Raw genomic sequence first — 56,664 nt, 5'->3', positions numbered from 1 at the left:
AGCAGGGGGTGCCCGCCAAGGGGGTCACCGGCTCGGGCTACGAGGGCCACTACTTCTGGGACAGCGAGATCTACGTCGCCCCGTTCCTCACCTACACCCAGCCGCACCTGGCGCGGAACCTGCTGCACTTCCGCAGCCGGATGCTGCCCGCCGCCCGGCACCGCGCGCGCGAGATGGCCCAGAGCGGCGCGCTCTACCCGTGGCGCACCATCAACGGCGAGGAGGCCTCGGCCTACTACGCCGCCGGCACCGCCCAGGTGCACATCGACGCCGACGTGGCCCACGCACTCATGCAGTACGTCGCCGCCTCGGGCGACGTGGGCTTCCTGGTGCGCGACGGCATCGACGTGCTGGTCGAGACCTCGCGGATGTGGGTCGACCTCGGCTTCTGGCGCAGCAACGGCACGCCGTCCTTCCACATCCACGGGGTCACCGGACCCGACGAGTACACGACGGTCGTCAACAACAACCTGTTCACCAACGTGATGGCCCGCTACAACCTCGAGCAGGCCGTGGCGGCCGTCGAGACCGTGCGCCGCGACCACCCCGAGGACTTCGAGCAGGTGCGGGCCCGCCTCGAGCTCGACGACGCCGAGGTCGAGGAGTGGGCGCGATGCGCGGCCGGGATGCACATCCCCTTCGACGAGGGGCTGGGCATCCACCCGCAGGACGACGCGTTCCTCGACCGCGAGGTGTGGGACCTCTCCGAGACGCCCGACTCGCTGCGCCCGCTGCTGCTGCACTACCACCCGCTGGTCATCTACCGGTTCCAGGTGCTCAAGCAGGCCGACGTGGTGCTGGCGCTGTTCCTGCAGGGCGACCGCTTCACCGAGGAGGAGAAGCGCGCCGACTTCGAGTACTACGACCCGATCACCACCGGCGACTCGACCCTCTCGGCCGTGGTGCAGTCGGTGGTCGCGGCCGAGGTCGGCTACGCCGACGCGGCCTGGGGCTACTTCCGCCAGGCCCTGCACGTCGACCTGGCCAACCTGCACGGCAACACCGACGACGGCCTGCACATCGCCTCGGCCGGCGGGGTGTGGGCGGCGCTGGTCAACGGCTTCGCCGGCATGCGCGACCACCGGGGTCGGCTCTCCTTCGACCCGCGGCTGCCCGACGCCTTCCCGGTGCTGCGCTGCACCCTGCGCTGGCAGGGGCACCGGCTGGCCCTGGAGGTGCGGCCCGACCGCCTGTGCGTCACGGTGCTCGAGGGTCGAGGAGCGGTCTGCATCAGCGTGCGCGGCACCGAGCACGAGGTCGACGCCGAGCGCCCGCTCGTGGTCGACCTCGACGCCCGCGGCACCCGGTTGCCGCACCCGCTCGACGACCGCCCGCAGCTGGGCGGCACCCGCGCCGACGGCAGCAGGATCACCGCCGGCGTGCCGGCCGCCACGCTCTAGTACGCCGCGGCGCGCACGCAGACCACGTCGGGCAGGTCGGCCACCACCAGCCGCCAGGTCCGCCCGGCGTCCGCCGAGGCCCACACGGTGCCGTTGCGGGCGCCGAGGTAGAGCCCGGTCTCGGCGTGGTCGTCGCTGCACATCGCGTCGCGCAGCACCCCGACGAAGAACCCGTCGGGCAGGCCCTCCCCCAGCTCCTCCCAGCTCTCGCCGGCGTCGCACGAGCGCCACACCCGGGCCCGCCCGTCGGGTGGGTAGCGGCCACCGGCGCCACCCAGCGGGAAGACGTGGACGGTGTCGGGCTCGTGGGGGTGCACCACGACGGGGAAGCCGAAGTCGGCCGGCAGCCCCTCGGCGATCGAGGTCCAGCTGCCGCCCTCGTCGTCGGAGCGGTAGACGCCGCCGTGGTTCTGGGCGAAGAGCCTCTCGGGGCGCGAGGGGTGGCGGGCGACCTTGTGCACGCACTGGCCGAACTCGGGGTACTGCTCGCCCTCGGGCAGGAACTCGGCACGGATGCCGCTGTTGCGCGGCTCCCACGACGCGCCGTCGTCGGTGGTGCGGTAGACCCCGCCGGTGGACAGCGCGACCACGGCCGAGCCCGGGTCGGTGGGGTGCGGCAGCACCGTGTGGAAGGCCTGGCCGCCGAAGCCCTCCGACCACTGCGCACGGTGCGGGTGGTCCCACAGGGCGCGCTCGAGGTCCCAGGTCTCGCCGCCGTCGCGGGAGCGGAAGACCGCCCCCGGCTCGGTGCCCGCCCAGACCACGCCCGGCTCGGCGCCCGCCACCAGCTGCCAGACCCGGTCGACCGAGGCGTCCACGTCGTCGGGGAAGGCCGGCGGCCGCCGCCCCGGTCGCCACGAGGCACCCAGGTCGTCGGAGACCTGCACCTGCGGGCCGAACCAGGTCGACGAGGCCCCGACCAGCAGCCGCGGGCGGCCCTGCGCGTCGCGCACCCGGGTGTCGACCAGGCAGGAGTAGACCTCCTGCATGTCGTGGTGCGGCCCGGCGAAGGACCACTCCGCACGCCGCTCGTCCGACTCCCCCACCCACAGGCCCTTGCGGGTGCCCACCACCAGCACCGTCCTGCCCTGCGTCTCCTGCGCCATGTCGCTGTCCTCTCCTCGGCGGCCCACCCGTACATTGACCGCGTGGTCGGCCGGAACTCATCGTCGCCCCTCACGCGGGCCGTGTCACCGGTCTGGCTGGTGCTCATCGGGATCGCCTCGGTGCAGCTGGGCGCCAGCGTCGCGAAGTCGATCTTCGACGAGATCGGCCCCACCACCATGGTCTGGCTGCGGCTGGCCTCGAGCGTGCTGGTCCTCGCGCTGGTGGTGCGCCCGCGGCTGCGTGGACGCAGCCGCCGCGACTGGGCCGTGGTCGTGGCCTTCGGGCTGAGCCTGGGGCTGATGAACTGGGCGATCTACCAGTCCTTCGCGAGGATCCCGCTCGGGGTCGCGGTCACCATCGAGTTCGTCGGCCCGCTGAGCCTGGCCGTGCTGGGCTCCCGGCGCGCCCGCGACCTGGTGTGGGTGGGCCTGGCCGGGGTCGGGGTGGCGCTGCTGGGCCTCGACGGCGCCGACGTGAACTGGGCCGGGGTCGGGTTCGCGCTGCTGGCCGGCGCCGCGTGGGCGGCCTACATCCTGCTCAGTGCCGAGACCGGGCGGCACTGGCAGGGCGTCGACGGCCTGGTGCTGGCCAGCGCGGTGGCCGCCCTGCTGCTGTTGCCGTTCGCGGTCGGGGTCGGCGGCAACGACCTGCTCGACCCCCGGGTGCTGCTCATCGGCGCCGCCGTGGGCCTGCTGTCGTCGGTGATCCCCTACAGCTGCGAGCTGGTGGCGCTGCGCAGCCTGCGACCGGCCGTGTTCGGCATCCTGATGAGCCTCGAGCCGGCGGCCGCCGCCCTCGCCGGCATCGTCGTGCTGGGCGAGCTGCTCGGCCCGGTGCAGTACGCCGCCGTCGCGTGCGTGGTGCTGGCCAGCATCGGCGCCACCCGCAGCCGACGGCCCGCGGTGCCGGTCGTCGACTGAGCCCGCTCCGCAACCCCGCCCTGACCTGCCTGTTCACGCTCCGGTGACGGCGCGGACTCCCCAGCGACGCCGGGGCGTCCTAGATTCGGCGGCGTCCTCGACACCCCGCTTGGAGCCCCCCATGTCCCTGGCACGCCGCGCCGTCCTGCCCGTCCTGGGCCTGGCCGGGGCCGCCCGGCGCTGGCCGGTCGTCTCCCACCAGCGAGCCCAGCACAACGCCATGCTCGCCAGCACCGAGGCGGCCCGGCGGCGGGTGGAGCGCCACGAGGTCGAGCACTACCTCGAGGAGCTCGCGGTCGCCCGCGGCCACGAGCGGCCGCACCCGCCGCTCCAGCCGCGTGCCCACCACGTCTGATCCGCCACACCACCGTCTCGCCGGTGCGGCACAATCGGCGCCATGTCGACCACCCGGGCCCGCACCTCGACCCCCGCGCTCGCCTTCGACGAGGTGCTCTCCGACGACGGGACGCGCCTGCGCGCCTGGACCAACGACCCGGAGGGGGTGATCGACGGCCCCACGGTGGTGCTGTGCAACGGCCTCGGCACCAACGCCTACGCCTGGCCGGCGCTGCTCGACCCGCGCTGCGGGGTCCGGGTCGTCTCGTGGAACCACCGCGGCGTCGGCGGCTCCGAGCGGCCCCGCGACCGCTCGCACTGCCGCATCGAGGACGTCGTCGACGACGGGCTGTCGGTGATGGACCACTTCGGGATCGACCGCGCGGTGCTGATGGGCTGGTCGATGGGTGTGAACACGATGTTCGAGCTCGCGCTGCGCCACCCCGAGCGGGTCAGCGGACTCTTCGCGGTCGCCGGGGTCCCTGGCGACACCTTCGCCACCATGCTGGCACCCCTGCGGGTGCCGCGCCCGCTCGCGCGGCTGCTCACCGTCAACGCGGCCCGGGCGGCCAAGCAGGCGGGCTGCCTGCTGAGCCCGGTCGCGAGCCGGCTGCCGGTCGGCCCGCTGACGATCGCGGCGCTGAGCCACAGCGGGTTCATGCTGCCGGTGCGCGATCCCGAGATGGCGGCCCTAGCGGTGCGCGAGTTCCTCTCGACCCCGCTCGACTGGTACTTCCACCTGGCGCTGCGCACCTCGGAGCACGCCCGGGTCTCGCTGCGCCACCTGACGGTGCCGGTCACCTTCGTCGCCGGCACCTACGACCTGCTCGCCGGCGCCCGCGACATGGCCAGCGCCGCCGCGCGGGTCCCGGGGGCGACCTACCACGAGCTGCCGGGCACCCACTTCCTCTCCCTGGAGCACCCCGACGAGGTGCACCGCCTGCTGCTCGAGCTCCTCGAGCGCGTCGCATGAGGCGCCACCCCGCCCTCGCCCTGGTGGGCGGGCTGCTGGGCACCCTGGTGCTCGGCGGCTGCCTCGACGAGGGCAACAGCACCGACGTACGGATCCTGGAGACGACCCCCGACGCCACCCCCCTGCCGGCCACCCCCACGCCCAGTGCGACCACCAGTCCGACCGCCAGTCCGCCCGCGCCCTCGCAGGCGCCCGGGGCCACGCTGACCCCGGGCGACCGGGAGCCCCGGCTCCTCGGCACCGTGGCCACCGGGCTGTCGGTGCCCTGGGGCCTGGACTTCCTGCCCGACGGCGACGCCGTGGTCACCGAGCGCGACAGCGGGCGGGTGCTGCTGCTGCGCGGCGAGCAGCACCGCGTGGTGGTGGCGGGCACCGTCGAGGAGCGGGTGGCCCAGGGCGAGGCCGGCCTGCTCGGCGTGGCGGTCTCCCCCGACTTCGACGACGACCGTCTGCTCTACCTCTACGTCAGCACCGCGGAGGACAACCGGGTGGTGCGGGCGCGGCTCGAGGGCGCGCGGCTCGGCGCGACCGAGCCGGTGCTCACCGGCATCCCCAACGGCTTCATCCACGATGGCGGCCGGCTGCTCTTCGGCCCCGACGGCCACCTCTACGTCTCCACCGGCGACGCCGGCGAGCCCTCCCGGGCACCCGACCCCGACAGCCTCGGCGGCAAGATCCTGCGGATCACCACCGACGGCGAGCCGGCCCCCGGCAACCCGCGCCCCGACAGCCCCGTCTTCTCCTCGGGGCACCGCAACGTGCAGGGCCTGGCGTTCGTCGGCGACCAGCTGTGGGCCTCGGAGTTCGGCGACAGCACCGCCGACGAGCTCAACCGCATCGACGGCGGGCAGGACCACGGCTGGCCGGCCGTCGAGGGCGTCGGCGACCAGCAGCGCTACGTCGACCCGCAGGTCACCTGGGGCACCGGCGAGGCGTCGCCGTCGGGCCTGGCGCTGGCCGGCGGTCACCTGTGGCTCGGCGCGCTGCAGGGCGAGCGGCTGTGGCGCGTGGAGGTCGGCCCCGACGGCCGCCGGGCCGGCGAGGCGACGGCGTACCTGGTCGGCGAGCACGGCCGGATGCGCAGCGTCGCGCAGGCCCCCGACGGGTCCCTGTGGGTGACGACCAGCAACCGCGACGGCCGCGGCGACCCGGGCCCCGGGGACGACAAGATCCTCAGGATCCGTCCCTGACCCCCGCCACGACGCCGGTCACCGTCGCCCGGCGCGCGGCGCGGCGCAGGACGGCGAGGATCGAGGGGCCGAGCAGCACGATCGCGGCCGTGTTCGTGACCGCGCGCAGGGTGTCCCAGCCACCGGTCGAGGTCAGCAGCGTGTAGACCGCGAAGCGCTGCAGGTTCTCGACCACGGGCGCCCCCGCCACGTAGCTGAGGTCGCCCTCGTGGCCCGGCACCGCGACGCCCAGGATGAAGGGCCACCCGGACAGGTTCATCAGCGCGCCGAAGAGGTAGGCGGCCGCGATCCCGTAGACCACGAGCATCGCGATCTCGCCGCGCCCGCGAGGACGGCGCGGCAGCAGGCCCGCGAACATGCCCACCCAGGCGGCCACCAGCATCTGGTAGGGCAGCCACGGGCCGACGCCGGCGGTGACCAGCGCCGAGGCGAACAGGCTGGTGCAGCCCAGCACGAAGCCGAAGCCCGGACCGAAGACGCGTCCGCCCAGCACGAGCAGGAAGAAGACCAGCTCCACCCCGGCGATGCCCGGGGAGATGGCGCGCGCCAGCGCGTTGACGGCGCTGAGCACCCCCAGGACGGCCAGCACCCGCGCGTCGAGACCACCCTCGCTCACCTCGGCCAGCACGACGGCCACGACGATGGGCAGCAGCGCCAGGAAGAGGAAGGGCGGGTCGACCCGGGTGCCCTCGGGCACCCGCAGCAGCAGCGGCCAGACCAGCATCATCAGGCCTGCGAGCGAGGCCAGCGCCAGCACGAGCGCGGAGCGTCGACCGAGCGGCACGGCGTCGACCCGGCCGGGGCGCTCGGGGTGCTGCGTGGCGGGGGCGCTCACACCGGCTCCAGGGCCGCGACGACCTCGTCGACGCGCAGCCACGGTGCACCCAGGACCTTGGTGACCTGGGGGGCGAAGGCGGGCGACTCGACGACGACCCGGCGCGCCGGCCCCGAGGAGACCACCTCGCCCTCGGCCATCACGACCGCGTCGTCGGCCGCCTGCGCCACGAACTCCACGTCGTGGGTGGCCACCAGCACCGCGTGGCCCTCGCCCGCCAGGGCGCGCAGCGTGCGCGCCAGCTCGGCCTTGGCGGCGTAGTCGAGGCCGCGGGTGGGCTCGTCGAGCAGCACCACCCCCGGGCGCGCGGCGAGCACCAGGGCCAGCGCCAGCGCCAGGCGCTGGCCCTCCGACAGGTCGCGGGGATGGGCCGCGTCGCCGATGCCGGGCACCAGGCGGTCGAGCAGCTCGCGGCAGGCTCCCGGGGAGCCGTCGGGGTCACCGGCGGCGAGCTCCTCGGCGACTGTCTCGAGGTAGAGCAGGTCGGCGGCGTTCTGCGGCAGCAGGCCGACCAGCGCACGGCGCTGCCCGGAGGGCACCGCCGCCGGGTCGGTGCCGGCGGCCGTGACCGTGCCGGCCGACCGACGACCGGTCCCCTGGAGCGCCCACAGCAGCGACGACTTGCCGGCTCCGTTGCGGCCCATCAGCGCGGTGACCCGACCGGGCGGCAGCACCAGGTCGACCTCGCGCACCGCCACCTTGGTGCCGTGGCTGACGGTGAGGCCACGCGCGAGCAGCCCCTGGCCCGCAGGGCTGACGACGGGGGCGGGGTCCTCGGGCGGACGGGCCAGGCGCTGCTGCAGGGGGCGGGCCGCACGTCGGGCCTCGCGCACGCTCAGCGGCAGCGGCGACCAGCCGGCGGCGCGGCCGAGCTCGACGATGGGCGGGGCGACCGGCGAGGTGCGCAGCAGCTCGGCCGGCGGGCCGACCAGGAGCCGGCCGTCGCCGGGCAGCAGGCACATGGCGTCGGCGAACGGCACCACCCGCTCGAGCCGGTGCTCGGCCAGGAGCACCGAGACCCCGAGGTCGTGCACGAGCCGGGTCAAGGTGGCCAGCACCTCCTCGGCGGCGGTGGGGTCGAGCGCCGAGGTGGGCTCGTCGAGCACCAGCAGCCGCGGGTGCATGGTCAGCACCGAGCCGATGGCCACCCGCTGCTGCTGCCCGCCCGAGAGGGTGCGCAGGTCGCGAGCGCGCAGCTCGGCGATCCCGAGCAGGTCGAGGGTCTCCTCGACGCGGCGGCGCATCGTCTCGGCCGGCAGCCCCAGCTGCTCCATGCCGTAGGCCAGCTCCTCCTCGACGGTGTCGGTGACGAAGCCCCGGGCCGGGTCCTGGCCGACGTAGCCGATGGCGTGGGCGCGCTCACGCGGCGGGCGGTGCACGATGCTCTCGCCGTCGAGCAGCACGTCACCCTCGAGGTGGCCGCCCGAGAAGCGCGGCACGAGGCCGGTGACGATCCCGAGCAGGGTCGACTTGCCGACGCCGGTGGGCCCGGAGACCACGACGAGCTCGCCCTCCTCGACCACCAGGTCGACCGAGCCGAGGACGCGCCGGGCCTCGGTGCCGGGCCCCGGCTCGTAGGAGAACCCGACGCCGCGCAGCTCCATCATGCGAGGGCCCCCCGCCTGGCCGGCGGCGCCACCAGGCCACCGGCACCGGCCACCAGGGCGGCCGCCAGCGCTGCCGCGCTCACGGTCGGCACGGCGTCCAACGGCGGGTGCGCGAGCGCGACCTGGGCCTGGGCGATCCAGAGACCCAGGGCACCGGCCCCCACGCCCGAGACGGCGACGACCAGGTCGGGCCAGCGCCAGCGGTCGGCCCGGTAGCGGGTGCGCTGGACCCGTCGCCCGGCCGTGGCCAGCCCGGCCACCGCGAGCAGCACCCCCAGCCCCAGCATGGGCAGGGCCAGCACCCGCGGCGCCGTGGTGTCGAGCAGCGCGTAGGTGCCCACGCAGACGCCGACGAGCCCGGCGACCATCAGCGCGCCGGTGAGCAGCCGGGCCCCCCGGCCCTGGTCGGGCAGCCGGCCGTAGCCGCGGGCGTCCATGCCGGCCGCCATCGCCAGCGAGCGGTCGAGGGCGTCCTCGAGCACCGGCACCAGGGAGCGGCGCAGCAGCCCGATGCGACCCTCCGCGCCCGCGCGCAGGCCCTGGGCCGCGCGCACCCGGCGCACCGAGTCGGCCAGCTGGGGCAGCACCGTCACCGCCACCACCAGCGCCGTGCCGATCTCGTAGAGCGCGGGCGGCACCGAGCGCAGCAGCCGCTTGGGGTTGGCCAGCGAGTTCGCGGCGCCGACGCACACGACGATGGTGGCCAGCCGCATGCCGTCGTAGAGGCCCGCCAGGAGGGCCTGGGAGGTCAGCGGCCCGAGCAGGGCGATGCCCGCGGCCACGTCGGGCAGCGGGACCTCGGGCAGGTCGAGCAGCACCGGCCCGCCGGCGTACCCGCCGCCGAGCAGGATGCGGAAGAGCACCCGGACGACCACGATGGCCGCACCGAGCCACAGGTAGAGCCGGAAGGAGCGTGCCCAGGGCTGGTCGGAGCGGCGGGACGAGACGACCAGGGCGGCGACCCCGACCAGGAGCAGCAGGCTCAGGGGGTTCGTGGTGCCCGAGGCCGCGGCGGCCAGGCCGATGGCCCAGACCCACCAGGCCACCGGGTGCAGGTCGCGCGGCAGCCGGGCGTTGCCGCCGGCGGGACGCCGGGCGGGAGGTTCCGCGACCGGGCTCTCGGTGCCGCTCGCGGGCGTCAGGACGCTCACGGCGACCCCGCGTCGCAGCGCTCGGCCTGCAGGTGCTCGAGCGCGGGGGCGGCCTGGGCGGTGGCGCGGCGCCACTGGTCGCGCTCGGGCACGGCGATGCGCCCGCTCGGCGGCAGCGAGGCGAGGGCCTCCTGCGAGTAGGCGACGGCGCCCGCCTCGCGCTCCCCCTCGGCCACCTGGACCGCCGCCAGCCACCGGGCTGCCCGTGCGGCCTCCTCGCAGGCGCCGAGCCGGCCCAGCACCCAGCCGGCCAGGCCGGTGGAGTTGGAGCTCGAGACCGGATCTCCGGCGCCCGGCTCGGCGACGAGGCTGCCGTCGGCGTCCTGCTGCTCGACGAGCCATCCCTGCGCGCGCTGCAGCGCCTCCCGGACCTCGGCCGGAGGCTCCTCCAGCTCCAGCAGCGCCAGCACGACGAGCGCCGTCGCGTCGGTGTCGGGAGCGCTGCGCCCCTCGGGGTCGCCGCCGTCGCAGGACTGGTCGCGGGCGGTCGCGTCCTCGGTGAGCAGCAGCCGGAACCAGCCGCCTGCGCACTGCTGGTCGAGCAGGTACGCCGTCACGGGCGCGGCGGCCGGCGAGCCGACCGCCTCGAGGGCGTGGGCGCCGAACGCCTGGCCGATGGTGTTGGCGACGTCGGCACCCGGGGCGCTGTCCTGCAGCCTCCCGGCGGAGACCGGCCGGGTGCTGACCAGGCCCTCGAGCCGCTCCACCAGGTCGGTGCCGCCGAAGGAGGTGGGCTTCCCGCCGGACAGGACGGCGAAGGACGCCAGCTTGGCCACCGCGCCGGAGTAGAGACCCTCGGTGCCGCCGGTGGTGTACTCCTCGACCGATCCCTCGAGGGCTCCCGCGACCTGCTGCACGACCGGCTCGTGCCCGCCGAGCGCGCGCAGCGCCAGGGCCACGTCGATGCCCAGGCCGTGGTCGTCGAAGTCGTACTGCTCGTTGCGCACGACGCCGTCGTCGACCTGGGCGGCGAGCCAGTCGGCGGCGAGCGCCGCCTCGGCCGGCTGCTCGACCTCGGGCTCTCGGGGCTCGGCCTGCTGCTCGTCCTGCTCGCCGGCGCCGCAGGCGGTCAGGGCCAGCAGGGTCGCGACCAGGACGGTGGCCAGGGCGGTGCCTGGGTGTCGGCTCCTCACGGGGCTCCCCTCCGCTGCACGCGGCGGCGACCCGGTGGAGCGGGGGCGACACCGCTGCGGTCCTCGACAGCGTGTGATCGGTGCGCGGCACGCGGGTGCTCCGGCTCGCCGCCTGCCGGCGGCCTACGGTTGCGGGTCAGCGCCGGACTTCGACCGGCTTCCCCCGACGTGCGCGGGTGTGTGGTTGGTGCTGGGAGCATACCGCCGCCGGGGCCCGACGGCGGCATGCGTTCCTCAGCCCCTGCGGCGACGGCGTACGACGGCGAGGCCGGCCAGGCCCGCGCCCAGCAGGACCAGCACCGCCGGGGCGACCCAGACCGGGAGCCCGGCGGGGTCGTCGACGGGCGCGGCGGTCGGCTCGGTGCCGTCGAGGTCGACGACGGTGTCCTGGTCGTCGGTCTCCGTCTCGGTCTCGTCGTCGGCGCCCTCGGCGCCCTGACCGGCGCGGTCGGCCTTCTCCTGCTTCCCCGACTTCCGGCGGTCCTTCTCGGCGCCCCCGGTCGTGTCGGCCTTCCCGGTCCCCGCCTGCTGCGTGGGGCCGCCCTCGGGTGCCTCCTCGCCAGCGCCGGGGCCGGGGCCTTCGGCGGGGCGGTGCCGGGCTGCACCTGGCCGGACTGGTCGTCCCAGGCGAAGCCGACCGAGCCTCCCTCGGGGATCTTCAGCTGGTCGACGCCGAGGCTGGCATAGCTCCACGAGCCCGACGAGCCGTCGGACCACCACAGCGACCAGTAGGCCTCGGAGGGCGAGGCGTTGAGGCACGGGTCGCTCGCCGGCACCTGCTGCACCCGGCAGACGAAGCCCGGCTGGTTGCGCGCCCGGGTCAGCTCGACCCCCGCGGCCGCCAGGACGGTGGCGGCGCTGCTGCCGCCCTTGCCGCTGACGCACCCGGTCTGCTGTCCCCCGCCGAGGCCCTTGAAGTCGACGACGACCGAGACACCCGCGCCGCCGCAGGTGGCGGCGGTGGCTGCGGGCGCGCCGACCACGAGCCCCGCCGTCGCCACGCCGAGCGCGACGACGACGGAGCCCAGCACCGAGCCCATGACCGACAAGGTACGGGCGGGGCGCAGGCTCACGCCTTGCACTCGACCTTGCGCAGGTTCTCCAGCGCGGGCGCGGCCTGGGCGGTGGCGCGGTGCCACTGGTCGCGGGTGTCGACGCCGATGCCCTGCTTCTTGCCCTGCAGGAATGCGGCGCGGTCGTAGGCGATGGCGCCCTTCTCGACGCCCAGCGCCTTGTCGCGACCGCCGGCCTGCTGCTTCTTGACCCACTGCGCGGCCTGCTGCGCCTTGCCGCAGAGACCCGCGTCGCCCAGCGCCCACCCGGCCAGGCCGGTGCTGTTGGAGTTCACCCCGGCGTCGGGGCCGCCGTCGAAGGCGCCGCCGTCGCTCTGCTGGGCGACCAGCCACGCGGTGGCGTCGTCGATCGCGGCGGCGACCTCGGCCGAGGGGTCCGCGACCTCGAGCAGGTTGAGCACCACCAGCGAGGTCACGTCGGCGCCCTGGCCGGGCTCGCCGGGGGCCGCGTCGCAGCCCTGCTCGGCGGCGTCGGCGGCGGCGAAGGAGAGCCGGAAGTAGCCGGCCTCGCACTGCTGCTGCAGCAGGTACGACGTCACCGGCGCGGCCTGCTCGGAGCCCACCGCGTGCAGCGCCTGCACGGCGAAGGACTGGCCGATGCTGTTGGCGAAGTCGCCGTAGTCGGAGCGGTCCTGCAGGCGGCCCTCGGAGGGCGCGTCCGTGGAGACCAGGCCCTCGAGGCGCTCCACCAGGTCGACCCCACCGAAGTCGGCGGGGTCGCCGCCGGTACGGACCACGAAGGAGGCCAGCTTGGCCGTGGCACCGGAGTAGGCGCCATCCGGCTCACCGCCGGTGGTGTAGCTGTCGACGGCCTCGGCGAGGGCCGCGGAGATCTTCGAGACCTTGCGGGCCTTGAGCCCCTGGGCTCGCAGGGCGAGACCGGTGTCGATGCTCAGGCCGTAGTCGTTGAACTCGTACTGCTCGTTGACGGCGACGCCGCCGTCGAGCTGGCCGGCCAGCCAGCCGGCCGCGGCCCGCTGCTTGTCGGCCGGTCCGGCGACGGCGGGCGTGGCGGTGGCCACGACGGCCAGGGTGGTGGCGGCGGCGCCGGCGACGAGCGCCGCACCGCGGGTGAGCGGGTGCTTCACGGGGTTCCCCTCCGCTGCAGGCAGCGGCGACGACCCCGCACGGCGGGGACGACACCGCTGCGGTCCTCGACAGCGTGTGATCGGTACGCGCCGCGCGGGTGCTCCGGCTCACCACCCTGGGGCGGTCTACGGTTGCGGGTCAGCGCCGGACTTCGACCGGCTTCCCCCTGCGTGGGCGTGCATGTGTAGTTGGTGAGCGGAGCGTACCGCCGCCGGGGCCCGGCGGCGGCACCACGTCCGTCAGGCGAGCTTCTCGAGCACCAGCTCGCGCACCCGGGCGGCGTCGGCCTGCCCGCGCATCTGCTTCATCACCGCGCCGATGAGGGCACCGGCGGCGGCGTGCTTGCCGTCGCGGATCTTGTCGGCGACGTCGGGGTTGGCCGCGATCGCCTCGTCGACGGCGGCGTTGAGCGCACCCTCGTCGGAGACGATGGCCAGCCCGCGGGAGGCGACGATCTCGTCGGGCGTGCCCTCGCCGGCGAGCAGGCCGTCGAAGACCTGGCGTGCCAGCTTGTCGTTGAGCGAGCCCTCGTCGACCAGCGCCTGCACGCGGGCCACGTCGAGCGGCGTGACGCCGAGGTCGGCGATCTCGGTGCCGGAGTCGTTGGCGCGGCGCGCCATCTCGCCCAGCCACCACTTGCGCGCGGCCTGCGGGGGGCAGCCGGCCGCCACGGTCGCCTCGACGAGCCCGAAGGCGCCGGCACCGACCGTGTCGCGCATCTCCATGTCGGAGAAGCCCCAGTCGGCCTGGAGCCGGGCGCGCTTCTGCGTCGGGTTCTCCGGCAGCGTGGCCCGCAGCTCCTCGACCCACTCGCGGGTCGGCGCGACCGGCACCAGGTCGGGCTCGGGGAAGTAGCGGTAGTCGTCGGCGTCGGACTTCTCGCGACCGCTGGTGGTCACGCCGGTGTCCTCGTGCCAGTGCCGCGTCTCCTGCAGGATCGAGCCGCCCGAGCCCAGGATGCCGGCGTGGCGCTGCATCTCGAAGCGCACCGCCCGCTCCACCGAGCGGAAGGAGTTGACGTTCTTGGTCTCGGTGCGGGTGCCGAGCACCCCGCTGCCCTTCGGGGCCAGCGACAGGTTGACGTCGGCGCGCAGGTTGCCCTGGTCCATCCGGGCCTCGGAGACGCCGAGCGCGACGATGAGCTCACGGAGCTGCTGCACGTAGGCGCGCGCCACCGCCGGCGCCTTCTCCCCCATGCCCGTGATCGGCTTGGTGACGATCTCGATCAGCGGGATGCCGGCGCGGTTGTAGTCGACCAGCGAGTAGTCGGCGCCGTGGATGCGCCCGGTGGCGCCACCCACGTGCAGCGACTTGCCGGTGTCCTCCTCCATGTGCGCACGCTCGATCTCGACCCGGAAGGTCTCGCCCTCGACCTCGACGTCCATCCAGCCCTCGAACGCGATCGGCTCGTCGTACTGGCTGGTCTGGAAGTTCTTCGGCATGTCGGGGTAGAAGTAGTTCTTGCGCGCGAAGCGGCACCACTCGGCGATCTCGCAGTTGAGGGCCAGGCCGATGCGGATCGCCGACTCGACCGCCACCCGGTTGACCGCCGGCATCGCGCCGGGCAGGCCCAGGCAGGTCGGGCACACCTGGGTGTTCGGCTCGGCGCCGAAGCCGGTGGGGCAGCCGCAGAACATCTTCGTGGCCGTGTTGAGCTCGACGTGCACCTCGAGGCCCAGCGCGGGGTCGTAGGCGGCGAGCACGTCGTCGAAGGGCACGAGGGTCTCGGTGGCGCTCATCGGGCCGCTCCTTCCAGGGTGGGGGCCTTGTCGAGCAGCGGGCCGCCCCACTGCGCCTCGAGGGCCGCCTCGAGCGCCGCGCCGACCCGGTAGAGCCGGTCGTCGGCCAGCGCCGGGGCCAGCACCTGGAAGCCGGTGGGCAGCCCGTCCTCCTCGGCCAGCCCGCTGGGCACCGAGATGCCCGGCACGCCGGCGAGGTTGGCGGGGATCGTCGCGAGGTCGTTGAGGTACATCGCGAGCGGGTCGTCGAGCTTCTCGCCGAGCTTGAAGGCGGTGGTCGGCGCGGTCGGGCTGACCAGCACGTCGACCTTCTCGAAGGCCGCCTCGAAGTCGCGCGAGATCAGGGTGCGCACCCGCTGCGCGGTGCCGTAGTAGGCGTCGTAGTAGCCGCTCGAGAGGGCGTAGGTGCCCAGGATGATGCGGCGCTTGACCTCGTCGCCGAAGCCGGCGTCGCGGGTCGCGCGCATGACCTCCTCCGCCGACGGCGACTCGACGCCCTCGGGCAGCACCCGCAGGCCGTAGCGCATCGCGTCGAACTTGGCGAGGTTGGAGGACGCCTCGCAGGGCATCACCAGGTAGTAGGTGGCCAGCGCGTGCACGAAGTGCGGGCACGAGACCTCCACGACCTCGGCGCCGGCCTGGGTCAGCAGCTCCAGGGACTCCTGGAAGCGGGCCAGGACCCCGGCCTGGTAGCCCTCGCCCGAGAGCTCGGTGATGACGCCGACCTTGAGGCCCGACAGGTCCCCGGCCGCGCCCTGGCGGGCCGCCTCGACCAGCGGCGGCAGCGGCTGGTCGACCGAGGTGGAGTCGAGCGGGTCGTGCCCGCCGATGATCTCGTGCAGCAGCGCCGCGTCGAGCACGGTGCGCGTCACCGGGCCCACCTGGTCGAGCGAGTTGGCCATCGCGACCAGCCCGTAGCGCGAGACGCCGCCGTAGGTCGGCTTGACGCCCACGGTGCCGGTGACCGCGCCGGGCTGGCGGATCGAGCCGCCGGTGTCGGTGCCCAGCGCCAGCGGCGCCTGGAAGGAGGCCACGGCCGCGGCCGAGCCGCCGCCGGAGCCGCCGGGGATCCGCTCGAGGTCCCAGGGGTTGTGCGTGGGGCCGTAGGCGGAGTGCTCGGTGGAGGAGCCCATCGCGAACTCGTCCATGTTGGTCTTGCCCAGGATCGGCAGGCCGGCGGCCTTGAGGCGCGCGACGACCGTGGCGTCGTACGGCGGCAGCCAGCCCTCGAGGATCTTGGAGCCGCAGGTCGTCGGCAGCCCGGTGGTGGCCAGCACGTCCTTGACCGCCACGGGGACCCCGTCGAGCGCGGAGGCGGGGGTGCCGGCGGCGCGGCGGGCGTCGGACTCGGCGGCCTGCGCCAGCGCGCCCTCGGCGTCGACGTGGAGGTAGGCGTGCACGAGGCCGTCGACGGCGGCGATCGCGTCGAGGGCGGCGCGGGTCAGCTCGACGGAGGTGGTCTCACCGGCCGCCAGGGCGCGCGCCATCTCGTCGGCGCTGGCGCGGCCCAGGTCGGCGCTCACTGCTCGTCCCCCAGGATCCGCGGCACCATGAAGCGCTGCTCCTCTGAGGCCGGGGCGCCGGCGAGGGCCTCCTCGGCGCTCAGGCCGGGCCTGACGACGTCCTCGCGGAAGACGTTCGTCAGCGGCAGCGGGTGCGAGGTCGGCGGCACGTCGGCGCCGGCCACCTCGCTGATCGAGGCGACCGACTCGAGGATGACCGACAGCTGGGGTGCCAGGTGGTCGAGCTCGTCGTCGGACAGGTCGATCCGGGCCAGGGTCGCCAGGTGGGCGACCTCGTCACGGGTGATCTCGGGCATGGGCGCCATCCTAGGAGGCGCCGCGGCGACCACCCGACCGGGTGGGTCGGCCCGAGAAGGCCCGCTTCACGACATCCTTCCTTAGGCTGGGCCCCGGCAGCACCCTGGCTGGAGACCTGGCACGGCACCTGGAGGCACGATGACGGCGACGACGCGCGAGCGCCCGGCGCGCCTGCTGGCCGACTCCCGCTCCGCCGAGCCCCGTGCCCGACTGGCCCAGGCGGTCAGCCGGGCCGACTTCCTGCTGCGCCTCTCGCGCAACGTCTCGGCCGTGCAGAACCCCGACCGCGGCCTCGAGGCGCTCGTCGAGCTGCTGCTCGACGAGGTCGTCGACGTCGCCCAGGTCGTGGTCCGCTCCGGCCCCCACCACCTGGTCTGCAGCGGCACCCACCTCGACGAGCCAACCACCGTGCGCCGGCCGCTGGCCGACCCGCTGCCGCGCGACACCGCGGCGACGATGGAGACCGGGCTCGGCGCCGAGGTCGTGCTCCCGCGCAGCGGCCCGGGGCGAGGTGAGGCGCTGCGCTCGGTGGTCGTCGACGACGACCTCGCCGCCCGCCTCGAGCTCAGCGAGGTCGAGCTGCTGGCGGTGCTGCCGCTGTCCGCGCGCGGACGCACGCTCGGCTCCCTGGTCGTGGGCCGTGACCGGGGCAGCGACTTCTCCGGCTCGCAGGCGTTCCTGGCCGACCTCACCGAGCGGATCGGCGTCGGCCTCGACGCCACCCTGCTCGTCGCCGAGAGCCGCTACGTCGCCGACGTGCTGCGCCGCTCGCTCGCCCCCGGCCGGGTGCCCGAGGTCCCCGGCCTGCAGATCGCCACCCACGTGCGCGTGGCCCACGAGTCCCAGGCCGTCGGCGGCGACTTCTTCGACGTGCTCCACGACCCCGAGCACCCCGACGACCTGGTGCTGCTGTGCGGCGACGTGACGGGCAAGGGCGTCGAGGCCGCGGTGCACGCGCGCCGCATCCGCAACGCCGTGCGCACCACGTCGCTGGTGCACGACTCCCCCGGCGCCGTGCTCGCGCTGACCAACAGGGTGCTGGTGCTCGAGGCCGACCAGGACGACGAGTTCAGCGAGCGGCTCGCCACCGCCGTCTGCGGCCGGTTGAGCCGCGACGGCGACGAGCTGGGCGTGACGCTGGCCGGCGCCGGGCACCCCGACGCCCTGCTGCTGCGCGCCGACGGCCGGGTCGAGGCGATGCCCGGCGAGGGCGTGGCCCTGGGCCTGCTGCCGGGCGCCGAGTTCCCCGAGACGACCGCCTCGATGCACCCCGGCGACACGCTGGTGCTCTACACCGACGGGGTCACCGAGGCCCGCGGCGCCGACGACCTCTTCGGCCAGGAGCGCCTCGAGGCCACGCTGGCCACGGTCGCCGGCATGCCCGCCACCGCGGTCGTGGAGGCGGTGGCGCTGGCCGTCTCCGACCACCTCGGCGAGCGCGCCCACGACGACATCGCGCTCGTGGTGCTGCACCGCGAGCCCGTGGTCGGCGCGTGAGCGCCCCGGTCACCGAGTCGGCCGCGCCGCACCGCGACGACTACTGGGCCGCGGTCTCGGCCGGCGACGCCGCCGGCGCGCACGCGGTGGCGGCCCGCGCGCTGGCCGACGGCACCGACGTCGAGACCTTCCTGCAGGAGGTCGTCGTCGAGGCGCAGCGTCGCGTGGGCGAGCTGTGGGCCACCAACGACTGGAGCGTGGCCCAGGAGCACGCGGCCACCGCCGTCTCCGAGGCGGTGGTGCGCCGGCTCGCCGACACCCTGCCCGTCGGCTCCGGTCCCCTGCTGCTGGTCGGCTGCGCCGAGCGGGAGTGGCACGCCATGCCCGCCCTGGTGCTGACCACCACCCTGCGCGCCCGGGGGCTCGACGCGGTGCACACCGGTGCCTCCACCTCGCGCGACGAGCTCGTCTCCGCCATCCTCGACCGAGGCCCCCGCGCGGTGCTGCTCAGCGCCTCGCTGTCCTCGTCGCTGCCCCGGCTGCGCCGCCAGGTCGAGGCGGTGCGCGGCACCGGCACGCCCGTGGTCGTCGGTGGGCGGGCGTTCACGGGCGGCGAGCGGTGGCGCACGCTCGGCGCGACGGCGTACGCCGCGTCGCCGGCGCACGCGGTGGCGGTGCTGGCCGACCTGCCGCGCCACGTCGGCCCCGCCGTCCCGCTGGCGCACCCGGGCGCGACCGAGTCGCGCACCCTGCAGGCCGCCGCCGACCGGGTCGTGCGCGACGTGCTGGCGGCCCTCGACCTGGGCGACCTGGCGCTGCCGCCCGACGACTGGCGGGTGGTGCTGGCCACGCACACCTCCCACGTCGTCGACTCGGTGGCCAGCGCGCTGCTCTGCGACGACGCCTCGGTGCTCGTCGAGGCCCGCGCCTGGCTGGGCGAGGTCGTCACCGGTCGCGGCGGCGACCCCGCCGCGGTGGGCAGGCTGTGGGGGGCGCTGGCCCACGAGCTGCGCGACTTCCCGGCCGCCCTGGCGATGCTGCGCGCCTGACGGGGTCCGGGGCGCCCACCCGTGGGGGTGGACTGGGGCGACCTACCGTTGAAATTGAAGAGTGAATCATTCCTCGACCTCATCGGGAGTCTCCGCATGACCAAGATCGCGATCGTCTACTACTCCTCCTACGGCAGCGTGCACGCGCTCGCCGAGCGCGCCGCCCAGACCGCCGAGAAGGCCGGCGCCGAGGTGCGGCTGCGCCACGTCGCCGAGACCGCGCCCAAGGAGGTCTGGTCCTCGGTCGAGGGCTGGGCCGCGCACCGCGCCGAGGTCGAGGACCGTCCGGTCGCCGAGCCCGGCGACCTGGCGTGGGCCGACGTCGTGCTGCTCGGCTCCGGCACCCGCTACGGCAGCGTCACCAGCCAGCTGCAGTCCTTCATCGACACCCTCGGCCCGCTGTGGGCCGAGGGCAAGCTGGCCGACAAGGTCTACGCCGGCTTCACCGCGAGCCAGACCGCCCACGGCGGCCAGGAGACGACGCTGCTCTCGATGCTGACCACCTTCGTGCACCTCGGCGGCATCATCGTGCCCCCGGGCTACACCGACCCGGTCAAGTTCACCGACGGCAACCCCTACGGCGTCGGCAAGGTCACCGGGGCCTCCGCCGAGCTCACCGACGACGACCACGCGTCGATGGACCACCTCGTCGAGCGGGTGCTGCGCATCGGCGCCAAGATCGCGGCCTGAGCCACCGGCCTCCCGGTGGCCGCTCAGGCCTCCGGGGGGCCCTGCTCCAGCAGTGCCTTGAACCCGTCCTCGTCGAGGACCGGCACGCCGAGCTGCTCGGCCCTGTCGGCCTTCGAGCCGGCGTTGTCGCCGACGACGACGAAGTCGGTCTTCTTCGAGACCGACCCCGCGGCCTTCCCGCCGCGCAGCAGCACCGCCTCCTTCGCCGAGTCGCGGCTGAAGTCGACCAGCGAGCCGGTGACCACGATGGTCAGGCCCTCGAGGGTGCGCGGCACCGACTCGTCGCGCTCGTCGGCCATGCTGACGCCGGCCGCCTCCCAGGCCTCCACGATGCGGCGGTGCCACGCGACGTCGAACCACTCGATGACCGCGGTCGCGATCGTGGGCCCCACTCCCTCGGCGGCGGCCAGCTCGTCCTCCCCCGCGTCGCGGATGCGCTGCATCGACCCGAACTCCTGGGCCAGCGCGCGGGCGGCCGTCGGGCCCACGTGGCGGATCGACAGCGCCACCAGCACCCGCCACAGCGGCACCTGCCTGGCCCGGTCGAGGTGGTCGAGCAACCGCTGGCCGTTGGCCGAGAGCACCCGGCCACCGGTGGCCCGGTCGGTCTCGGTGCGCTTGGCGGCGCGGGTGAAGAGCTCGGTGCGCAGCAGGTGCTGCTCGGTCAGGGCGAACACGTCGCCCTCGTTGGTGATCACGCCGGCGTCGAGCAGCGCCGAGGCCGCCTCGTAGCCCAGGCCCTCGATGTCGAAGGCCCCGCGTCCGGCGACGTGGAAGACCCGCTCGCGGACCTGGGCGGGGCACTGCTCGTGGTTGGGGCAGCGCAGGTCCTTGTCACCCTCCTTCTGCTCGGCGAGCTCGGTGCCGCAGGCCGGGCAGTGCGTCGGCATCACCCAGGGCTCCAGGCCCTCGGGCCGCAGCGCCAGCACCGGGCCGAGGATCTCGGGGATCACGTCGCCGGCCTTGCGCAGGATCACGGTGTCGCCGGGGCGCACGTCCTTGCGGCGCACCTCGTGGGCGTTGTGCAGGGTGGCGTTCTCGACGGTCGAGCCGGCCACCCGGGTGGGCACCATGACGCCGTACGGCGTGACGCGGCCGGTGCGCCCGACGTTGACGCGGATGTCGAGCAGCTCAGCGTTGACCTCCTCGGGCGGGTACTTGAAGGCGATCGCCCAGCGTGGCGCGCGGCTGGTGGAGCCCAGGCGGCGCTGGTCGCTGACCGCGTCGACCTTGACCACCACGCCGTCGATCTCGTGCTCCACGTCGTGGCGGTGCTCCCCGTGGTGGGCGATGAGCTCCTCCACCTCGGCGAGGGTGCCCAGGACCGTGGCCCGCTCGCTGGTGGGCAGCCCCCAGGCCTGCAGCGCGCGGTAGGCCTCGGACTGCGAGAGGGGCTCGAAGCCACGGCGTGCGCCGACGCCGTGGCAGACCATGCCCAGGGCGCGGGTCGCGGTGACGCGGGGGTCCTTCTGGCGCAGCGAGCCGGCGGCGGCGTTGCGGGGGTTGGCGAAGACCGGCTTGCCGGCCTCGGTCATCGCCTCGTTGAGCCGCTCGAAGGCGGCCACCGGCAAGAACACCTCGCCGCGCACCTCCACCAGCTCGGGCACCGGGAACTCGTCGGTGCCGGTGAGGCGGTGCGGGATGGTGTCGATGGTCTTGACGTTGGGCGTCACGTCCTCGCCGGTGCGGCCGTCGCCGCGGGTCAGGGCCCGCACCAGCCGGCCCTGCTCGTAGAGCAGGTTGATGGCCAGCCCGTCGACCTTCAGCTCGCACAGCAGCGCCGGGTCGTCGACGCCGTCGCGGCGCAGCCGCTCGTGCCAGGCCGCCAGCTCCTCGTAGGAGAAGGCGTTGTCGAGGCTCTGCATCGGCTCGAGGTGGTCGACGGCGGTGAACAGCGTCGACACCGCTCCCCCGACCTGCTGGGTCGGCGAGTCGGGCGTGCGCAGCTCGGGGTACGCCTCCTCGAGCTCCTCCAGGCGCCGCATCCGGGCGTCGAAGTCGGCGTCGTCGATCGTCGGGCTGTCCAGCACGTAGTAGCGCCAGCGCGCGTCGTTGATCTCCTCCGCCAGGCGGCGGTGCTCCTCGCGGGCCTCGTCTCCGGGCGGGGTGGGGTCGCTCATGGGGGACATCCTGCCCGGTGCCGGGGACACCCTCGGGGTGCGGCTGGGGCGTGCGGTGGGGCGTGCGGTTTCCCCGGGTGCCCGGGGAAACCGATCCAGTGACCCCGCAGGCACCCCGGGGGGCTCCTCCGGGGTGCCTGGGTGGTCACTCGACTCCGGCCAGAGACCCTCTGCGGGTTCTCCACAGGCCGTCGGCACGCCCGGTTGGGGCCCGCGTCCGGCGGGCAGGCCCAGCAGGTGCCTGCCGACTTCACCCTCCAGCTCCCGGTCCCCCGCGACCTGGTCGTGCCGCGACCGGTCGACCCCCGTGGTCGGCAGGGCCCGACCCGGGGACAGGCCCGCGGGCCGCAGTGGCGACGCTGCGCGCCCGGCCTCTACGTGCCGGCCGCGACCGTGACGACGGTGGAGCAGCGGGTCCTGGAGCAGTCCGCGCGCCTCGAGACAGGAGCGGTGACCGGGTGGGCGGCGCTGCGCTGGTGGGGCGCCGCGTTCTTCGACGGCCTGGCGCCCGACGGGCGTACGCCGCTGCCGGTGCCGCTGCTCGCGGGCACCGACCGGCTGCGTCCCGGGGCGGGCGTGGTGGTGCAGCGCGCGCGGGTCGCGCCCGCCGACGTGGTGCTGCGCGGCGGCGTACGCGTGGTGGGAGCGCAGCGGGCGCTGCTCGACGAGGCCCGTCGCCACGTCCCCGCCCCCGGCACCGGTCTCGACGCGTGGGAGGAGGCGCTCGACGAGGCGGCGGTCTCGCTGAGCATGGCCTTCGGCGCCCGGGTCGGCTCGGCCGACGGGCTGCGCGACTGGCTCGAGCCGCGGCGCGGGGTGCGGCACAAGGGCTTCGTGCTGGCGGCGCTGGCCCGCAGCGTCGACGACGCCCGCTCGCCCATGGAGGTGCGGCTGCTGCGACGTTGGCTGCGCGAGAGCGAGCTCGCGGTGCCGTTGCGCAACCCCGTGGTCCGCGACCTCGACGGGGCGTTCGTCGGCATGCCCGACCTGCTCGACGTGGAGCTGGGCCTGGTGGGCGAGTTCGACGGCGAGGTGCACCGCAGCCGGGCCAGGCACACCGCCGACGCGCGGCGGCACGCGGCGTTCCGGGCCGTGGGCCTGGAGTACGTCGAGTTCGTGGGCACCGACCTGCGCACCCCGGGCCTGGTGGGGCGCCGGCTGCGGGAGGCAGCAGGCCGGTGCCGGCCCGAGCTGCACCGGTTCGTGGTGGTCCAGTGACCCACCAGGCACCTCCGGAGACCCCTCCGACGACCCTGGGGGGTCACTCGTTCAGGTTCCCCGGGTACCCGGGGGACCCGCAGCGGCCGGCTACCCCAGGTTCGCGAGGTTGTCGGCGACGGCACGGCTCAGCGCCAGCGCCCGCCGCGACCAGTCGTACGACGCCCCGGCCAGGCCGCAGGTCGGCGAGACGCCGAGGCGGCCCGAGGTGGGGTCGAGGCCGAGCATGTCGAGCCAGCGCACGACGCGCTGGGTCAGGGCGGTGTCGCTGACCGCGCCCTCGGGGTCGGTGCTGGGCACCAGCCCCAGGACGACCGCGTCGCCCGCCTCGAGCGCCTCGGCGAGCACGTCGTGGTCGGCGGCGCCCAGCTGGTCGACGTCGACCAGGAGCCCCCGGGCGCCGGCGCCGCGCAGGAGGGCCAACGGGGTGCCGGCCGAGCAGGAGTGCACCCAGGGCTCCGCGCCCTCGGCGACGACCGCTGCGATGACCGTCTCGAGCAGCGCGGAGGCCTCGGGCGGGTGCACGGCGCGGTGCCGCCCGAAGCCCGACGCGGTCGGGACCGCCGCGGCCAGCACCGAGGCCAGCGCGGGCTCGTCGAGCTGGACGACCAGGGAGGCCGCCGCCGGCATCCGGCGGCGCACGTCACGCACGTGGTCGCGCAGGCCCTCGGCCAGCGCCTCGGCTAGGTCGCGCCGCGCCCCGTGGTCGCCGAGCACGCGGTCGCCGCGCGGCTTCTCCACCGTGGCGGCGAGGGTCCAGGGACCGGCGACCTGCAGCTTCACGACACCGGCGTACCCCTGGCCGAGCTCCTCGAGGGCGTCGAGGTCCTGGGCCAGCAGGCTGCGGGTGCGGCGGTGGTCGAGCCCGGGGCTGCCGGAGCCCCCGGTGAGGCGCCACCCGGCGGGCTGCAGGTCTACGTCGAGCCCCGCCAGGACGGCCAGGGTGCGCCCGGTCATGGTGGCGGCGGGGCCGCGACCGGGCTGCTCGGGCACGGCCGCGAGGTCGGGCAGCCGGTCGAGCACGACCTTGACCGCCTCGCGGTAGCCCGCGCCCGTCGTCTCGTCGCCGGGCATCGACCCGATCGCCGTCGCCAGCACGCTCATGGCTCTCCCCCGGTCTCGCTGATGGTGGCCGAGCCGACGACGCGGCTGCCGTCGTAGACGACGACCGCCTGCCCCGGCGCGATGCCGTACGCCGGCTCGCCCAGCTCGACGTCGACGCCCTCGCCGCCGACGACCACCCGGGCCGGCAGCTCGGCACCGTGGGCGCGCAGCTGCACGCTCACCGCCGGGCCGTCGAGCCGGGCGGGGCGGGTGCCGCACCAGCGCGGGCGGATGCCGTGCAGCCGGTGCACGGCCAGCCGCTCGCGCGGGCCGACGCGCACGGTGCCGGTGACCGGCTCGATGTCGAGCACGAAGCGGGGCTTGCCGTCGGGGGCCGGCCGGCCGATCCGCAGGCCCTTGCGCTGGCCGATGGTGAAGCCGTAGGTGCCGTCGTGGCGCCCGAGCTCCTCGCCGGTGGCGTCGTCGACCACGGCGCCGCCGTGGTTGGGAGCCCGCTCGCCCAGCTTCTCGCGCAGCCAGCCGGCGTTGTCGCCGTCGGCGACGAAGCAGATGTCGTGGCTGTCGGGCTTGTCGGCCACCAGCAGGCCGCGCTCGGCCGCCTCGGCGCGCACGTCGGTCTTGGTCGAGCCGCCGAGCGGGAAGAGCGAGTGCTGCAGCTGGCGCTGGTCGAGGACCCCGAGCACGTAGGACTGGTCCTTGCCGTGGTCGAGGGCGCGGTGCATCTCCACGAGCCCGTCGTCGCCGGTGCGCAGCTGCGCGTAGTGCCCGGTGACGACCGCGTCGAAGCCGAGCGCGAGCGCCTTGTCGAGCACCGCGGCGAACTTGATCTTCTCGTTGCAGCGCAGGCACGGGTTGGGGGTGCGCCCGGCGGCGTACTCGTCCATGAAGTCCTCCACGACGTCCTCGTGGAAACGCATCGACATGTCCCAGACGTAGAACGGGATGCCGATCACGTCGGCGGCGCGGCGCGCGTCGTTGCTGTCCTCGATGGTGCAGCAGCCCCGGGCGCCCGAGCGGTACGACGCCGGGTTGCGCGAGAGGGCGAGGTGGATGCCGGTCACGTCGTGGCCGGCCTCGACGGCGCGGGCCGCGGCGACCGCGGAGTCCACGCCGCCCGACATGGCGGCCAGGACCCGCATCAGAGCCGGACCCCGCGGGCCCGCTCGACGCAGGCGCCGATCGCGCCGACCAGGGCCGCCACGTCGGCCTCGGTGGAGGTGTGGCCCAGCGAGAAGCGCAGCGAGCTGCGGGCCGCGGCGTCCTCGCGGCCCATCGCCAGCAGCACGTGGGAGGCCTGCGGCACGCCGGCCGAGCAGGCCGAGCCGGTGGAGCACTCGATGCCGCGGGCGTCGAGGAGCATCAGCAGCGAGTCGCCCTCGCAGCCGGGGAAGGACAGGTGCACGTTGCCGGGCAGCCGCTCGGCGTCCCAGGCGTCGGGGCCGGGGCCGTTGAGCACCGCGTCGGGCACGACCTCGCGCACGCCGGCGACCAGCTGCTCGCGCAGGCCCGCCATCCGCGCCGCGTGCTCGGGCTGGCGGGCCACGGCCAGCTCGACCGCGGCGGCGAAGCCGGCGATCGCGGGGGCGTCGAGGGTGCCGCTGCGGATGTCGCGCTCCTGCCCGCCGCCGTGCACGAGCGGGACCACCCCGACCTCGCGGCGTACGACGAGGGCGCCGGCGCCGTGGGGGCCGCCGACCTTGTGCCCGGTCACGGTCATCGCGTCGACGCCGGAGGCGGCGAAGTCGACGGGCAGCACGCCGAGGGCCTGCACGGCGTCGGTGTGCACGGGGATCGCGTGCTCGGCGGCGAGCGCCACGACGTCGGTGACGGGCTGGCGGGTGCCGACCTCGTTGTTGGCCCACATCACCGAGACCAGGGCCACGCTGGCGGGGTCGCGCTCGATGCTGGCGCGCAGCGCGGCGAGGTCGAGGCGGCCGTCGGCGTCGACGGGCAGCAGCTCGACCTCGGCACCGTGGTGCTCGGCCAGCCAGTGCAGCGGGTCGAGCACGGCGTGGTGCTCGACCGCGGTCGTCAGCACGCGCACGCGGCGCGGGTCGGCGGCCCGGCGCGACCAGTAGATGCCCTTGACGGCGAGGTTGTCGGCCTCGGTGCCGCCCGAGGTCAGCACCACCTCGCCGGGGCGGCAGCCCAGGGCCCGCGCGATCGTCTCGCGGGACTCCTCGACCACCCGGCGCGCCCGGCGCCCGGAGGCGTGCAGCGACGACGGGTTGGCCGCGGTGGCCAGGTGGGCGGTCATCGCCTCGAGCGCGGCGGGCGCCATCGGCGTCGTCGCTGCGTGGTCGAGGTAGACGGGCGTGCTCATGACCGGCCCAGCCTACGTGCCTCGACCAGCACCTCGACCAGCAGCGCACGGTGGTCGGTGCCGTCGACCGCCACGGTGCGTGCGGAGGCCGCCCGCAGCCCGGGCCCGGCCAGCACGTGGTCGATCTGCACGAGCGGTCCGGGCAGCCCGGCGAAGAGCCCGTTGGCCGGCCAGGTGGGCTGCCAGCCGCCGTTGCTCTGCTCGACGGCGTCGCGGTAGCCGTCGTCGACCAGGCGCCGCAGCGGCGCGTGGTCGAGGGTGGCGTTGAGGTCGCCGACCACCAGGTCGGCGCCGCGCTCGCGGGCCGCCTCGCGCAGCAGCGCGTGGTCGCGCACCCAGCCCTCGGGGTCGGTGGGCGCCGAGGGGTGCACCGCGAGCAGCACCAGCCCCTCGGCCTCGACCTCCCACGACTGCAGCACCGTGCCCAGCGGGCGCGGCTCGCCCAGCGGCTCGCGGGCGAAGACCATGGTGCCGACCGTGTCGGCGAAGGGCCGCTCGCCGGTGACCGGGAAGCCGATCCGGTGCGGCAGCAGCTCGTCGAGGCCCGCGCGGTCGAGCCCGGCCAGGGCCCGCTGCGTGACCTCCTGCAGCACCAGCAGGTCGACGTCGGCGTCGACGGCCGCCCGCACCACCTGGGCGGTGTCGGCACGCCCCATCAGCAGGTTGCTGCTCATCACCACGACCCGCTCGGTGGCCGCGGCCTGCCCGGCGCCGCCCGGCGCCGGGGGCCCGGTCACCAGCGGCGCCAGCCACGAGGCGTGCAGCCCCAGCGCGGCGACCACGCCCAGCGCCGCGACCAGGACCGCGCGCCGGCGCCGGGCGGCGCCGAGGAGGAGCAGGAGGGCGAGCGCATAGGCCACGACGGCGTACGGCGTGAACGAGACCAGGCGGATGGCCGGGCCGGCCTCCCAGGCCCCCAGGCGCAGCACGGTCAGGCCCAGGGCGGGCAGGAGGCTCGCGAGGAGCAGCACCCACCAGCCGACGCGACGCACGCTCATCTCAGAGCAGGACCAGGTCGTCGCGGTGCACGACCTCGCGCTCGTAGCCGGCGCCGAGCTCGTGGCCCAGCTCCTGGCTGGTGCGCCCCACCAGCCGGGGCACCTCGTCGGCGTCGAAGTTGACCAGCCCGCGCGCGACGGCGACGCCGTCGGGCCCGGCCAGGTCGACCGGGTCGCCCGCCTGGAAGGCACCGGTGGCCCCGGTGACGCCGGCGGCGAGCAGCGAGGCGCGCCGCTCGACGACCGCGCGCACCGCCCCCTCGTCGAGGTGCAGGGTGCCCAGCGGCTCGGTCGCGTGCGCCAGCCACAGCAGCCGCTTGGGGCGGCGCTTGCCGGTGGGGTGGAAGAGGGTGCCGGCGGGCTCGCCGGCCAGGGCCGCGGCGGCCCGGTCGGCGGCCGTGAGCACCACCGGGATGCCGGCGCCGGTGGCGATGCGGGCGGCCTGCACCTTGGTCTCCATGCCCCCGGTGCCCAGGCCCGCGGCCCCGGTGCGACCGATGCGCACGCCGTCGAGGTCGTCGAGGCCGTGGACGTCGGCGAGCAGCCGGCTGCCCGGGGTGCGCGGGTCGGCGTCGTACAGGCCGTCGACGTCGGAGAGCAGCACCAGCAGGTCGGCGTGCACCAGGTGGGCCACCAGGGCGGCGAGCCGGTCGTTGTCGCCGAAGCGGATCTCGGAGGTCGCGACGGTGTCGTTCTCGTTGACGATGGGCAGCACCCCCAGGTCGAGCAGCTGGGTGAAGGTCTGCGAGGCGTTGCGGTAGTGCGCGCGCCGGGTGACGTCGTCGACGGTGAGCAGCACCTGCCCGGCGATCAGCCCGTGGCGGCGCAGCTCCTCGGTGTAGCGGTGCACCAGCAGCCCCTGGCCCACCGAGGCGGCGGCCTGCTGGGCAGCCAGGCCCGAGGGGCGCCGGCGCAGCCCGAGGGGCGCCAACCCGGCGGCGATGGCCCCCGAGGAGACCAGCACCACCTCGACGCCCCGCTCGCGCGCGGCGCCGAGCACGTCGACCAGCGCCCGCAGCCGGTCGGGATCGATCCCGCCGGCGGCGGTGGTCAGCGACGAGGAGCCCACCTTGACGACGACACGCCGGGCCCCGGTGACCTCGGGGCGCAGGCTCATCGCGACGTCACTCGCGGTCCTGGCCCGTGCCGGGGTCCGACTCTTCCCAGTCGGGGTCCGAGGGCGTGCCGATCTCGTACGACGTCGGGCCGCTCGAGCCGCCGCGCTTCTGCTTCACGGGGCTGGGGGTGTCGAGACGGCGGGCCACGTCGGCACGGGTCTCGTTCTCCTCGCGCCCCTCCATCGCCTCGTCGATCTCGCGGCGGCGCCTGGCGGCGGGGCGGGAGTCGTCGAAGCGCTGGTCCTCGCCGCGACGCCCGAGCATCTCGGCGCCGGCCTCGATGCCGGGCTGGAAGTCGAAGACCACGGCGTTGTCGGGGTGCCCGATGAGCACGGTGTCGCCCTCGACGGCGCCCATCCGCACGAGCCGCTCCTCGATGCCCAGCCGGTTGAAGCGGTCGGCGAGGAAGCCGACGGCCTCGTCGTTGCTGAAGTCGGTCTGGCGCACCCAGCGCTCGGGCTTGGTGCCGCGCACCCGCCAGCCCTCGCCGGTCTCCTTGATGGTGAAGTCGTCGCCGCCGTCGGCGCTGGGCGGTCGCAGCACGATGCGCTGGGCCTCGACGACCTCCTTCTCGGCGCGCGCCGCGGCCACGATCTCGCCCATCGCGAAGGTCAGCTGTCGCAGCCCCTCGCCGGAGGCGGCCGAGATCGGGAAGACCTGCAGGCCGCGCTCGCGCAGCTCGTCGATGGTGATGTCGGACAGGTCGCGCCCGTCGGGCACGTCGACCTTGTTCAGCGCCACCAGGCGCGGGCGGTCCTCGAGCCCGCCGTAGCGCGCGAGCTCGTTCTCGATCACGTCGAGGTCGTCGACGGGGTTGCGGCCCGGCTCGATGGAGGCGGTGTCGATGACGTGCACGATCGCCGCGCAGCGCTCGACGTGGCGCAGGAAGTCGTGGCCCAGGCCGCGGCCCTCGCTCGCGCCCTCGATCAGCCCGGGCACGTCGGCCACGGTGAAGGTCAGGTCACCCGCGGTGACCACGCCGAGGTTGGGCACCAGCGTGGTGAAGGGGTAGTTGGCGATCTTGGGCCGGGCCCGCGAGATCGCCGCGATCAGGCTCGACTTGCCGGCGCTGGGGAAGCCCACCAGCCCGATGTCGGCGACCACCTTGAGCTCGAGGACGATCTCGAGCTCGTCGCCGGGCTCGCCGAGGAGCGCGAACCCCGGGGCCTTGCGCTTGGAGGAGGCCAGCGCGGCGTTGCCGAGGCCGCCGCGTCCGCCCTGGGCGATGACCAGCTCGGTGCCGGGCCCGACCATGTCGGCCAGCACGTTGCCCTGCTGGTCGCTGACGACGGTGCCCTCGGGCACGGGCAGCACCAGGTCGGAGCCGTGGCCACCGTTGCGGTGGTCGCCGGCGCCGTGCCCGCCGTGCTCGGCCCGGCGCTTGGGGCTGTGGTGGTAGTCCAGGAGCGTGGTGACGTCGGTGTCGACGCGCAGGACCACCGAGCCGCCGGGGCCGCCGTTGCCGCCGTCGGGGCCGCCGAGCGGCTTGAACTTCTCGCGGTGCACCGAGGCGACGCCGTTGCCGCCGCGGCCGGCGCTGACGTGCAGCGTGACGCGGTCCACGAAGGTGGGGACGGCCATGGGGGTGCTCCTCGGGGCTGGGGTGGTGCTCAGGTGGTGCTCAGGGTGGTGCGGAAATGCCGAAGGGCGCCCCGGGTGGGGGCGCCCTCCTGGACAGCTGCCGGTCAGGACCGGCGCAGACGTGGTCGCCTCAGGTCACTCGCCCGGGACGATGTTGACGACCTTGCGGCCGCGGCGGGTGCCGAACTCGACGGCGCCGGCCTCCAGGGCGAACAGGGTGTCGTCGCCACCGCGGCCCACGTTGGAACCCGGGTGGAAGTGGGTACCACGCTGGCGCACGATGATCTCGCCGGCGTTGACGAGCTGGCCGCCGAAGCGCTTGACGCCGAGGCGCTGGGAGTTGGAGTCGCGGCCGTTCTTGGTGGACGCCGCACCCTTCTTGTGTGCCATGTCGTGTTCCTTAGTCCTGGATTCGTTCGGGGAGGGCCTGCAGCAGGCTCGAGCCGGGGCTCAGAGCGAGATGTCGGTGACCTTGACCTGGGTGTACTTCTGGCGGTGACCCTGGCGCTTCTTGTAGCCGGTCTTGTTCTTGTACTTCTGGATGATGATCTTGGGGCCCTTGGTGGCGCCGAGGACCTCGACGGTCACCGCGGCCTTGTCGAGGCCGTTGGCCGTGACCTTCTCACCGTCGACAGCCATGAGGACGGGGAGCGTCAGGGTCTCGCCGACGGCCGTCGTGACCTTGTCGATCTCGATGACGTCGCCCACGGCAACCTTCTGCTGGGTTGCGCCAGCGCGCACGATCGCGTACACCGCGGTCTCCTTCGTCGAACTCTGGATGTGTCTTCGGTCTGGGGCTGCCCACCCGCTAGCGGGCCACCTCCGAGGAGATGCCTCGTCAGTGGGGGTGCCACGCAGAGACGGCACGCGTAGGCGCACCGAGAGGCAATACTACGGACGGGGCCGGACAGGAGCAAAACGTGAGCCCGCTCCTGCCCGGCACCGGCGTCCTCAGCGCTTGCGCGCGCCCTTCTTGACGGGCACGTGGGCGACGCTGTCGGCCTCGCCGCTCTCTGCTGCCTCGGGCGCAGCCGCCGAGGCGCTGGCGACGCGCCCACGGGTCCGGGTGACCACCTTGGGCGCCTGGGACGGTGCGGCCTCGGTGGCGTCCGGTGCCTGCGCGGCAGGCGCCGTCGTCGCGGGTGCCGACATCACCACCGGCTCCCCCGCCGTGGTCGGCTGCCCCGCGGGGCGGGTCGCCGCACGACGGCGGGTCCGGGTCACGACCCGGGTGCCGGCGGCCGGCGCCGGCTCGACCTGCCCAGCACCCTCCTCAACCGGCGCAGCGGGCTGCGGCTCGGCTCCTTTGGGCTGCTCGGGGGCCTGCTCAGGCTTGGGCTGCTCGGGCTCGGGCTGCTCGGGCTCGGGCTGCTCGGGCTCGGGCTGCTTCTGCTCCGGCTGCTTGGGCTCGGGCTGCTTCTGCTCCGCCTGCTTGGGCTCGGGCTGCTGCTCCGCGGCCTCGGGGCTGTCCGGGCTGTCGGGGCTCTCGGCGTTCTCGTGCCGCGCCATCGCTGCCACGTCCTTGGGCGAGGGGGCCTTGGCGGGCGAGGAGTCCTCGCCACCGGAGCCGCCCCGGCCCCGGCCGCCGCCCTTGCCGCCGCCCTGCTGGTTGCCCTGCTGGTTGCCCTGGTTGCCGGAGTCGTCGCCGCCCTTGCCGCCCTTGCCGCCGCGTCGGCCGCCGCTGCGACGACCCTCGTCGTCACCGCCGTTCTTGGGCTCGATCGGGTGGTCGTGGGTGACGATGCCGCGGCCCTGGCAGTGCTGGCACGGCTCGCTGAAGGCCTCGAGCAGGCCGGTGCCGATCCGCTTGCGGGTCATCTGCACCAGGCCCAGCGAGGTGACCTCGGCGACCTGGTGACGGGTGCGGTCCCGGCCCAGGCACTCGACCATGCGCCGCAGCACCAGGTCGCGGTTCGACTCCAGCACCATGTCGATGAAGTCGACGACGATGATGCCGCCGATGTCGCGCAGCCGCAGCTGGCGCACGATCTCCTCGGCCGCCTCGAGGTTGTTCTTGGTCACCGTCTCCTCGAGGTTGCCCCCCGAGCCGGTGAACTTGCCGGTGTTGACGTCGACGACGGTCATCGCCTCGGTCCGGTCGATCACCAGGGAGCCGCCCGAGGGCAGCCAGACCTTGCGGTCCAGGCCCTTGGCGATCTGCTCGTCGACCCGGTAGGCGGCGAAGACGTCCTTGCCCGCGTTCTTGCCCTCGGTGGCGGGCTCGAAGCGCTGCAGGCGCTCCTCGAGGTCCGGCGCGACGTGGCTGACGTAGCTCTGCACGGTCTCCCACGCCTCGTCGCCGTCGATGACCAGCTGCGAGAAGTCCTCGGTGAAGAGGTCGCGCACCACCTTGAGGGTCAGGTCGGGCTCGCCGTAGAGCAGCTGAGGCCCGTTGCCCTTGGTCTTCTTCTCGATGTCCTCCCAGCGCGCCTTGAGCCGCTCGACGTCGCGGGTCAGCTCGTCCTCGCTGGCCCCCTCGGCCGCGGTGCGCACGATCACGCCGGCGCTGTCGGGGACGATCTCCTTGAGCAGCGCCTTGAGCCGCGCCCGCTCGGTGTCGGGCAGCTTGCGCGAGATGCCGCTGGTGGTGCCGTCGGGCACGTAGACCAGGAAGCGGCCGGCCAGGCTCACCTGGCTCGTCAGGCGGGCGCCCTTGTGGCCGATGGGGTCCTTGGTGACCTGCACCAGCACCGACTGGCCCGAGGAGAGCACCGACTCGATCTTGCGCGGCTGGCCCTCCTTGTGGCCCAGCGCCGACCAGTTGACCTCGCCGGCGTACAGGACCGCGTTGCGGCCCTTGCCGATGTCGATGAAGGCGGCCTCCATCGAGGGCAGCACGTTCTGGACCCGGCCGAGGTAGACGTTGCCGATCAGGGAGGTCTGCGACTCGCGGGCCACGTAGTGCTCGACGAGCACCTTGTCCTCGAGGACGCCGATCTGGGTGAGGTCGTCGCGCTGGCGGATCACCATGACCCGGTCGACGGCCTCGCGGCGGGCCAGGAACTCGGCCTCGCTGGCGATCGGGGCGCGGCGGCGACCGGCCTCACGGCCCTCGCGGCGGCGCTGCTTCTTGGCCTCGAGGCGGGTCGAGCCGGAGACCGCGGTGATCTGGTCGTCGCCGGTGCGCGAGCTGCGCACCCGGGTGACGGTGTTGCTCGGGTCGTCGCCGCCCTCGCCACCGTCGTCGCCCGAGCGGCGCCGGCGCCGGCGACGGCGCGAGCTGCTGCTGCCGCCCTCCTCGCCGTCCTGGCCACCGTTCTGGCCGCCGTTCTGGCCGTTCTGGCCGCCGCCCTTCCTGCTCTCGGTGTCGTCGCCGGCCGTGTCGTCGCCCGAGTCCTGCTCGGCGTCGCCGGCCTTGCCGCGGCCGCCGCCGCGCTGGCCGCCCTGGCCGCCCTTGTCCTGGCCGCCCTGGCCCTGGCCGCCCTTGTCCTGGCCGCCCCTGCCCTGGCCGCCGGCCTGCTGGTCGTCCTGCTGGTCGTCCTGGCCGTTCTGGGCGTTGTCGCCGCCACCCTCGCCGGACCTGCGGCGACGGCGCCCGCCGCGACGGCGGCGACGACGCCCGGTGCCGGAGCCCTGGCCCTCGTCGTCGTTGTCGCTGTCGTCGTCGTTGTCGTCGTCGTCTCCGGCGGCGCTGTCGTCGTCGGCCTCGGCGGCGCGACGGGTCCGGGTCCGGGTCGCGGGCTTCTCACCGCGCGGCTGCCCGTCGGACTTCTCGTCGGCGGTCTCGTCGGTGGTGTCGGTGTCACCGGCGGTGCCGCCGGTGGTGTCGTCGGCCGAGTCGTCGGTGCGCGCGGCGCGGGCCGACGAGCGGCTGCGCCGCGTGGTCGTCGTGGTGGTCGTGCGCGTGGTGGCGCTCGACTCCTCGGTCGCGGCCTCGTCGACCTCCTCGGTCTCGGCGGCGTCCTCGACCTCGACCGGCGTCGCGGCGACGGGCTCGGCGGCCTTGGCCGTCGTGGCCTTGCGGGCGCTGCGGGTGCGCGTCGTGGTGGTGACGGTCGGCGCCTGGAAGACCGGCGCGACGCTGGCGGTCCCGGTGGTCTCGGTGGTCTCGGCGCTCTCGGCGCTCTCGGCGCTCTGGACGCCCTCGGCGGCCGGGGCCGCCACCTTCGCCGTCGTCGAGCGACGGGTGGTGCGCTTGACGACCGGCTTGTCGGCAGCGGCAGCCTCGGTCGACGCGGCGGCCTCGCCGGCCTCGCCGGCTGCAGCTGCCTCGGTGGCCTCGGCCGGCTTCTTCGCGCTGGTCCGCTTGGCGGCGGTCTTCTTGGCCGGCGCCTTCTTGGCCGCGGTCTTCTTCGCCGCGCTCTTCTTGGCCGGCGCCTGGGTGGCGGCCTCGCCGAGCTCGAGCTGCTCGTCGGCCGGCGCCTGCGCGCTGGCCGCCTTCTTGGTGGTGCGCTTCGCCGGCGTCTTCTTGGCCGGCGGTGCCTCCACGGCGCTGTCGGGCCCGCCCTCGGGGTCGGCCTGCTCGGCCTTCTTGGCCGGCGCCTTCTTCGCGGGCGCCTTCTTGGCGGCGCTCTTGCGGGTGCGCGTCGTGGTGGTCACCGTCGGGGCGGCGGCCTCGGCGGGTGCTTCCTTCGAGGTGGTCGGCTCCTGGCCGACCTGGGTCTCGTCGGGCATGTGGTGCTCCTCTGCCCGGCACGCCAGCGGGTGCCGGACTCGTCAGACGTCGTCGTCCGCAGCGCGGTCGCGACGCAAAGCCTTCGGTGGCGACGACACCCTCCGCGTGCGCGTCACCACGGTCACGGCCATCACCTTCCGCGGTCGCCGGGCTCTCCTCCGGATGGAGGTGGCTGACTCGCTGTCACCGGGCCTGCCTGCCGCGTCGCGGTCTGGCGACGACCGGTTCCCTGGTGTGCCGCCCTCCTGCTGGGAGGACCGGCGAGAACGTCGTCGGGTCGACGACCGCAGCTGTGCCGTCAGGGCGGGCGCTGGACTGCGCCCTCGTCGGGTACGACCGCAGGTCGGGGACCGTGGCGAGTATCGCACACCACGGCCCCGTGGTCGTCATGTCGACGTGGTCAGCGGGTCGCCGACGCTCCCGTCCTGCTCCAACGGCCCCTGGGCCAGGCGCGTCAGCAGCGGCGCCCGCCCGGCCTCGAGGCCCGCCACGGCGGCCAGGCCGCGCAGCACGTCGTCGGGGCGCACCGACGGCACCCCGTGGCGCAGCACCAGGTCGAGGGAGGAGCCCTGCTCGCGCGGGGAGCTGCTGAGCGAGACCACCGGCGCGCGGCAGTCGAACTCGCGCAGCCCCTTCTTCATCATCCGCTCCACCAGCACCGACTCGGTGGCCAGGAAGGTGCTGACCGCGGCCGCCGACTCCTCGGGGAGCGCCTCGATGTCGAGGCGCCAGCGGCTGGCCTCGAGCCGGTCGGCCAGCGAGCCGCCCGGCGACTCCACCACCTCGAGCACGTCGAGGCCGGTGGGCAGCGCCTCGGCGAGCTCGGCGTGGATGTCGGCCGGGTCGACCACCTGGGCCAGGCCGATCTCGAGGTACTCCGCCTCGCTGGCCGAGCCGGTCGGTGCGGCACCGGCGTACGAGATGCGCGGGTGCGGGTTGAAGCCCGAGGAGTAGGCCATCGGCACCCGCGCGCGGAACACCGCGCGCTCGAAGGCGCGCGAGAAGTCGCGGTGGCTGGTGAAGCGCAGCCGCCCCCTCTTGGCATAGCGGATGCGGAGCCGCTGGACGGGCGGGGCTTGCTGCTCGGGCTGGTCACGCACGCACGACAGGGTAGGTGAGGTCACCGGGGTCGGCCCGCATCGCCGGCGAGGGGTAGACGGTGCCGACCCGCTGACCGGCGAGCCACCGGGTGAGCCGGGCGGCCTCCTCGCCCAGCCGGGCCCGGGCCTCGCGGCCGACGTCGTCGAGCACCCGCACCTCGACGACGCCGTCGGGATCCTGCACCCAGCAGCCCACCACGCGCCCGTCCCACCAGGCGGTGGTGCCGGCGTTGCCGTTGCGGTCGAAGACCACCGCCGCGTGCTCGGACAGGTAGAAGTCGCGCTGCTTCCAGCCCATCACCGTCGGGTCCAGCACCGGCAGCAGCGCCGCCCACGGCTCCACGGGCGGTTCCTCCTCGAGGTCGTCGGGCAGCAGGTGGCCCGGCCCGCCACCCTCGAGGTCGACCTCGCGGGCCCCGACGGCGCCCAGCGCGGCACGCACCGCCCCCTTGGTCGCGCCCAGCCACCACACCAGGTCGGCCTCGGTGGCCGGGCCGAAGCGCTCGAGCCAACGGCGCACCAGCGCGGCGTAGCCCTCGGCGGGTGCCAGGGCCGCGGGAGGCTCCCCCAGCCAGTGCTCAGCCAGGGTCCAGCGCGGGCGCGACTGGCGCCAGTGGGTGGTGCTGTGGCCCCGCACGACCTCGCCGCGCGCGCCGAGCCAGGTCAGCACCCGGCTGCCGGCGTACGTCGCCCCGCCGGCAGCCAGGCGCACCTCGAGGCCGGGCACGCTGGAGCGCAGCTCGAGCGCGGTGAGCCCTCCCGGCTCCGAGCCCAGCACCTCCAGCACCCCGGCCCGGACCCGCTCCAGCCACCGGGCGGGGTCGGCGACCTCGCCGGTGGCGGTGAGGTCCTTGACCAGCCGGGCGCCCTCGCTCTGCGCGACCCGGGCCGCCGCGCTGCCCCAGGCGGCGCCCAGGAGGTCGAGCGGGAACACGAACAGGGTGCGGCGCATCGCCAGCTGGCGCACCAGGCTGCGGTCGACGTGCAGCGCGTGATCGAGGCCGCCCGCGCCCGGCGCCGCGTCGTCGACCCGTGCCTGCACCGAGAGGTGCACCGTGGCCGGCTCGGTGGCGTGCAGCGCCACCACGGCCCTGGTCGCGCCCACCGCGTCGCCGACCCGGTGGGCGGGGGCGACCGCGTGCCGGCGCGCCAGCCTCGCCCGTCGCTCCCCCACGCTCACCTCCCGCACGGCCCCCATCCTGCAGCGGGGTGCCGACATCCGCTGCAGGAGTCCCCGGCCGGCCGGGGACTCCGGCGCTTGTCAGGGGTTGCAACACCCATCAAGCGCAGGAGAAGGCCGACAAGTCCGGGCCCGTGGACGCCCTGACCCAGCGGGTGGTACGACGAGTGCGACCATCCTCGGGTGTCTCGTCGTGGTGGATGGTTGTTCCTGGTCGGTCTCGTCCTGCTGTCGCTCAACCTGCGGCCGGCGGCCGTCAGCGTCGGTCCGGTGCTGGCGGAGGTGCGCTCGGGGCTGGCGATGTCGGCGGCCGAGGCCTCGCTGCTCACCACGCTGCCGGTGCTGGCCTTCGCGGTCTTCGGCGCCCTGGCCCCGCGCGCTGCGGCCAGCGTCGGGCTGCACCGGGTGACGCTGGCCGCCCTCGTCGCGGTGGTCGCCGGGCTCGCGGGGCGTGCCGTGACCGGCTCCGACCTCGCCTTCCTGGCCCTGTCGCTGCTGGCGGTGGCCGGCATGGCGATGGCCAACGTGCTGATGCCCTCCCTGGTCAAGCGGCACGCACCCGAGCGCATCGGTGCGGTCACGGCCGTCTACTCCACGGCGCTGGCCATCGGGCTCACCTCGGCCCTGGTGCTGACCGTGCCGCTCTCCGAGGCCCTCGGCGGCTGGCGCGGCGGCCTGGGGGCGTGGGCGGTGCTCGCCGGGTTCGCGCTGCTGCCCTGGGTGCTGCTGGCGCGCCACGACCGGGTGGCCGCGACCCCCGGCGGCCCCATCACCGTCGGGCAGGTGGCCCGCACCCGGCTGGGCCGCGCGATGGCGATCTTCTTCGGCGTGCAGTCGCTGCACGCCTACGTGATGTTCGGCTGGTTCGCCCAGCTGTGGCGCGACGCCGGCTACTCCCCCGCCACCGCGGGTGCCCTCGTGGGGCTGCTGGCCGGGGTGAGCATCCCGCTCTCGTGGCTGCTGCCGCGGCTGCTGGCCCGCTCGCAGCACCAGCTGCGGGTGCTGGTGCCGGTCATCGCCTGCTACCCCGTGGCGTACGTCGGCCTGCTGGTCGCTCCGGCCGGGCCGGCCGTGCTCTGGGCGCTGCTGGCGGGGATCGGTGCCTGCACCTTCCCGCTCATCCTCACCCTGATCGGGCTGCGCGCCCGCACCGCCGAGGGCACCGCGGCGCTGTCGGCCTTCACCCAGTCCGCCGGCTACCTGCTGGCCGCGACCGGTCCCTTCGTGGTGGGCCTGCTCTACGACGCGACCGGCGACTGGACGATTCCACTGATCCTGCTGCTGGTCCTCGTGGTACCCATGCTGGGTCTGGCCACCTGGCTGTCCCGCCCGCTGGTGCTCGAGGACGAGATCGAGCAGCACGCCGCACGAAGGAGCGCACCCGCATGAGCAGCACACCGCCCGAGGGTCCCGAGGACCAGGGCTACCCGCCGCCGTACGGGCAGCAGCCCCAGCAGCCCCAGCAGCCGGCGTACGGGCAGGGCTACCCGCCCGCCGGCGGCCACCCCTACGGGCAAGCGTTCCCCGGGGGTGGCGACCCGCGCCAGGAGGCGCCGCCGTCGAAGGCGATGGCGATCACCTCGCTGGCGCTGTCGCTGCTGTTCTGCGTGCCCTTCGTGGCCGCGATCGCCTCGATCGTGCTCGGCGTGATCGTGCTCGGGCGCAGCAAGGACGGGCGTGACCACGGTCGGGGCATGGCCATCGCCGGCATCGTGATCAGCACGGTGGTCATGCTGGCCACGGTGGCGCTGCTGGTCGTGGCGGTGGTGCTGGGCCTCAACACGTTCAAGGACGTCAACGACCTCGCGGTCGGCGACTGCATCAGCGCCGACAACCTGGTCGACCCCGACGTCGAGGACGAGGGCTTCGGGCTGATGACCATCGAGAGCTGCACCGACGAGCACGACGCCGAGGTCGTGGGGACGCTGACCCTCGACGCCGAGCAGGCCGCGGCGTACGACGCCTCGCCGGTCGGCGAGATCTGCCAGAGCCTGGTGCTCGACGACCCCGAGCTGTTCGCCCTGGTCGGCCCCGGCATCGAGGTGCTGACGATCACCGACGCGGCCGAGCCCGACGCCGGCGACCAGGTCGCCTGCATCCTCTACAACGCCGACGGCTCGCCCCTCGACGAGCCGCTGCTCGACTGAGACGAGGATCCGGGCCGGGTCGGCGCGAAGTTCAGGCCGGGTCGGCGCGAAGTTCAGGCCGGGTCAGACCACCTGGAGCGGCAGCAGCTTCTGGCCGGTGGGGCCGACCTGGATCTCGGTGCCCATCTCGGGGCACACGCCGCAGTCGTAGCAGGGCGTCCAGCGGCAGTCCTCGACGTCGACGGAGTCGGGGTCGAGGGCGTCCTCCCAGTCGGCCCACAGCCAGTCCTTGTCGAGGCCCGAGTCGAGGTGGTCCCAGGGCAGGACCTCGTCGATGGTGCGCTCGCGGGTGGTGTACCAGTCGAGGTCGACGCCGGTGCCGGCCAGGGCGGTGGTGGCCGCCTCCAGCCAGCGGTCGTAGGAGAAGTGCTCGCTCCAGCCGTCGAAGCGGCCGCCGTCGCGCCAGACCTGCTCGATGACCCGCCCGACGCGGCGGTCGCCGCGCGAGAGCAGTCCCTCGATGATGCCGGGCTTGCCGTCGTGGTAGCGGAAGCCGATCGCGCGACCGAACTTCTTGTCCTCGCGCACCGTGTCGCGCAGCTTCTTGAGCCGCTCGTCGGTGGTCTCGTGGTCGAGCTGCGCGGCCCACTGGAACGGGGTGTGCGGCTTGGGCACGAAGCCGCCGATCGAGACGGTGCAGCGGATGTCGTTGCGCCCGGAGACCTCGCGGCCCTTGGCGATCACCTTCTTGGCCAGCTCGGCGACCTGCAGCACGTCGTCGTCGGTCTCGGTGGGCAGCCCGACCATGAAGTAGAGCTTGACCTGCCGCCAGCCGTGCGAGTACGCCGCGGCCACGGTGCGGATCAGGTCCTCCTCGGTCACCATCTTGTTGATGACCTTGCGCATCCGCTCCGAGCCGCCCTCGGGGGCAAAGGTCAGCCCCGAGCGGCGCCCGTTGCGGGAGAACTCGTTGGCCAGGGTGATGTTGAAGGCGTCGACGCGCGTCGAGGGCAGCGACAGCGAGACGTTGGAGCCCTCGTAGCGGTCGGCCAGGCCCTTGGCGACGTCGCCGATCTCGGTGTGGTCGGCGCTCGAGAGCGAGAGCAGGCCGACCTCCTCGAAGCCCGACTTGCGGATGCCGTTCTCGACCATGTCGCCGATGGTCTCGATGGAGCGCTCGCGCACCGGACGGGTGATCATCCCGGCCTGGCAGAAGCGGCAGCCGCGGGTGCAGCCGCGGAAGATCTCGACGCTGAAGCGCTCGTGCACGGTCTCGGCGAGCGGCACCAGCGGCTTGGCCGGGTAGGGCCAGGCGTCGAGGTCCATCAAGGTGTGCTTCTTGACCCGGAACGGCACGCCCGGCTTGTTGGGCACCACGGCCTCGATCGAGCCGTCCTCGGCGTGCACGACGTCGTAGAACTTCGGCACGTAGACGTTGCCGGTCACCGCGAGGCGGCGCAGCAGCTCGTCGCGACCACCGGGGCGGCCCTCGCCCTTCCACTCGCGCACCACCTCGGAGATCGCCAGCACGACCTCCTCGCCGTCGCCGAGCACGGCCGCGTCGAGGAAGTCGGCGATCGGCTCGGGGTTGAACGCGGCGTGGCCACCGGCGAGCACCACCGGGTCGTGCTCGCCGCGGTCGACGGCGTGCAACGGGATGCGGGCCAGGTCGAGGGCGGTGAGCATGTTGGTGTAGCCGAGCTCGGTGGAGAAGCTCAGGCCCAGCACGTCGAAGTCGCCGACGGGGCGGTGGGCGTCGACGGTGAACTGCGGGATGTCGTGCTCGCGCAGCACCGCCTCCATGTCGGGCCACACCGCGTAGGTGCGCTCGGCCACGATCCAGTCGCGCTCGTTGAGCACCTCGTAGAGGATCTGCACGCCCTGGTTGGGCAGGCCGACCTCGTAGGCGTCGGGGTACATCAGCGCCCAGCGCACCGTCTCGCCCTCGGGGGCCGCGTCCCACTCCTTGACGGTGGAGTTGAGCTCGCCGCCGACGTACTGGATCGGCTTCGAGACGCCGGGCAGGTGCGGCTCCAGGTCGGCGAAGACGGAGCGGCCTGCCTGGCGCGTGGTCTCGACGGTGGACGCAGACATGCAGCAACCTCGCAAGCGGTGGTGGGGCGGTGGGGCGAAGCATCCAGGGTACGGCGGCGCCGGGCCCCGGACCATTTCGCCGCCGGTGCGCGCCGGGTCACGCGGGTCAGCGGGCCGCGACCAGCACCCGTGGGGCGGAGTAGCGGCGGGGAGCGGGCTCGGTGGCGCGCAGGTGGATGTTCTGCAGCAGCCCCACCGCGACCAGGCCCGCGAACATCGAGGAGCCGCCGTACGACACGAAGGGCAGCGGCACGCCGGTCACCGGCATGATGCCCAGGCACATCCCGACGTTCTGGAAGGCCTGGAAGCCGAACCAGCAGGCGATGCCGGCGGCGGCGACCCGGCCGAAGACGTCCTCGGTGCGGGTCGCGATGGCCAGCGCGCGCCAGATGACCACGCCGAGCAGCACCACGACGAGGCCGGCGCCGAGCAGGCCGAGCTCCTCGCCGGCCACGGTGAAGACGAAGTCGGTGTGCTGCTCGGGCACGAAGCCCGAGCGGGTCTGCGAGCCGTTGAAGAGGCCCTGGCCGAAGAGGCCGCCGTTGCCGACCGCGACCCGGGCCTGCTCGACGTTGTAGCCGGCCCCGCGGGGGTCGAGGTCGGGGTTGGTGAAGGCCAGGAAGCGGTCGACCTGGTAGTCCTTGAGCACCCCGGCCGCCACCGCGACCACGGCCGCGGTCACGCCGCCGGCACCGAGCAGGGCCAGCCAGCGCCGCGGGGCCCCGGAGACGGCGAGCACGCCGACCACGGTGGCGGTCAGCACCAGCATCGTGCCGAGGTCGGGCTGGAGCAGGATCAGCACCGCGGGCACGGCCGCGATCAGCAGCATCAGCACCACCTCGACCAGACCCACCTTGGGTCGCCACCTCCCGGCGGCCCGGTGCGCCAGCACCAGGCTCATCCCGATGATGACGGCCAGCTTGGCGAACTCGGCCGGCTGCACCGACATCCCGCCGACCATCAGCCACGAGCGCGAGCCGTTGATCGTCGAGCCCATCACCAGCACCAGCACCAGGCCCAGCACCGAGGCCAGGTAGACCACCGGCGCGGCCACCCGCACCCAGCGGTGGTCGGCGACCACCACGGCCGCCATCAGCAGCAGCCCCACCGAGATGTTGAACAGCTGCTTCTCGAGGTAGGCGCGCGGGTTGCCGCCGGTCAGGTCGTCGCGCGTCGAGGTCGCCGACCACACGAGCAGCGTCCCGACGACCACGAGGGCGAGCACCGCGCCCAGCAGCACCCAGTCGAGACCCTTCCAGCGCAGGCGCGGCCGGGTCCCCCCGGGCGAGCGCAGCCGGAGGCCGGCGCTCACCGGTCGTCCTTCGAGCGGGTCCTCGCCGGCGGCAGCACCGAGCCGTCGCGGGTGAAGGTGGGCAGCCTGGTCGGGGGGACGGTGCCGGGGATCGCGGCCTGCGCGGGGCGCACCTGGTCGCCCTCGACGCCGTACAGCGTCTCCCAGATCGTGCGGATCGCCGGGCCCGAGGTGCCCGAGCCGGTGCCGCCCTGGCTGACCATCATCACCACGACGTAGTCCTCGGAGTAGGAGGCCACCCACGAGGTCGACTGCTTGCCGTAGACCTCGGCCGAGCCGGTCTTGGAGCGGATCGGCACCTCCTCGAGCGGGAAGCCGATCATCCGCCACGACATCGTGCCCTGGCGGGTCACCCCGGCCAGCGCCTGGTCGATGTAGCCGAAGGTCTTCTCGGGCAGGTCGACGGTGCCCTGCACCTCGGGGTCGATGTGGCGCAGCACCTTGCCGTCGGGGCCCACGACCGCCTTGGCCACGCGCGGCTCGTAGAGGGTGCCGCCGTTGGCGATGGCGCCGTAGGCCCGGGCCAGCTGCAGCGGCGTGACGATCGTGTCGCCCTGGCCGATCGCGAAGTTCACCGCGTCACCGGCGCGGTAGGCGTAGCCCTCGATGCAGAACTCGCGGGCGAACTTGTAGACGAAGTCGGAGGTGTCGGCGTCCTGCGGCTTCTTCGAGATGCCGCAGTAGTAGCCCTTCATCGACTCGTAGTAGTCGCGCTTCCACTGCCGGTCGGCGATTCGGCCCGAGGCCTCGCCGGGCAGGTCGATGCCGGTCTCCTCGCCGAAGCCCCAGTCCTTGGCCTCCTCGACCAGCGGGTCCTTGGCGTCGACGTCGTCGACGTCGGAGCCCAGTCGGCGCCAGTAGTCGTAGCCGATGCGGTAGAAGAAGGTGTTGCAGGAGACCTCGAGCGCCTTGGCGAAGGAGATCGAGCCGTAGGCGCCGGACTCGTAGTTCTTGAAGTCGCGGTTGCCGACACGGAACGCCGAGGAGCAGTTGAGCACCGTGTCGGTGTCGTAGCCGTTGCTCAGCGCGCCGGCGGTCATGAACGGCTTCCACGTCGAGCCGGGCGCGAACTGGCCCTGGGTCGCGCGGCCCAGCAGCGGGGTGCCGGCGGCCTCGGAGTAGAGGCGGGCCAGCTCCTTGTCGGAGATCCCGCCCACCCAGACCTCCGGGTCGTACGTCGGCTGGCTGGCCATCGCCACGACCCGGCCGGTGTCGGCCTCGAGCACGATCGCGGCGCCGGAGTCGGCGGCGTACCTCCGCCCGGTGACGGTGTCGGTGGTGGCGCGCGCGGTCCTGATGGTCTCGGCGAGCTGCTCCTCGACCACGCTCTGCACGCGGGCGTCGATCGAGGTGACCAGGGTGTCGCCGGGGCGGGCCTGGGTCTCGCTGTCCTCGCCCAGCACGCGGCCCATCGAGTCGACCGCCACGGACTGGTAGCCGGGCATGCCGCGCAACCACGCGTCGTACTGCTTCTCGACGCCGGCCCGGCCCACGGACGAGGCGCCGTTGACGCTGGCGTCGCCGTCGGACTCGGCCTGGTCGAGCTCGTCCTCGGTGATCGGGCTGAGGTAGCCCAGCACGTGGGCGAGGTTGACGCCGTAGGGGCGCGGGTAGGCGCGCACGGTCTGCTGCTCGGCCAGCACCGAGGGGTAGTCCTCGGGCTGCTCGAGGATCTTCAGCGCGACCCCGCGCTCGACGTCGGTGGCCACCGGCACGGGCTGGTAGGGCGAGCCGTTCCAGCAGGTGCCGCTGACCGATCCCTCGTCGCCGCAGGTGACCAGGCGCTTCTCGAGCGTGGCGCGCTCCTCGCCGGTGACGGTGGCGACCCGGTCGAGGACCTCGCGCCGGTCGCGCCCGCCCATCTTGCCCAGCAGGGTGCGGTCGACGGAGACGACCCACGCGGTGCGGTTGGTGACCAGGGGACGACCCATGTCGTCGACGATGAGACCGCGCTGGGGCTGCACGACGATGTCGCGCACCGACTGCGAGGCGGCCTGGGCGGTGTACTCCTCGCCGGTGACGACCTGCAGGTAGTACAGCCGCACCAGCAGGGTCGCGAACAGCGAGAGCACCAGGGCCTGGATCACCACGATCCGCAGGCGCGAGCGGCGGGTGCCGGTCGCCTCCTCGCCGCGGGTGGGAGCACGCATCAGCTGGACCTCACGGGATTGCTCAGGGGGCGGTTCACAGGGCGGCTCACGGAGCGGCTCACGGGGCGGCTCACAGGGCGTGGACCGGTTCGAGACGGCGGAACAGCGCCATCAGCGGGGGCAGCACGAAGGGGGTGAGCAGCACGTCCCAGACCAGCGAGACCGCCAGCACCGAGAGGGTCTCCCCCACCCCGACGACCGGGTCGGAGAGCACCACGCCGCTGAGCGCGAAGACCGAGGTGCCCACGAAGGACGCACCGGCGACGGTGGCGACGACCGTGGTCGCGGTGGGCCGCGACTCCGGTCGCACCCGGCCCACCAGGTAGCCCACCAGCAGCAGCGCCAGCGCCCAGCGCCCAGCCACGTGGTCGGCGGGGGGTGCGAGGTCGAGCAGCAGCCCCGCCCCGAAGCCCAGGACCATCGCGAACTGCGGCCCGCGGGTCAGTGCCGCGGCCACCACCACGAGCAGGCACAGGTTGGGCACGACGCCCTCCCAGGCCAGCGGGCCGAAGACGGAGACCTGCAGCACCAGCGCGAGCGCGACGGCCACGGCCGCGACGGCGGCGCGCACCGCGCTCACCGCTCACCCCCGGCGATCTCGCCGTCGGCACCGATGATGCCGCGGTCGCTGCGGGTGCCGGTGGGCACGACCACGCCGACGAGGTCGAGCGCGCCGAAGTCGACGTACGGGTCGATCACCGCGCGCTGGGCGGTCTCGCGCAGCGAGGAGTAGACCTTGGTCACGCGCCCGACGGGGATGCCGGCCAGGTACGGCGCGCCGCCGTCGCTGCCCCAGGTCACCACGCTGTCGGCGCGCGCGGGCACCGAGGAGTCGTCGACCAGCTCGAGGTCGAGGCGGCCCTCGTCGCCGATCACGCCGCGTCCGCTGAGGAAGCCCATCTCCATCGAGTCGCCCACCCGGGCCCCGACGGTCGCCTCGGGGTCGACGAGCAGCAGCACCGTGGCGGTGGAGCGGCCGGCGCTGAGCACCCGCCCGACGAGGCCGTCGTTGTTGACGACCGTCATGTCGGGCTGCACGCCCGCGTCGGTGCCGGCGTCGATGGTCACGGTGCTCGAGAACGACTGCGCCGGGCCCACGCCGACGACCCGCGAGGGCACCAGGGAGTAGCCGTGGTCGGCCGCGACGCTGGTCAGGCCGTCGTACTCGGCGAGGCGGTTGCGGTCGTAGGCGGAGGTGTTGAGCTCGGAGCGCAGCGCGGAGTTCTCGGCCTCGAGGGCCGCGACCTCGTCGCGCAGCGAGCCGTTGCTCTCGAACCAGCCGCCGATCGCCGTGAAGGGCCGCACCACGGCGGTCGCCGCGCTCTGGGCGGGACCCATCGTGTCGGCGAGCACGCCGCGCACCGGGTCGAGCGGCGAGTCCTCACCGGTGGCCAGGTCGAGGGTGGTCACCGTGGCGCTGGCCAGCAGCAGGGCGACCAGCAGCGAGCGCGAGGCGCGCGGCGGCTCGGCGCCGGGGCCGCCGTCGTGGCCCCACCGGCGCTCGCGGCGCTCGTGGCGGGCCATCAGCGAGCGGGTACGCCGGGTGCGGCCGGGTCGCCCGGGGCGCGCCGGCTGCTCCTCGCGCGGCGTACCGGGGGTGCGGCGGGCGGTGCTGACGCGGTCGAGCAGGGCCATCAGTAGCGCCTCGGGTCCGTGACGAGCACCTGCTGCAGGGCCTCGAACTCCTCGACGCACTTGCCGGCGCCCAGCGCCACCGAGCTCAGCGGGTCGGGGGCCACGTGCACGGGCATGCCGGTCTCGTGGCGCAGGCGCTCGTCGAGGCCGCGCAGCAGCGCGCCGCCGCCGGTGAGCACGATGCCGCGGTCCATGATGTCGCCGGCCAGCTCGGGCGGGGTCTGGTCGAGGGTGGTGCGCACCGCGTCGACGATGGCGTGCAGCGGCTCCTCGAGGGCCTGGCGGACCTCGGCGCTGGAGACCACGACGGTGCGCGGCAGGCCGGAGATCATGTCGCGGCCGCGGATCTCGGCCTCCGGTTCGTCCGGCAGCGGGAACGCCGAGCCGAGGGTCATCTTGACCTCCTCGGCGGTGCGCTCGCCCAGCATGAGCGAGTACTCCTTCTTCATCCACGCCACGATCGCGGCGTCGAGGTCGTCGCCGGCGGTGCGGATCGACAGGCTGGTCACGATGCCGCCGAGGCTGATCACGGCGACCTCGGTGGTGCCGCCGCCGACGTCGACGACCATGTTGCCGGTGGCCTGGTGCACCGGCAGGCCGGCGCCGATCGCGGCGGCCATCGGCTCCTCGACGATGTAGACCCGGCGGGCGCCGGCCTGGTAGCCGGCCTCCTTGACCGCGCGCTGCTCGACGGCGGTGATGCCGCTGGGCACGCAGATGACCATGCGGGGCTTGGCGAAGGCGCTGCGGCGGTGCACCTGCTGGATGAAGTAGCGCAGCATCTGCTCGGTCGCCTCGAAGTCGGCGATCACGCCGTCCTTGAGCGGGCGGATGGCGGTGATGTTGTCGGGCGTGCGCCCGATCATCCGCTTGGCCTCGTGGCCCACCGCCAGGATCTCGCCGGTCGTCGAGTTCAGCGCCACGACGCTGGGCTCGTCGAGCAGCACGCCGCGGCCGCGGGCGTAGACCAGCGTGTTGGCGGTGCCGAGGTCGACGGCCATGTCGCGGCCGAAGAAGCTGTTCGCCATGGCAGGTGCGCCTCGTGGTCCCTCGTGCGCGAGTGCTGACCGGGGAAGGTAGGCCGCCCCGCGCGCACGATCCCGGCACGACCCGGTCCCGAGCCTAAGGAGCGCCTACCACAGATCCCGGACGCCACGCCGAGTCACCACGCGCCACACGAGTCACACCCGTCTCCACCACGCGCGACCCGGCCCACATCCCCCGCTGACCCGGCGCAAATCCCCCGCCGACCCGTCCCAAATGTCGCACTGACCCGGCCCAGATCTCCCGCCGAGTCGGCCCGGACCTACAAACGTGGGTTCGGGCCGGGTCAGTGGGAAGTTCAGGCCGGGTCAGTGGGAAGTTCAGGCCGGGTCAGGGCGAAGTTCGGGCCGGGTCAGCGCTCGGGGAACCAGATGCCGATCTCGCGCTCGGCGGTCTCGGGGGCGTCCGAGCCGTGCACCAGGTTCTGCTGCACCTTCAGGCCCCAGTCGCGGCCCAGGTCGCCGCGGATGGTGCCGGGGGCGGCTGCGGTCGGGTCGGTGGCGCCGGCCAGCGAGCGGAAGCCCTCGATGCAGCGCTCACCCTCGAGCACCATCGCCACGACCGGGCCGGAGAGCATGAACTCGACGAGCGGCTCGTAGAAGGGCTTGCCGTGGTGCTCCTCGTAGTGCTCGGCGAGCAGCTCGGGGGTGGCCTCGCGCAGCTCGAGGCGGACCAGGGTGTAGCCCTTGGCCTCGATGCGGCGCACGATCTCGCCGGTGAGGCCGCGGCGGACGCCGTCGGGCTTGATCAGGGCAAGGGTGCGCTCGGTCATGGCCGCGAGCCTACCGAGCCCCGAGCCCCGCCGCGCGTGCGGCCACGTCGGCGGGCACCGCCACGTCGCGCGCATCGGCGTCGGCGACCGGCTCGCCGGCCACCAGCCGCAGCGGCACGTGGCCTCCCCACACGCCCGCCTCGACGTCGGCCTCGTCGTCGACTGGGCCACCTCCGCGGACCTTCAAGGACGCCTCGGCGAGCGGCAGGGCCAGCACGACCGTGGCGGCCAGCTCCTTGCGGGTGTGCGGGCGCAGCGTCGCCGAGCGCCCGGGCACCACCTGGTCGACCACCAGGTCGAGCGCCCTGGCCCGCTCCGCCTCGTCGTCGACCAGCCGGGGCCGCCCCACCACCACGGCGCTGCGGTAGTTCATGGAGTGGTGGAAGCCCGAGCGCGCCGCGACCAGCCCGTCGAGCAGGGTGATGCTCACGCAGACCTCGCCGGCGAGCACCGGGGCCAGCCAGCCGGCGCCGACCGAGCCGTGCAGGTAGAGCGAGCCGCCGTCGTCGGGGCCGTCGGGGTCGGCGGCGTACGCCGTGGGCAGGACGAGGGGGTGCGCGTCGGGCCCCGACCCGACGACGAGGCCCAGGTGGGCCACCAGCGCCTCGTCGAGCAGGGCGTGCAGGGCGGCCCGGTCGTCGACCATGCGGTGCCGGCCGCGGGTGGCGGTGGTGCGGTCGGTGGGTGAGAGCGGTGCGGTGGTCATGCGACCATCGTGGTCGTGAAGTGGCCCGCTCTCGAGGGCCACTTGCGCCCGACTTCGACAGGCCACTCCTGATGACCTCGCTCGCCCTGCACCTCGACCGCACCGCTCCCGCCCCGTTGGGCGTCCAGCTGGCCGACGCGGTGCGCGACCGCGTGACCGACGGACGGCTGCGCCCCGGCGAGCGGCTGCCCAGCAGTCGCGCGCTGGCCGTCGAGCTCGGCGTGGCCCGCAGCGTGGTGGAGCAGGCGTGGGCGCAGCTCGTGGCCGAGGGCTGGCTCGAGGGGCGGCACGGGTCGGGCACCTTCGTGGCCGCCGGCCGCAGCGCCGGCGCGGCACCGCGCCCCCGCCGGCCCAGCCCGGCGACCGGCGAGGCACCGCTCGTGCGCCTCGACACCGGCACGCCCTGGATCGACCCGCGCCACCAGGGCCTGTGGCGCCGGGCCTGGCGCGACGTCGCGGCCGCCACCCCGCCTCGTGGGTACGACGACCCACGGGGGCTGCCCGAGCTGCGCGCCGAGCTCGCGGCGCGGCTGACCCGCACCCGGGGGCTGGAGGTCGACCCCGACGACGTGCGGGTCACGGTCGGCACCACCGACGGGCTGCGGCACCTGCTGGGCGCGCTGGCCCCGGGGCCCGTGGGGGTGGAGGACCCCGGCTACCGCGCGGCCGTCGCCACGGTCGAGGCCGCCGGGCGCCGGGTCGTCGACCTGCCGCCCGGGGCGGCCGGCTCCGACCTGCGCGGTCTCGCGGCGGCGTACGTCACCCCGGCCCACCAGCACCCGCTCGGGCGCACCATGCCGGGAGCCGAGCGGCTGGCGCTGCTGGCGGCGGCCCGCGAGGCCGGGGCGGTGCTGGTCGAGGACGACTACGACTCGGAGTTCCGCTACGACGTGGCGCCCATCCCCGCCCTGGCCAGCCTCGACCGCGAGCGGGTCGCCTACCTGGGCACCACCAGCAAGTCGGTCTCCCCCAGCCTGCGCCTGGGCTGGGTGGTGCCGCCGGCCGGGCTCGGCGCCCGCATCGACGAGCAGCGGGCGCGCACCCACGACGCCGCACCCTGGCCGGTGCAGCGGGCCTACCTCTCCCTGCTGCGCGAGGGCTACGTCGACCGCGTGGTCCGCTCGGCGCGGCGCACCTACGCGGCCCGGGCGGCGCGGGTGGTCGAGGTGCTCGGCGCCCACCTCGACGGACCGGTCGCGGGGATGTACGCCACCGTCCCGCTGCCGGCGGACGCGGCCCGGCGGGCCCGGGACGCGGCGCTCGCGGCGGGCTTCGACGTGCCGCTGCTCGACGACTACTGCCGCTCGGTGCCACGCAGCGGGCTGGTGCTCGGCTTCGGGGGCTGCACCGACGCCGAGCTGGACCGGGCCCTGGCAGCGGTCACGGCCGCCCTGCGGGCCTAGGGCCTAGCTGCCCTGCTCCGCCTCGTACGCCGCGTAGGCGGCGGCCCGCTCGCTCTCGATCCTGCGCCCCAGGAGGACCGCGGTGCCCCAGAGCAGGGCGAAGACGCCGCCCAGGAAGAACATCATCGGGATCACCAGGCCCAGCGCGATCGCGGCGCCCTGCACCACCCAGCCGGCGGTGTAGGCCCACTCGGAGCGCAGCATGCCGGCCAGCAGCAGGCACACCACGGCCAGCCCGAGGCCGATCAGCAGGGCGAGCCCGGTGGGCACGTCGGTCAGCGAGACCAGCACCGGCGTGGTCAGCCCGAGGGTGATCGCCTCGAGCGAGAGGATCGCGGCGCACATGCCGCGGCGGGGCGAGCGGTTCACTCCTCGTCCTCCTCGCGGGGGGTGCCGGGGACGCGGCGGCCGCGGGTGAGCAGCGTGCGGGCCTCGCCGGCGGTGACCACCGACCCGGTGACCAGCACCGCCCCCGAGCCGATCGAGGAGCCCACGGTCTCGCCCGCCTCGGCGAGCGCGGCGGCGGCGTCGACCGCGTCGAGGAGCCGCTCGATGACGGTGACACGGTCCTCGCCGAAGACCTCGACGGCGGCGGCGCCCAGCGCGGCGGCCGGCATCGCCCGGTCGGTGCTGTTCTGGGTGCACACGACGTGGGCCAGGTGCGGCTCGAGGGCGACCAGCAGGCCCTCGGCGTCCTTGTCGCCCATCACGCCGAGCACGCCGATCAGCGGCTCGAAGGTGAAGGAGTCCTCGAGGGCGGCGCCGACGGCCTCGGCGCCGTGGGGGTTGTGGGCGGCGTCGAGCACGACCGTGGGGCTGCGCCGCACGACCTCGAGCCGGGCCGGCGAGGTCACGTCGGCGAAGGCGGCGCGCACGAGCTCGGCGTCCAGCGGCTGCGCGTCGGGACCGGAGGCGGCGAACGCCTCGACCGCGGCCAGCGCGACGGCGGCGTTCTGGGCCTGGTGGGCGCCGTAGAGCGGCAGGAAGACGTCGTCGTAGCGCGCCCGCAGGCCCTGCAGCGAGACCATCTGCCCGCCCACGGCGGGCGTGCGCGCCACCACGCCGAACTCCAGGCCCTCGCGGGCCACGGTGGCACCGACCTCGGCGGCGCGGGCCAGCAGCACCGCGCCGGCCTCGGCCTCCTGCTGGGCCATCACGACGGTCGAGCCGGCCTTGATGATGCCGGCCTTCTCGTGGGCGATCGCCTCGGTGGTGCCGCCGAGGTAGCGGGCGTGGTCGACCGCGACCGGCAGCACCACGGCCACGTCGGCGTCGGCGACGTTGGTGGCGTCCCACGAGCCGCCCATGCCGACCTCGACGACGGCCACGTCGACCGGGGCGTCGGCGAAGGCGGCGTAGGCCATGCCGACCACGGTCTCGAAGAACGACAGCGGGTGGGCCTGGTCCTCGTCGACCAGGTGCGTGTAGGGCGCGACGTCGTTGAAGGCGCGCACGAAGGCGTCGTCGTCGAGCGGCTCGCCGTCGACGCTGATCCGCTCGTTCATGGTCTCCACGTGCGGGCTGGTGAAGCGCCCGGTGCGCAGCTCGAGGGCGCGCAGCAGCGCGTCGACCATCCGCGAGGTGGAGGTCTTGCCGTTGGTCCCGGTCAGGTGGATCATCCGGAAGGATCGCTGCGGGTCGCCGAGCAGCTCGAGGAACGCCTCGATCCGCTCCAGCGAGGGCTCGAGGCGGGTCTCGGGCCAGCGCGAGAGCAGGGCGTCCTCGACCTCGCTGAAGGTCTCGGCGGCGCGGGGCACGACGGTCTCGTCGTCTGGCAGGGCGGATGCGTCACTCATGTCCGGTCCAGTCTAGGGACGCGACCCCCTTGACCCCGACTCTGTAACGCGTTCTAGTTCTGCGCATGAGGACGACAGCGGCGATCGTCACCGAGCAGGGCGGCGCCTTCGAGCTCACGGAGGTCGAGCTCGACGACCCCCGCGACGACGAGGTGCTGGTGCGGATCGTGGCCACCGGGCTGTGCCACACCGACCTGACGATGCGCCACTTCCTGCCGCCGGAGATGTTCCCCCACGTCTTCGGCCACGAGGGTGCCGGCGTCGTCGAGGCCGTCGGCCCACGCGTCGAGGGCATCGCGGTGGGCGACCACGTCGTGCTCTCCTTCCGCTCCTGCCGCGCGTGCGCACCGTGCCGGGCCGGCGACGTGGGCTACTGCGAGCAGACGCTGCTGCTCAACTACATGGGCATGCGCCCCGACGGCTCGACCACCATGACCCACGAGGGCTCCCCCGTCTTCGGCTCCTTCTTCGGCCAGTCCAGCCTCGCGCGCCACGCCCTCGCGCACGCCGACAACTGCGTCGTGGTCGACCCCGCGCTCGACCTGCGCATCGCCGCGCCCTACGGCTGCGGATTCCAGACCGGCGCCGGCACCGTGCTCAACGTGCTGCGTCCCACCCCGTCCGACTCCCTGGCGGTGTACGGCGCCGGCGGCGTCGGGCTCGCCGCCGTGGCGGCCGCGGTGGCCGAGGGGGTCGCGACCGTGCTGGCCGTCGACCTCGTGGGCGGCCGGCTCGCCGAGGCGCAGCGCCTCGGGGCGACCCCCGTCGACGCCGGCGGGCTGGAGCCGGCCGAGGTGGTCGCCCGCGTCAAGGAGCTCACCGGCGGCGCGGGATCGACGTACGCCATCGACACCACGGCACTGCCGGTCGTGGTCAAGCAGGCCCAGCAGGCCCTCGCCCCGCGCGGCACCCTGGTGGCGCTCGGGCTCGGCCCCGAGGAGTACCAGCTCGACGCCATCGACCTGCTGCAGGGCGGCAAGCGGGTGATGTCGTCGATCGAGGGCGACTCCGACCCGCAGGAGATGGTCCCCCGGCTGCTGGCGCTGCGCGAGGCCGGCCGCTTCGACCTCGACGCCCTGGTCACCACCTACCCGTTCGAGCAGGTCGACCAGGCGGTCGCCGACGTGCTGGCCGGGCGGGTCGTCAAGCCGGTGCTGGTGTGGTGAGCCGCAGGTTGGCGGTGTCGGTGACCGCCTCGTAGCCCAGCGCCTGGTAGATCCGGTTGGAGACCGGGTTGGCCTGGTCGGTGAAGAGGGTGGGCCGCGCGCCCTCGTCGAGCACGCCGCGGCTCAGGTGCGCCACGAGCGCGCTGGCGTAGCCGTGCCCACGGTGCTGGGCAGGGGTGTAGACGGGACCGATCCGGGCCGCGCCGAAGCGCGCCGGCGTGCGCGCGCTGAAGTGCACCGGCACACCGTCGACCTGCCAGACCCACAGCAGCCCGCGCTCGAGGCGCTCACGCGTCCACTCGCGGTCGAGGTGCTCGAGGGGCTCGGGCGGGCGACCGGCCTGCTCGTCGGCGTCGACCGAGAACGCCGCCGCCCAGCAGGTGAGCAGGTCGAGGTCGGCCGGCCCGGCGGCCCGGGCCGCCCCGCGCGTCGCCCGGGGCTCCACGAGCCGGCGCAGCTCGAAGAGCCGCAGGTGCTCGTGCACGTACGCCGCCGCGCCGCGCAGCCGGGCCAGCTCGTCCATGAAGACCCGCACCGCGGGCAGCGCCCCGTTGGCGGCGGTGACGTCGTCGCCGCGCTCGTGCACCCAGTGCGCCAGCGCGACCGCGGCCTCGTCGGGCATCTGGTGCACCCACATCGGGTAAGGCCGGAAGGGCGCGGTGCGCATCGCCACGCCCACCACCTCCGCGCCGCGACCGGCCAGCACGCTGACCCACCACTGCGGGTGCGCCGGCCGCGACGCACCGCCCTCCAGCACGCCGTGGGCGGAGCCGGCGAGCACCGTGGCGAGCACCGGCTCGAGGGCCAGGTGGGCCCCGGCACGGTCCAGGAAGTCGGCCGGGTCGGTGGTGCTCTCGAAGAGGAAGGACGTCACGGGGCGCACGCTAGGTGCTGCCCGGCGGGCACCGCACGCCGGTTTCGGGCACGACGCGGGTTCGCACCCCTCGAGGCGCCACTCATAGGATTCCCCCATGACCGAGACCACGCAGCAGGCCACCGACACGACGAGCACCGACGCGCGTGCCCTCGTCGTACCGGAGAAGCCGGCGCTCGAGGGTCTCGAGTCGACCTGGGCGGCGCGCTGGAAGGAGCAGGACACCTACGCCTTCGACCGCACCCAGCCGCGGGAGAACGTCTACTCCATCGACACTCCCCCGCCGACCGTCAGCGGCAGCCTGCACGTGGGCCACGTCTTCTCCTACACCCACACCGACCTGATCGCGCGCTACCAGCGCATGCAGGGCAAGTCGGTCTTCTACCCGATGGGCTGGGACGACAACGGCCTGCCCACCGAGCGCCGGGTGCAGAACTACTACGGCGTGCGCTGCGACCCCTCGCTGCCCTACGACCCCGACTTCACCCCGCCGGCCAAGCCCGACCCCAAGAAGCAGGTGCCGGTGAGCCGGCCCAACTTCATCGCCCTGTGCGAGGAGCTGGTCGCTCAGGACGAGGAGGTCTTCGAGTCGCTGTGGCGCACCCTGGGCCTCTCGGTCGACTGGTCGCAGCACTACACGACCATCGGCCCGAAGGCGCAGACCGTCAGCCAGCGCGCGTTCCTGCGCAACTTCGCGCGCGGCGAGGCCTACCTGCAGGAGGCGCCCACGCTGTGGGACGTCACCTTCCAGACCGCCGTCGCGCAGGCCGAGCTCGAGGCCCGTGAGTACGCCGGCGCGTACCACCGCGTCGCCTACCACGCCCCCGACGGCACCCCGATCCACATCGAGACGACCCGCCCCGAGCTGATCCCCAGCGTCGTGGCGCTGGTCGCGCACCCCGACGACGAGCGCTACCAGCCGCTGTTCGGCACCACCGTCACCTCGCCGGTCTTCGGCGTGGAGGTGCCGGTGCTGGCCCACCCGGGCGCCGAGATGGACAAGGGCGCCGGCATCGCCATGTGCTGCACCTTCGGCGACCTGACCGACGTCACCTGGTGGCGTGAGCTCGACCTGCCGGTGCGCACCGTGATCGGTCGCGACGGCCGGTTCACGCGCGAGACGCCGCCCTGGCTGGCCGCGGCCGAGGAGTCCTACCAGCGCCTGGCCGGCAAGACGACGTTCTCGGCGCGCGAGGAGATGGTCGCGATGCTGCGCGAGGTCGGCGACCTCGAGGGTGACCCGAAGCCGACCCAGCGGATGGCGAACTTCTTCGAGAAGGGCGACAAGCCCCTCGAGATCGTCGCGACCCGCCAGTGGTACGTGCGCAACGGTGGGCGCGACGCCGACCTGCGCGGCGAGATGCTCGCCCGCGCCGACGAGATCACCTGGCTGCCCACCCACATGAAGCACCGCTACGACAACTGGGTCGGCGGCCTCAACGGTGACTGGCTGATCTCGCGCCAGCGTTTCTTCGGCATCCCCTTCCCGGTCTGGTACCCCCTCGACGCCGAGGGCGAGCCCGACTACGAGCACCCGCTGCTGCCCACCGAGGCCGAGCTGCCCGTCGACCCGTCCACCGACGCCCCGCGCGGCTACGACGAGTCGCAGCGCAACCAGCCCGGTGGCTTCCTCGGCGACCCCGACGTGATGGACACCTGGGCCACCTCGTCGCTGACCCCGCAGATCGCCGGCGGCTGGGAGGACGACACCGACCTCTTCGAGCGGGTCTTCCCGATGGACCTGTGCACCCAGGGCCACGACATCATCCGCACCTGGCTCTTCAGCCGCGTGGTGCGCGCGCACTTCGAGCACGGGCGCACCCCGTGGACCCACGCGATGCTGTCGGGCTGGATCCTCGACCCCGACCGCAAGAAGATGTCGAAGTCCAAGGGCAACGTGGTCGTGCCGACCGAGATCCTCGAGAAGTTCGGCGCCGACGCCGTGCGCTGGCGCGCCGCGATGGCCCGCCCGGGCCTCGACTCGCCCTTCGACGAGGCCCAGATGAAGGTCGGGCGCCGCCTGGCCATGAAGGTCCTCAACGCCTCCAAGTTCGTGCTCGGCAACGTCGGCGCGACCTCGTGCAACGCCTTCGAGGTCTCCGAGCCGGTCGACTGCGCGCTGCTGGGCCGCCTGGCCCTGGTGGTGCGCCGGGCCACCGAGTCGTTCGACGCCTACGACTACACCAGCGCCCTCGAGAGCGTCGAGAAGTTCTTCTGGGAGTTCTGCGACGACTACCTCGAGCTGGTCAAGGAGCGCGCGTACGCCGAGGACGGCGGCGCGGCGACCGCCTCGGCGAAGGCCACGCTGGCCATCGCTCTGCAGGTCCAGCTGCGCCTGCTGGCCCCGTTCCTGCCCTACGTGACCGAGGAGGTCTGGTCGTGGTGGCAGGAGGGCTCCATCCACCGCGCCAGCTGGCCCACCGAGATCGACCTGGGCGCGGCGGCCGCCGCCGACCCCGGCGTGCTCGACGCCGTCGCCGCGGCCCTGGTCGGCATCCGCGGCGCCAAGTCGCAGGCCAAGGTCTCGATGCGCGCCGAGCTGGGCCGGGTCGAGGTGCGTGGCCCCGAGGCGCTGGTGCGCGCGGCCGAGCAGGCCGCCGACGACCTGCGCCGCTCGGGCCGCATCGTGGGCGAGCTGCTCTTCACCGCCGACGCGTCGGCCGGCGAGATCAGCGTCGCGGCCGAGCTGGTGCTGCGCGAGAGCGAGACCAAGAAGAAGAAGTCCGCCTGAGCGGCTCCCGCCGCCGCACGCAGCAGC

The 56,664-nt window shown here is 74.5% G+C and carries 47 protein-coding genes and 2 riboswitches (1 of these 49 only partly in view); of the genes, 14 read left to right on the top strand and 33 right to left on the bottom strand.

Going from position 1 to position 56,664, the window contains the following annotated elements; genetic code table 11:
* Positions 1–1,400: the 3' portion of a glycosyl hydrolase family 65 protein gene (locus tag ABKW28_RS03520; protein WP_348606460.1), read on the top strand. 1,072 nt of this gene lie to the left of the window's left edge; 1,400 of the gene's 2,472 nt are visible here — the last part of the coding sequence; its start codon lies beyond the left edge, outside the window; its stop codon occupies positions 1,398–1,400.
* On the opposite strand, the gene ABKW28_RS03515 is transcribed toward ABKW28_RS03520, so the two are convergent.
* Entirely contained in the window at positions 1,397–2,506 is a 1,110-nt protein-coding gene (locus tag ABKW28_RS03515) for an exo-alpha-sialidase (protein WP_348606409.1), read from the bottom strand. The two genes, ABKW28_RS03520 and ABKW28_RS03515, sit on opposite strands and share 4 nt — an antisense overlap.
* An 81-nt stretch (positions 2,507–2,587) precedes the next feature.
* Between ABKW28_RS03515 and ABKW28_RS03510 the strand changes: the two genes are divergently transcribed.
* The 4 genes from ABKW28_RS03510 to ABKW28_RS03495 all read left to right on the top strand — a co-directional run bounded on the left by ABKW28_RS03510 (position 2,588) and on the right by ABKW28_RS03495 (position 5,926).
* Positions 2,588–3,427 (top strand): EamA family transporter, encoded by an 840-nt coding sequence (locus ABKW28_RS03510; RefSeq protein ID WP_348606407.1) that lies wholly within the window; start codon positions 2,588–2,590, stop codon positions 3,425–3,427.
* A gap of 121 nt (positions 3,428–3,548) precedes the next feature.
* Positions 3,549–3,782, top strand: a complete 234-nt coding sequence (locus ABKW28_RS03505) for a hypothetical protein (RefSeq protein ID WP_348606405.1) — start codon at positions 3,549–3,551, stop codon at positions 3,780–3,782.
* 42 nt (positions 3,783–3,824) lie between these two features.
* Positions 3,825–4,736, top strand: coding sequence for an alpha/beta hydrolase (locus ABKW28_RS03500; protein ID WP_348606403.1), 912 nt, complete (start codon positions 3,825–3,827; stop codon positions 4,734–4,736).
* A complete protein-coding gene (locus ABKW28_RS03495; RefSeq protein ID WP_348606401.1) occupies positions 4,733–5,926 on the top strand; it encodes a PQQ-dependent sugar dehydrogenase in 1,194 nt (397 codons plus the stop codon). The genes ABKW28_RS03500 and ABKW28_RS03495 overlap by 4 nt, the downstream gene beginning before the upstream one ends.
* On the opposite strand, the gene ABKW28_RS03490 is transcribed toward ABKW28_RS03495, so the two are convergent.
* From ABKW28_RS03490 to gatC, 9 genes are all read right to left on the bottom strand, one after another.
* Positions 5,910–6,761, bottom strand: a complete 852-nt coding sequence (locus tag ABKW28_RS03490) for an ECF transporter S component (protein ID WP_348606399.1) — start codon at positions 6,759–6,761, stop codon at positions 5,910–5,912. The two genes, ABKW28_RS03495 and ABKW28_RS03490, sit on opposite strands and share 17 nt — an antisense overlap.
* Entirely contained in the window at positions 6,758–8,368 is a 1,611-nt protein-coding gene (locus ABKW28_RS03485) for an ATP-binding cassette domain-containing protein (protein ID WP_348606397.1), read from the bottom strand. The genes ABKW28_RS03490 and ABKW28_RS03485 overlap by 4 nt, the downstream gene beginning before the upstream one ends.
* Positions 8,365–9,519: an energy-coupling factor transporter transmembrane component T gene (locus tag ABKW28_RS03480; protein ID WP_348606395.1), complete on the bottom strand. Its 1,155-nt coding sequence runs from the start codon at positions 9,517–9,519 to the stop codon at positions 8,365–8,367. Before ABKW28_RS03480 ends, ABKW28_RS03485 begins: the two co-directional genes overlap by 4 nt.
* Positions 9,516–10,652: a hypothetical protein gene (locus tag ABKW28_RS03475; protein ID WP_348606393.1), complete on the bottom strand. Its 1,137-nt coding sequence runs from the start codon at positions 10,650–10,652 to the stop codon at positions 9,516–9,518. Before ABKW28_RS03475 ends, ABKW28_RS03480 begins: the two co-directional genes overlap by 4 nt.
* Positions 10,653–10,745: 93 nt before the next feature.
* Positions 10,746–10,816: riboswitch (cobalamin riboswitch) on the bottom strand.
* 70 nt (positions 10,817–10,886) lie between these two features.
* Complete coding sequence (locus tag ABKW28_RS03470) at positions 10,887–11,372, bottom strand: hypothetical protein (protein WP_348606391.1); 486 nt, start codon at positions 11,370–11,372, stop codon at positions 10,887–10,889.
* A 349-nt stretch (positions 11,373–11,721) separates the two neighbouring features.
* Entirely contained in the window at positions 11,722–12,813 is a 1,092-nt protein-coding gene (locus tag ABKW28_RS03465; protein ID WP_348606389.1) for a hypothetical protein, read from the bottom strand.
* A gap of 96 nt (positions 12,814–12,909) precedes the next feature.
* A riboswitch (cobalamin riboswitch) is annotated at positions 12,910–12,982 on the bottom strand.
* 71 nt (positions 12,983–13,053) lie between these two features.
* Entirely contained in the window at positions 13,054–14,553 is a 1,500-nt protein-coding gene (gatB, locus tag ABKW28_RS03460; RefSeq protein ID WP_348606388.1) for an Asp-tRNA(Asn)/Glu-tRNA(Gln) amidotransferase subunit GatB, read from the bottom strand.
* Positions 14,550–16,040 carry an Asp-tRNA(Asn)/Glu-tRNA(Gln) amidotransferase subunit GatA gene (gene gatA, locus ABKW28_RS03455; protein ID WP_348606458.1) on the bottom strand — a complete coding sequence of 497 codons (1,491 nt, stop codon included), beginning with the start codon at positions 16,038–16,040 and terminating at the stop codon, positions 14,550–14,552. The genes gatB and gatA overlap by 4 nt, the downstream gene beginning before the upstream one ends.
* Positions 16,041–16,072: 32 nt before the next feature.
* Positions 16,073–16,372, bottom strand: a complete 300-nt coding sequence (gatC, locus tag ABKW28_RS03450; RefSeq protein WP_179615867.1) for an Asp-tRNA(Asn)/Glu-tRNA(Gln) amidotransferase subunit GatC — start codon at positions 16,370–16,372, stop codon at positions 16,073–16,075.
* A gap of 139 nt (positions 16,373–16,511) precedes the next feature.
* On the opposite strand from gatC, the gene ABKW28_RS03445 reads away from it, so the two are divergent.
* The 3 genes from ABKW28_RS03445 to wrbA all read left to right on the top strand — a co-directional run bounded on the left by ABKW28_RS03445 (position 16,512) and on the right by wrbA (position 19,549).
* Entirely contained in the window at positions 16,512–17,870 is a 1,359-nt protein-coding gene (locus tag ABKW28_RS03445; protein WP_348606386.1) for a PP2C family protein-serine/threonine phosphatase, read from the top strand.
* A complete protein-coding gene (locus tag ABKW28_RS03440; RefSeq protein ID WP_348606384.1) occupies positions 17,867–18,859 on the top strand; it encodes a B12-binding domain-containing protein in 993 nt (330 codons plus the stop codon). Before ABKW28_RS03445 ends, ABKW28_RS03440 begins: the two co-directional genes overlap by 4 nt.
* A 96-nt stretch (positions 18,860–18,955) precedes the next feature.
* Entirely contained in the window at positions 18,956–19,549 is a 594-nt protein-coding gene (gene wrbA / locus ABKW28_RS03435; RefSeq protein ID WP_348606382.1) for an NAD(P)H:quinone oxidoreductase, read from the top strand.
* A gap of 23 nt (positions 19,550–19,572) precedes the next feature.
* On the opposite strand, the gene ligA is transcribed toward wrbA, so the two are convergent.
* Positions 19,573–21,678: an NAD-dependent DNA ligase LigA gene (gene ligA, locus ABKW28_RS03430; protein ID WP_348606380.1), complete on the bottom strand. Its 2,106-nt coding sequence runs from the start codon at positions 21,676–21,678 to the stop codon at positions 19,573–19,575.
* A 228-nt stretch (positions 21,679–21,906) separates the two neighbouring features.
* Here ligA and ABKW28_RS03425 point away from each other — a divergent pair, with 228 nt between their 5' ends.
* Complete coding sequence (locus tag ABKW28_RS03425) at positions 21,907–22,887, top strand: hypothetical protein (RefSeq protein WP_348606378.1); 981 nt, start codon at positions 21,907–21,909, stop codon at positions 22,885–22,887.
* Between the two features lie 90 nt (positions 22,888–22,977).
* Here the strand turns inward: ABKW28_RS03425 and ABKW28_RS03420 are convergent, their stop codons facing one another.
* The 11 genes from ABKW28_RS03420 to ABKW28_RS03370 form a co-directional block, all read right to left on the bottom strand.
* Positions 22,978–23,991 carry a methionine synthase gene (locus ABKW28_RS03420; protein WP_348606376.1) on the bottom strand — a complete coding sequence of 338 codons (1,014 nt, stop codon included), beginning with the start codon at positions 23,989–23,991 and terminating at the stop codon, positions 22,978–22,980.
* On the bottom strand, positions 23,988–25,091 hold the full coding sequence (gene mnmA, locus ABKW28_RS03415) for a tRNA 2-thiouridine(34) synthase MnmA (RefSeq protein ID WP_348606374.1): 1,104 nt from the start codon (positions 25,089–25,091) through the stop codon (positions 23,988–23,990). Before mnmA ends, ABKW28_RS03420 begins: the two co-directional genes overlap by 4 nt.
* Complete coding sequence (locus ABKW28_RS03410; RefSeq protein ID WP_348606372.1) at positions 25,091–26,275, bottom strand: cysteine desulfurase family protein; 1,185 nt, start codon at positions 26,273–26,275, stop codon at positions 25,091–25,093. The genes mnmA and ABKW28_RS03410 overlap by 1 nt, the downstream gene beginning before the upstream one ends.
* Positions 26,272–27,273: an endonuclease/exonuclease/phosphatase family protein gene (locus tag ABKW28_RS03405; RefSeq protein ID WP_348606370.1), complete on the bottom strand. Its 1,002-nt coding sequence runs from the start codon at positions 27,271–27,273 to the stop codon at positions 26,272–26,274. Before ABKW28_RS03405 ends, ABKW28_RS03410 begins: the two co-directional genes overlap by 4 nt.
* 1 nt (position 27,274) lies before the next feature.
* Positions 27,275–28,390 (bottom strand): glutamate 5-kinase, encoded by a 1,116-nt coding sequence (proB, locus tag ABKW28_RS03400; protein WP_348606368.1) that lies wholly within the window; start codon positions 28,388–28,390, stop codon positions 27,275–27,277.
* A 7-nt stretch (positions 28,391–28,397) separates the two neighbouring features.
* Complete coding sequence (gene obgE, locus ABKW28_RS03395) at positions 28,398–29,972, bottom strand: GTPase ObgE (protein WP_193667846.1); 1,575 nt, start codon at positions 29,970–29,972, stop codon at positions 28,398–28,400.
* A gap of 135 nt (positions 29,973–30,107) precedes the next feature.
* On the bottom strand, positions 30,108–30,362 hold the full coding sequence (rpmA, locus tag ABKW28_RS03390) for a 50S ribosomal protein L27 (protein ID WP_179615857.1): 255 nt from the start codon (positions 30,360–30,362) through the stop codon (positions 30,108–30,110).
* A gap of 60 nt (positions 30,363–30,422) precedes the next feature.
* Positions 30,423–30,725 (bottom strand): 50S ribosomal protein L21, encoded by a 303-nt coding sequence (gene rplU, locus ABKW28_RS03385; protein WP_179615856.1) that lies wholly within the window; start codon positions 30,723–30,725, stop codon positions 30,423–30,425.
* A gap of 198 nt (positions 30,726–30,923) precedes the next feature.
* Complete coding sequence (locus ABKW28_RS03380; RefSeq protein ID WP_348606366.1) at positions 30,924–34,586, bottom strand: Rne/Rng family ribonuclease; 3,663 nt, start codon at positions 34,584–34,586, stop codon at positions 30,924–30,926.
* A gap of 387 nt (positions 34,587–34,973) precedes the next feature.
* Complete coding sequence (locus tag ABKW28_RS03375) at positions 34,974–35,687, bottom strand: TIGR03936 family radical SAM-associated protein (protein ID WP_348606364.1); 714 nt, start codon at positions 35,685–35,687, stop codon at positions 34,974–34,976.
* A complete protein-coding gene (locus ABKW28_RS03370) occupies positions 35,680–36,876 on the bottom strand; it encodes a winged helix DNA-binding domain-containing protein (protein WP_348606362.1) in 1,197 nt (398 codons plus the stop codon). Before ABKW28_RS03370 ends, ABKW28_RS03375 begins: the two co-directional genes overlap by 8 nt.
* Positions 36,877–37,050: 174 nt before the next feature.
* On the opposite strand from ABKW28_RS03370, the gene ABKW28_RS03365 reads away from it, so the two are divergent.
* Positions 37,051–38,256: an MFS transporter gene (locus ABKW28_RS03365; RefSeq protein ID WP_348606360.1), complete on the top strand. Its 1,206-nt coding sequence runs from the start codon at positions 37,051–37,053 to the stop codon at positions 38,254–38,256.
* Entirely contained in the window at positions 38,253–39,014 is a 762-nt protein-coding gene (locus ABKW28_RS03360; protein WP_348606358.1) for a DUF4190 domain-containing protein, read from the top strand. Before ABKW28_RS03365 ends, ABKW28_RS03360 begins: the two co-directional genes overlap by 4 nt.
* Before the next feature lie 63 nt (positions 39,015–39,077).
* Here ABKW28_RS03360 and ABKW28_RS03355 read toward each other — a convergent pair whose 3' ends face one another.
* From ABKW28_RS03355 to ABKW28_RS03320, 8 genes are all read right to left on the bottom strand, one after another.
* Complete coding sequence (locus ABKW28_RS03355; protein WP_193667841.1) at positions 39,078–41,048, bottom strand: TIGR03960 family B12-binding radical SAM protein; 1,971 nt, start codon at positions 41,046–41,048, stop codon at positions 39,078–39,080.
* A gap of 106 nt (positions 41,049–41,154) precedes the next feature.
* Complete coding sequence (gene rodA / locus ABKW28_RS03350) at positions 41,155–42,360, bottom strand: rod shape-determining protein RodA (RefSeq protein WP_348606356.1); 1,206 nt, start codon at positions 42,358–42,360, stop codon at positions 41,155–41,157.
* Positions 42,357–44,510 carry a penicillin-binding protein 2 gene (mrdA, locus tag ABKW28_RS03345; RefSeq protein WP_348606352.1) on the bottom strand — a complete coding sequence of 718 codons (2,154 nt, stop codon included), beginning with the start codon at positions 44,508–44,510 and terminating at the stop codon, positions 42,357–42,359. Before mrdA ends, rodA begins: the two co-directional genes overlap by 4 nt.
* Before the next feature lie 70 nt (positions 44,511–44,580).
* The gene (gene mreD, locus ABKW28_RS03340) at positions 44,581–45,090 is read right to left on the bottom strand and encodes a rod shape-determining protein MreD (RefSeq protein ID WP_193667838.1); all 510 of its coding nucleotides are present in this window, start codon (positions 45,088–45,090) and stop codon (positions 44,581–44,583) included.
* The gene (gene mreC / locus ABKW28_RS03335) at positions 45,087–46,145 is read right to left on the bottom strand and encodes a rod shape-determining protein MreC (protein WP_348606350.1); all 1,059 of its coding nucleotides are present in this window, start codon (positions 46,143–46,145) and stop codon (positions 45,087–45,089) included. Before mreC ends, mreD begins: the two co-directional genes overlap by 4 nt.
* Complete coding sequence (locus tag ABKW28_RS03330; RefSeq protein WP_193667837.1) at positions 46,145–47,173, bottom strand: rod shape-determining protein; 1,029 nt, start codon at positions 47,171–47,173, stop codon at positions 46,145–46,147. The genes mreC and ABKW28_RS03330 overlap by 1 nt, the downstream gene beginning before the upstream one ends.
* A 368-nt stretch (positions 47,174–47,541) precedes the next feature.
* On the bottom strand, positions 47,542–47,961 hold the full coding sequence (ndk, locus tag ABKW28_RS03325) for a nucleoside-diphosphate kinase (protein WP_193667836.1): 420 nt from the start codon (positions 47,959–47,961) through the stop codon (positions 47,542–47,544).
* 10 nt (positions 47,962–47,971) lie between these two features.
* Positions 47,972–48,667 carry a pyridoxamine 5'-phosphate oxidase family protein gene (locus ABKW28_RS03320; RefSeq protein ID WP_348606348.1) on the bottom strand — a complete coding sequence of 232 codons (696 nt, stop codon included), beginning with the start codon at positions 48,665–48,667 and terminating at the stop codon, positions 47,972–47,974.
* Positions 48,668–48,738: 71 nt separating this feature from the next.
* Between ABKW28_RS03320 and ABKW28_RS03315 the strand changes: the two genes are divergently transcribed.
* The gene (locus tag ABKW28_RS03315) at positions 48,739–50,070 is read left to right on the top strand and encodes a PLP-dependent aminotransferase family protein (RefSeq protein WP_348606346.1); all 1,332 of its coding nucleotides are present in this window, start codon (positions 48,739–48,741) and stop codon (positions 50,068–50,070) included.
* Between the two features lie 3 nt (positions 50,071–50,073).
* Here ABKW28_RS03315 and ABKW28_RS03310 read toward each other — a convergent pair whose 3' ends face one another.
* Positions 50,074–50,439 carry a DUF4233 domain-containing protein gene (locus ABKW28_RS03310; protein WP_307822804.1) on the bottom strand — a complete coding sequence of 122 codons (366 nt, stop codon included), beginning with the start codon at positions 50,437–50,439 and terminating at the stop codon, positions 50,074–50,076.
* Positions 50,436–51,866, bottom strand: coding sequence for a folylpolyglutamate synthase/dihydrofolate synthase family protein (locus ABKW28_RS03305; protein WP_348606344.1), 1,431 nt, complete (start codon positions 51,864–51,866; stop codon positions 50,436–50,438). The genes ABKW28_RS03310 and ABKW28_RS03305 overlap by 4 nt, the downstream gene beginning before the upstream one ends.
* Positions 51,867–51,931: 65 nt before the next feature.
* On the opposite strand from ABKW28_RS03305, the gene ABKW28_RS03300 reads away from it, so the two are divergent.
* Positions 51,932–53,032: an NAD(P)-dependent alcohol dehydrogenase gene (locus ABKW28_RS03300; RefSeq protein WP_348606342.1), complete on the top strand. Its 1,101-nt coding sequence runs from the start codon at positions 51,932–51,934 to the stop codon at positions 53,030–53,032.
* Here ABKW28_RS03300 and ABKW28_RS03295 read toward each other — a convergent pair.
* Positions 53,010–53,906: a GNAT family N-acetyltransferase gene (locus ABKW28_RS03295; RefSeq protein ID WP_348606340.1), complete on the bottom strand. Its 897-nt coding sequence runs from the start codon at positions 53,904–53,906 to the stop codon at positions 53,010–53,012. The two genes, ABKW28_RS03300 and ABKW28_RS03295, sit on opposite strands and share 23 nt — an antisense overlap.
* A gap of 97 nt (positions 53,907–54,003) precedes the next feature.
* On the opposite strand from ABKW28_RS03295, the gene valS reads away from it, so the two are divergent.
* Positions 54,004–56,637 (top strand): valine--tRNA ligase, encoded by a 2,634-nt coding sequence (valS, locus tag ABKW28_RS03290; RefSeq protein ID WP_348606338.1) that lies wholly within the window; start codon positions 54,004–54,006, stop codon positions 56,635–56,637.
* Positions 56,638–56,664 lie beyond the last annotated feature (27 nt).

The organism is Nocardioides sp. 31GB23 (assembly GCF_040012395.1).
Taxonomy (GTDB): Bacteria; Actinomycetota; Actinomycetes; order Propionibacteriales; family Nocardioidaceae; genus Nocardioides; species Nocardioides salarius.
Note: the sequence above shows the minus strand (reverse complement) of the source record. Positions and strands in the feature narration are given on the sequence as shown.

Excerpts from the sequence above, each read along its gene's own strand:
- rpmA (WP_179615857.1), bottom strand. The coding sequence starts at position 30,362 with ATGGCACACAAGAAGGGTGCGGCGTCCACCAAGAACGGCCGCGACTCC.
- ABKW28_RS03320 (WP_348606348.1), bottom strand. The coding sequence starts at position 48,667 with ATGACCACCGCACCGCTCTCACCCACCGACCGCACCACCGCCACCCGC.
- ABKW28_RS03500 (WP_348606403.1), top strand. The coding sequence starts at position 3,825 with ATGTCGACCACCCGGGCCCGCACCTCGACCCCCGCGCTCGCCTTCGAC.
- ABKW28_RS03445 (WP_348606386.1), top strand. The coding sequence starts at position 16,512 with ATGACGGCGACGACGCGCGAGCGCCCGGCGCGCCTGCTGGCCGACTCC.
- proB (WP_348606368.1), bottom strand. The coding sequence starts at position 28,390 with ATGAGCCTGCGCCCCGAGGTCACCGGGGCCCGGCGTGTCGTCGTCAAG.
- ABKW28_RS03515 (WP_348606409.1), bottom strand. The coding sequence starts at position 2,506 with ATGGCGCAGGAGACGCAGGGCAGGACGGTGCTGGTGGTGGGCACCCGC.
- ligA (WP_348606380.1), bottom strand. The coding sequence starts at position 21,678 with ATGTCCCCCATGAGCGACCCCACCCCGCCCGGAGACGAGGCCCGCGAG.
- ABKW28_RS03380 (WP_348606366.1), bottom strand. The coding sequence starts at position 34,586 with ATGCCCGACGAGACCCAGGTCGGCCAGGAGCCGACCACCTCGAAGGAA.
- ABKW28_RS03420 (WP_348606376.1), bottom strand. The coding sequence starts at position 23,991 with ATGAGCGTGCTGGCGACGGCGATCGGGTCGATGCCCGGCGACGAGACG.
- ABKW28_RS03315 (WP_348606346.1), top strand. The coding sequence starts at position 48,739 with ATGACCTCGCTCGCCCTGCACCTCGACCGCACCGCTCCCGCCCCGTTG.
- mnmA (WP_348606374.1), bottom strand. The coding sequence starts at position 25,091 with ATGCGGGTCCTGGCCGCCATGTCGGGCGGCGTGGACTCCGCGGTCGCC.
- mreC (WP_348606350.1), bottom strand. The coding sequence starts at position 46,145 with ATGGCCCTGCTCGACCGCGTCAGCACCGCCCGCCGCACCCCCGGTACG.
- gatC (WP_179615867.1), bottom strand. The coding sequence starts at position 16,372 with ATGCCCGAGATCACCCGTGACGAGGTCGCCCACCTGGCGACCCTGGCC.
- ABKW28_RS03300 (WP_348606342.1), top strand. The coding sequence starts at position 51,932 with ATGAGGACGACAGCGGCGATCGTCACCGAGCAGGGCGGCGCCTTCGAG.
- obgE (WP_193667846.1), bottom strand. The coding sequence starts at position 29,972 with ATGGCCGTCCCCACCTTCGTGGACCGCGTCACGCTGCACGTCAGCGCC.
- gatA (WP_348606458.1), bottom strand. The coding sequence starts at position 16,040 with ATGGCGCGCGCCCTGGCGGCCGGTGAGACCACCTCCGTCGAGCTGACC.
- ABKW28_RS03330 (WP_193667837.1), bottom strand. The coding sequence starts at position 47,173 with ATGGCGAACAGCTTCTTCGGCCGCGACATGGCCGTCGACCTCGGCACC.
- gatB (WP_348606388.1), bottom strand. The coding sequence starts at position 14,553 with ATGAGCGCCACCGAGACCCTCGTGCCCTTCGACGACGTGCTCGCCGCC.
- ABKW28_RS03505 (WP_348606405.1), top strand. The coding sequence starts at position 3,549 with ATGTCCCTGGCACGCCGCGCCGTCCTGCCCGTCCTGGGCCTGGCCGGG.
- ABKW28_RS03305 (WP_348606344.1), bottom strand. The coding sequence starts at position 51,866 with ATGAGTGACGCATCCGCCCTGCCAGACGACGAGACCGTCGTGCCCCGC.
- wrbA (WP_348606382.1), top strand. The coding sequence starts at position 18,956 with ATGACCAAGATCGCGATCGTCTACTACTCCTCCTACGGCAGCGTGCAC.
- ABKW28_RS03410 (WP_348606372.1), bottom strand. The coding sequence starts at position 26,275 with ATGAGCACGCCCGTCTACCTCGACCACGCAGCGACGACGCCGATGGCG.
- ABKW28_RS03355 (WP_193667841.1), bottom strand. The coding sequence starts at position 41,048 with ATGTCTGCGTCCACCGTCGAGACCACGCGCCAGGCAGGCCGCTCCGTC.
- ABKW28_RS03495 (WP_348606401.1), top strand. The coding sequence starts at position 4,733 with ATGAGGCGCCACCCCGCCCTCGCCCTGGTGGGCGGGCTGCTGGGCACC.
- ABKW28_RS03360 (WP_348606358.1), top strand. The coding sequence starts at position 38,253 with ATGAGCAGCACACCGCCCGAGGGTCCCGAGGACCAGGGCTACCCGCCG.
- ndk (WP_193667836.1), bottom strand. The coding sequence starts at position 47,961 with ATGACCGAGCGCACCCTTGCCCTGATCAAGCCCGACGGCGTCCGCCGC.
- mrdA (WP_348606352.1), bottom strand. The coding sequence starts at position 44,510 with ATGCGTGCTCCCACCCGCGGCGAGGAGGCGACCGGCACCCGCCGCTCG.
- valS (WP_348606338.1), top strand. The coding sequence starts at position 54,004 with ATGACCGAGACCACGCAGCAGGCCACCGACACGACGAGCACCGACGCG.
- ABKW28_RS03405 (WP_348606370.1), bottom strand. The coding sequence starts at position 27,273 with ATGAGCGTGCGTCGCGTCGGCTGGTGGGTGCTGCTCCTCGCGAGCCTC.
- ABKW28_RS03485 (WP_348606397.1), bottom strand. The coding sequence starts at position 8,368 with ATGATGGAGCTGCGCGGCGTCGGGTTCTCCTACGAGCCGGGGCCCGGC.